This is a genomic window from Flavobacterium alkalisoli (genome assembly GCF_008000935.1).
Lineage (GTDB): Bacteria > Bacteroidota > Bacteroidia > Flavobacteriales > Flavobacteriaceae > Flavobacterium > Flavobacterium alkalisoli.
In genome coordinates this window covers 1,267,924-1,325,594 of record NZ_CP042831.1, presented here as the reverse complement: position 1 = coordinate 1,325,594, position 57,671 = coordinate 1,267,924, and the positions used below count along the sequence as shown (strand labels likewise).

Genomic DNA, 57,671 nt, shown 5'->3' with positions numbered 1-57,671 from the left:
CCATAACAATTAAGTTTAATAGCGGGACAGAAGTTCAAATTATTCCTGCTCTAAAAACCCAAACAGGTATAAAGATTCCTTCATCAAGACAAAATAATGAATGGTCAAAGTTAATTAAGCCAGATGCATTTGCGAAATTACTTAGATATTCAAATAGCCAATTAAGTGGCAAATTGATTCCTGTAATTAAACTTGCAAAAACCTTAATAGCTAATTTCCCTGAAACTAGAAGATTATCCGGATATCATGTTGAGTGTTTAGCAATAGAAGTATTTAAATCTTATAATGGAACTCATAACCCAAAAGAAATGATTAAGCATTTTTTTTCCGAAGGTTCAAAAAATATTTTAAATCCTATAAAAGATAAAACTGGTCAATCTGTTCATGTTGATGACTATTTAAACGAAGCCAATAGTATTTCTAGAAAAATGGTTGCGGATTCTATGTCAAGTATTTCTAGAAAAATGAACAATGCTGATGGAAGTAGAGATATAAGATTGTGGGAACAAATACTAAAATAAAATGGAGTTTTCTGAACACATAGCACATGGATATTTCTTTCTAAAGAATTACATTATAAAACGCGGATTTGCTAACGAAATCGATTGGCAAGAAGAAATTCGTTTAGATAATCTTACAGCTAAGACCTTTTTGGAGGAGCTTTCTTGGGTAATATTATCAAGCGGGATGAATGAAAAGATTATCAATAAACTTTTCCCTCACCTTAAGCAAACTCTTTTTGGTTTTGAAATTTGTCAAATTGCTGAACAAAAAATATCTTGTTATAATAATTGCATCAAAATATTCAATCATCCAGGTAAAATTAATGCTATTCTTTATGCTGCAGAGCACCTTTCTATACATTCCTTCGATAGTGTTATGAAAAGACTTAAAACTGACGGAATTAACTATCTATTAGAATTCCCTTATCTTGGTAATGCAACAGCATATCATTTTGCTAAAAATATAGGAATCAATGTTGCTAAACCAGATAGACATTTGATTAGAATTGCTAATGCGCTTGGTTATGATAACCCACATCAACTATGTAGTGATATTTCAAATAGTATTGATGAAAAAGTTTCATTAATTGACTTAGTCTTATGGAGATATGCAACCATTGATAAATATTACTTAGAAAAAATACTTTGGTATAAAAGTAAACAAACAACAACCGATACAAACTGAATCCTTCATTGCAATGATTTAATTAATTATGATTACTAACTTACCTACTCCAAAAGGAATAAATACTTTAACAAATTCCGAAATCCTTTTAGGAACTCCCGTGCCTCCTCTAGATAAGTTAAAAATCGTAGATGAGGACACTTATGAAGATATGATATTAGAGTGGTTAACTTTTTTTGAAGGAAAATATGAGAAGCTTTTACGCTTCGGTGGAAGTGGAGATAAAGGTATTGATATTTTAGCATACACGAACTATGCAAAAGGCTCCTGTGAATATTACCAATGTAAACATTATAAAGTAGCTTTGACTCCTTCACACATATATTTAGAAGTTGGCAAATTAATCTATTATACATACACCAATCAATATAATATCCCAACAAAATATTTTTTTGTATCACCTCAAGGTATCGGGAGGGCTTTACATGATTTAATAATCAATCCATCAGACCTTAGAAATAACTTAAAAAAAGAATGGGATAAAAAATGTCGAAAAGAAATAACAAAAAAAGTAGATATAATACTTGATAAAAATTTAATCAAATACATAGATAGTTTTGATTTTACAATAATTGATCATATTGAACCTATTAAGTTTATTGAGCAATATAAACATACCTCATACTATTCTTATAGATTTGGAGGAGGATTACAAAAGCCAAGGAAGCCTATATCCACGCCAAACAATATTAATAAGCATGAAATCCCTTATGTTAAAAATATCTTTGACGCATATACTTCAAAATTAAAGAGAGCTATATCATCAGAACAAGATTTTGAAAATGAAATTAGAATAAAAAATCATTTTCTTCGGCAAAGAAATAATTTTTACCATGCAGAATCATTGGAACAATTTAGCAGAGATAATTTACCCCTTGGAAATACCGCATTTTCTGACCTTAAAAATGAAATTCACGAACAAATTATTGAAGTTTGTGAGTCTGATAAATACAATGATGGTGTAGAGAAAATGGATGAGGCAATAATTATGGCAAAAAATGGTAATTACAATAGTAATCCTCTGTCAGGAGAATTAAAATCTCAAGACAAATCGGGAATATGCCATCACTTATCAAATGAAAATAGAGTAAAATGGACATAAAAAACATCTTTCGCGAGACAAATACAGTTTTTAATTCTCCATTAGAATTTGCTTTGAGATGTCTTTGTATACTTGACAACTCGAAAACTCAAGGAATTGATTTAGAACGTCTAGTATATTATGATTATTTAATTTTAAACACGGGAGATTTTACTGATTTACCAAGCATCCATACTCCTCTTCCTTTTAGAGGAGCACAAGTATTTGTTAAAAGAGAATTTATTAAAGAAGGGTTAAAAATTCTAATTTCTAAACAACTAATAGAACTTAAATTTGAAGAACAAGGAATTAGATATTACAAAACCCACTTAACAAACCCATTCTTACAGTTTATTAACTGTGATTATTATTTTAAATTAAAGGAAAGAATTGAATTAGTAAGCAACTATTTTAAAAACTATACTGACGAACAATTAACCAATTATATTAATGAAAATTTAGAAAAATGGGGGGGAGAGTTTGTAAAAGAATCCCTTTTTAGAAATACCTCAATATCATGACATACGGTTTTTATATAAGTTTATTGAGCATCACAGGAGATAGTTTAGAGCCAGCTATATTATCATTTACCTCAGGCTTTAATTTAATATCAGGAGGATCTGACACTGGCAAATCTTTTGCTTTTTCCTGTTTGGATTATATGTTAGGTAAAATAGAAGCTCCTGACGGAATACCTGAAAGTGTTGGTTATAATAATATATATTTAGAAATTAAAACTTATTCGGGGAAAACCTTTACTTTACTAAGAAATATAAATGGAGGGGATTTTGTAGTTAAAGAAAGTTCATATAAAGATTTCTTTTCATCAAAAGCAACTATAAAAAATTATAGTGTACATAGCCAGTCTAACACCTCAATATCTGATTTCTTTCTATCTCTTTCAGGAATTGATCCTGATATTCAAATTAAAAGCACACAACAAAACAAAAAAAAGAGATTCACTTTTACAACTCTCCGAAATTTAACTTTTATAGATGAAACCACAATAACAATAAAAACCTCTCCAATATATGGCAACCAAGGTTATCTTGATTATACATATTATAAAAATTCTTTATCTTTTTTATTAACAGGTAAAAATGCCAATGATCTTATTAATTTTGAAGATGCAAAAAACAAAAAATCTTGGAACAATGGGAGACTTGATTTTGTAAATAGTCAAATCATACATTTTAATGATAATTTACAGAATCTTATTTCCGAAAAACTATCACTCAAAACAGCTAAAGAAGAACCTATTGACACATTATTTGACCGACTTGAAAAACTCAATACGACACTTCAAAATTACGTTAGTGAAAGAACAGATATACTTAATAAAGTAGAAGAAAAAAATTCTCTCGTAATCTATAAAACTGAATTGTTAAAACGTCTAAGTTTATTGCTAGAACATTATTTAAGTGATCAATATAGATTAGATTTTATTCTTAATGGAGATCAACTATTAAATCAACTTAATAGTGTTGACTGTCCAATTTGCGATAGTACTTTAGGAGAAGAAAAAGCTAATTATTTATCCCATAACATGGGTAACTCTATCAAAGTTGAGAAAGAAAAAATATCCTTAAAAATTAAGGATTTAGAAACAACTATAGTTGACAATCAAGAAGAATTAGGTTCACTGTCTACTGAGTTAGACCACCTAAAAGCAAAATCAGAGAAAGTTGACAGGCTAATTAAAGAGATACTAACTCCCAGCTTAGACAATTTAAAGGCTAGTATAGAAACATTTAATAGACTTGAAAAGCTTAATGCTCAAATAGAAATATACTCTAATGAATTAAATTATTATAACAAAGAACAAACGGGTCTTCAAGATACCTCTGAAAACCCATTAAGTTCTTCTACAACCAATGACGGTTTTGGAATAAAAGAGTTAACAAAAATAATCGAGAAAATATTAAGAAAATGGGATTACCAAGATAATACACATATAGATTTTAATTCTGACCACAAAGTATATGATATCGTTATTGGAGGAAAGCCTAGAGGTAGCTATGGCAAAGGAATGAGATCAATATCTTATACAGCATTTATACTTTCTATACTAAAATATTGCCTAAAAGAATCACGTCCCTTTTCCAATTTATTAGTTTTTGATTCACCATTAACTACTTATCACAGGGGAGGTGAATTAATCAACAAGAAAGATGAAGAAATAAGCCAAGATATACAAAATTCTTTCTTTAAAGATTTTTCAAAACTTGGAAATGATTGCCAAGTAATAATGTTTGACAATAAAACCCCAAACATAAAGCTTATTGAAAAAATTAATTTTATATATTTTACAAAGGATAAAAATAAAGGGAGATATGGACTCTTCCCCACTTAAAAGATAATGGGCTGTTTAAACAGCCCATTACTAACTCAAAAACCAAGCATAGTCAGAATTACTACCACTTAGTGCTTTTACAATGCCCTGATTAAAATCAAAGGCATTTACATTCCTTTCGAGGAAAGTATCTATGTAACTGGATTTATTAGCCTGTGTAAACAGGTTATATACTTTCCATAAGTCTATATTTCCTACATCATCCCTACAGAAACTCTCATCCTGATAGTAATCCTTAGCTATAGTGCTAAACTGTCCATCATTAAAATCCAGTTGTGGAATTTCAGATTTGAATTTCTTAGGAAGATGTTGGTATAACCTTGCCTTACCTACTAATTGAGCAAATTGATGTTCCGAAAGTGAATAATTGGTAAACTTTTGCATTTGATTCAAATGTAGCTCAGCTCTATAATTGTGTAAAACTTCTAGAGCTTTACTCTCTAAATCCCTTACATGCATCACTCTCATTCCTTCAAGGAATCCATCTGTAGAAACACATAAGTTACAGCATACCTGGTTCTGAAACCCAACAAAGAACTTAAACTTCTCTGCTGACTTCCTACTATATAAATTCTCCTGATTGTATGCTCTCACACCACCTATAGTAAGTTGTAACTCATTCCCTCCTACTTTCTCTATTATGGTAGTAGATTTCATTATAAAAGCCATCCTTTCATAATAGATAGTTTTTTCATTATCCAATAGCTCTTTTACTGGCTTATGTATAGCCTCGGGAGTCCTTCCTTTAATCTGGTGGCTTACTCTAATCTCCGGTGTTTGAAATTTAGCATCAGGAAAGGCTTTATATGCCGCTTCTTGTACAGCTTCTATAAATTCCTGATGAGCTATGGTCTTCTCATTATCTTTAGAAAATACTGGAATAATACAATCATCACTTAAATGCAGCAATTCTACCTGATTGGTGTTAGCCTCAATAAAAGGCTTCCTTACAGGTGTGGGAATGACAGATTTTGTTAGTGAAGTTGTAGCTGAAGCAATAGGAGTATTACCAATATTAGGAGAATTATCTACTATTATTTGTCTTAAACCTGAAACAGGTTTTAACTGCATATTATATGCTCCATTAATGTTGGAAACTTCCATTTGAATTAAAATTTTGTGTAGTTAATAAATGTTGATTTGTAGTTATAGTATCTTTCTGTTGTTTGAAATCATATTCAAGCAACTCTCTCCAGGCACTATATTGAGTATATAAAACTTTAAGCCCTTCAAGGGATTTACAGTCTTTTATTTTCTTTCTGGCATCCTGTACATTAGTACCACTATCACACCAGCCACGAATTTTGGCTCCTGTAGCACTATTAATAATAAACTCAGGCTTATCCATAAATAAGCCTGTTCTGTCCTTACTGGCTAAAGAGAAGTGCTTTATATCCAATTCAAATACTAAGGTGAATTCGTAATCCAATCCATCTCTCTGCACTGCTTTTAAACCTACTTTCTCTGGAGTGTATTTACCATCCTTTTGGTTTAACACATAATCCTGTTTAGTCCGCATTGTAGCTATAATATGTGTTTCTGACTGAAGTAGCTTATCTACAAAAGCCTTTTGCCTGGGAGTAATCTTGCTCCAGTTAGCAAAGGAGTTACCTGTCAGATTAGAATGAAAGTCCAGTAAGTAGTCCCAACAATGAGAAATACTATCAATAATAATAACTTCCATATTAGCCCTTTGACAAACTTCAATAGCTTGGATGTAACTTTCCGGAGTAAATGGAGGTGTGAGTGTGAGTACATTGTATTGTCCTAAGTGAGCATATAAATCTGCACTTCCATTTTCAGTATCTATAATGGCTACTTTAGTTAAGTCTCCATTTGTCAGTCCTTGTGCGAGTAATAATGAAGAGTATGTCTTCCCACTGCCTGCACTGCCTTGTAAGGCCATTTTTATCTTAGCCTTTTTCCTTTCGGATTGTCTTAGTTGCATAAAGTTTAGTATTTAAAATGATTAATTTATTTCTGAATTGTGTTGCATAACTAAAAAATAGAATCTATTTTTGCGGTTCAAATCCCTTAATAGGGTTACTTCGAATAAAATTTAGAGTGCTGTTCTTGCCTCCAATTTTCCAGAATACTTAGTTTTATTGTTTCTGTAGAATAAAATAAAATCAATGGTTTTGATTTTATTCTTCTGCGTGTGTAGTGTTTTCTCGTACGCAATCATTTTTTAATCCTAAAATTTAAATTTATGATTGCAACAACTATCAAAATTGATGGGTTCAACAAAACCCATATTAACTGGACTGACCTAACTTGGAATCCATGGACCGGCTGTTCTAAAGTATCCGCAGGGTGTAAGTTTTGTTATATTGATAACATTGAAATTCAACAGGGTAAAGATCCAAAAGTTGTAAAGAGAACTTCTAAATTAACTTTTGAAAAACCTTTGAAAGTTTCTACCCCCTCAATTATTTTCACCTGTTCAATGAGTGATTTCTTCCACCATGATGCAGATGAATGGAGAAAAGAAGCTTGGGAAATTATAAGAAAAACTCCCCATCATAGGTACCAAATTCTAACCAAGAGACCTGAAAGAATAAAAGAATGCCTCCCAAATGACTGGTGCCAAGCCAATTATAAACACGTTTGGTTAGGAACCAGTGTAGAAAACAACGAAACTAATGTGATTGACAGGATTAGAATTTTAAGGGAAGTACCTTGTGAGGTCAGATTCATATCTTTTGAACCTCTTTTGGATGATATCAAATTAGAAAGAAGCCAACTTGAAGGAATCCACTGGGGAATAATTGGTGGAGAATCAGGAAGATACAAGAATGGAACAATCCCCTTATTTAGAGAAGCTGACCCGCAATGGTTTAGAAACCTAAGAGATATTTTGAAAGAAGCAGGTGTATTAGTTTGGTTTAAACAGGCTGGAACCTATATAGCTCATAAATATAAAATGAAGGGCAAAGGTGACCAATTAAACCAAATTCCCTCAGACCTTAGATTAAGGGAAAGACCTGATTTTTAATACCTAGACTGGGTATAATTATTTATTCGCAGGAACTATTATAATAGTGAGGCCTAACCTTAAAAGGGTTAGCCCTCCCTTCGGGGAGGGGATATGAATATCATATCAACAGTGAGACCTGTTTCAAATTCTCACTATAATCAGTCCAGTAGCCCAAGTTTAGAAACAGAACTTGTAAGTACAGATGGCTACAAAATAATTAGTTCTTTGACATTGTATGTTCCTGAGAGGATTGATATTGATAGAATCTTAGCAGGACAACCTCCAGATTTCAGCTATCATAGGGATTACTTTCTTTATATATTACACCTTATTACTTCTATACCTTCAAGAAAAAGAGATTTAATTGAAAAAAATGATGGTTTTACTCCTATTAATAGAAAGTTTTTACAAAAAAGACTTCATGGCTATAGAAGATATATTGAGTATTTAAAAGAGGTAGGTTTAGTTCAGGAAAGGAGTTATTATAAGCCTTCCGAAACATCCAGAGGGTTAAAATTTACTCCACGATACAATTCAGTAGTAAAACCTGTGACAATCACAAAGTGGACCTTAATTAAAAGTATTATTTATCTCCATAAAACTTATAATACAGAAATCACAGAAGAGCTATCTTACCTGAGAAATTACTTCAATGATGACATTGAAGTAGACTATGAAAATGGTGTAGCATATTTAAACCAACTATATGCCGAGGAGGTTACAAACTCAGAAGTTACAAATGAGCTATTAAGATATAACAGTAGATTATTGCCTCTGACAAGACTAAAAGACAAAAATTACAGCTTTCATGCTGATAATAAAGGCTATAGACTTCACACCAATATTACTCAGATGATGTCCGGATTAAGGAGATTTATTACTTATCAGGGTAAAAAACTTTGTGCCATTGATATAAAAAACTCCCAACTCTATCTGGCAATAACCTTATTAGATGATGAACTATTCACATCAAATAATATCTCATCTAAACTTATAAATCCTATTCTACTCACCAATCCTCTTTTCCCTAATATGGTAGTAGATTTTATAAGAAATATAAAAACCGAACCTGATGTTTTATTATTTAAGGAATGGGTCTCAAGTGGATTTTTCTACGAAAGGTTTGGTGAAAAACTCTTTGAAAGAGGTATTTTAGAAAATCTTCCAGAACAAGAGTCAAGGGAAGCAGCTAAAAAAATTACCTTTTCCTCTATTTACAGCCCTAACAATTTACTTTCTAATAATGAGGCTATGCAATTATTCAAAGTCATTTTCCCTAATGTTTTTGAGGTTTTTAAATTAATCAAAAGAGGTCACAAAAATCATCCAACCCTTTCTGTATGCCTCCAAAGATTAGAAGCTGAATTGGTATTACACAAAGCCTGTAAAACTATATTTGAAGAAAGACCTGATGTTTTCATGGTAACACTTCATGACTCTATAATAACTACTGAAGACAATGTAGAATACGTCCAATCTGTACTATACAATATCCTTAGAACTAATATTGGGGTTCCTCCCAATTTAAAAATTGAGAGATGGGAGTAATCCCATCTCTTTTTATATTTTTACTACCATAATAGAGAAAGGTAATAAGTAAGGAATAATTATTAGAATGTTTAATAAGGCATTAGATACACATATCCAATATTTCTTAAAATTAAATAGAGGGTTTAGTAAAGGTTTAGGATATGCTCCTCATAAACCAATACTTTTATTATCTGTAATTAACCTCATTGAAAAAGGGTTAATCTCCTCCAATAGAATATTTATTACCCCTGAATTAGTATTAACTTTTAAAGAAATTTGGAAAAAATTAGTTGACACGCCACATACTGAAAACTTTGCCCTCCCTTTCTTTCATCTGAGAAGTGAGCCTTTTTGGAATCTTGTTACATATAATGGCTTGGATAATTTATTGACAAGTTCCAAGAGTATTAAAAGTTTTAAAACTCTTAAAGACAATATAGCTTTCGCTGAAATTGACAAAGAACTATTTACTCTAATTTCAGATAGTTTAAATTCTACAATATTTATTCAAGCACTTCTTGATAATTACTTTCCTGCTACTAAAGAATATTATTTTCTTTCTGAGCATAACAGTACTCAACAACAAATTGAAATTCAGATTCTCAATGACCCTAAGGAACAATACCAAAGTCATATAAAAGAATTAAAAAATAAACTCGACACAGAAGAGTTTGAGGAAGAGATATTTGTGAGAGGTGGCTTGTTTAAAAGAATGATTCCAAAGATTTACAATAACACCTGCTGTATATCAGGGATGAAAATTGAAACATCCAAAAACATACAAATGATTGATGCATGCCACATCATCCCTTTTAGTAGTTCTCTTGATGATACAATACCAAATGGAATATCTCTGTCCCCAAATCTTCATAGAGCTTTTGACAGAGGTTTACTTACAATAAATAAAGACTATATAGTACGTATATCCCCCGAAGTAAAAGAATCTGACTCTGTTTATTCTATTTCACAATTTGATGGGTTTAGAATTTCACTTCCTGAAGAACCTAAATGGTATCCCTCAATAGAATCTTTAACTTGGCACAATCAAAAGATATTTATTCTTTAGAACTTAATCTTTTCGTAAGGTTTTGCATATGTTCACTTACTTTCTTCTGTACAACCTTACCATAGTGCTCCTGAGTAATACTCATTTTAGAATGACCTAGTAATTCAGACACAATTTCCATAGGAACATCATTATATAGTAACACAGTTGTAGCAAAGGTTTTTCTTGCCAAGTGATGAGTTAGATTTTTAGTAATCCCAACTACAGCAGCTATCTCTTTGAGATAAGAGTTAAATTTCTGATTTGAAATACTTGGCAACAACCAATTTATATCACTTTCTTTTGTCTGAGATAACTTATCAAGTAATTTGAGGGCATTAGGTAAAAGAGGTATTGATATTTCCTTGTTGGTTTTTTCCCTTTTCATGCTTATCCATTTATTCCCATCAAATCCTGAAATAATATTTTGCTGTCTGAGGTTTGACATCTCTTTAAATGCAAGTCCAGTATAACAACAAAATACGAACATATCCCTAACCTGTTCTAATCTTGACTGAGCAAAATCATATTCTTCTAAATCTCTGAGTTCTTTATTAGTCAGATAAACCAATTCCTTTTTAGGTCTGAGAGATTTATACAGCATGAAAGGATCTTTACTCAAATAGTCATTACCCACTGCATACCTGACCACTTTCCTAAACCTCTGTATAGCCTTATAAATTGTTCCTGTTTGAAAGTTCTTCTCTGTCTTAAGGAAATACTCATAGTCAGTCACAAAATTGGATTTAAGAGCATTTAATTTGACATCCTTAGTTTTCATGTTCCAGTAGATAAAATCTACAAGATGCACTTTGGATTCTTTGTATTTGTTATAGGTAACAAGTTTAATCTCCTTATCAATCAGTTTATGGATTCTCTTTAGATACTCATCATAGACTTCAATTAATCCCATATCTTTTCTGAGGGATTTCCCTAAGTATTGATTGTAAAGGTCATTTACATCAAAGTCAGGATTATTAACCTGTAGAAATAAAAAAGCCTGATTAATTTTTGTCTTAATCAGGCTCAGTTGAGTATTTATAAATTCAAAATCTTCACAAGGAGGTTTAGCCTCCTGCATTTTACTATCCCAATAGGATGCTTCTATAAAATGTCCTGTTGAAAATTCTCTCTTCTCTTTTTTATAGGTAAGCCTACATCTAATAGGACACTTCCCTTTTTTATTCACTTTTGTTTTCTGCAATGCAAGCATCACAAATAGCTTGTTAATGTTCATAACAATACGCTTTAAAAAAGTGGGGCACTCGAGATTTTTTTTGGGGCACTTAAAAGGACACCTTTTTCCGGATTATGAAGTAATACAAGTTGTGTTACAAGAAGTCTATAAATCAAAAAAGCCCTCCAATTTAATGGAAAGCCTTTCATTCGGTTTAACTACTAAACCAGCCCGTTAGGGCAAACAACACAACTAATCTTAAATGCTTTGAGGCGAAAAAAGCCCCGCTATTGCGAGGCTACTTCTCCTTTACTGGCGGTCTGGACGGGACTCGAACCCGCGACCCCATGCGTGACAGGCATGTATTCTAACCAACTGAACTACCAAACCAGCGTTTCTAATAAAACTAACACCTTTTGAGTGTCGTTGTTTGTTTCATTATTACGGGTGCAAATATACGGCGCTTTTTGACATTTGCAAGCATTTACAAAGAAATTTTTCAAAAAAAAATTTTGTTTTTAGCCAAACTTTTGTTTTTCAACTAAGTATGTAAGTAAAATTTTTTCAAATTTTTCGTCTACCGAAACCGGCACATACTTTATACGGTACTGCATGCAGGTATCCTCTATTTTTTTAAAGTAATCCTTAACCAGTTTTTCGTATTCGTCTTTTATATTTTCGGCAAAAAGGTTAACCTGTTCTCCTGTTTCCAAGTCAACAAACTTGCGTGGCGTATTGTCAAAATCAAAGCTGAACTCCGTTTTCTTATCAATTACATGAAAAAGCACTACTTTGTGCTTATTATGCTTTAAATGCTGCAAGGCATTAAACAAATCCTCATTATCCTCTCCCTGAAACATATCTGTAAAAAGGATAATCATAGACCGCCTATGCATCTTTTGTGCTATCTGGTGCAAATAAGTAATCGTATCGGTACTTTTAGACTCTCTTGGCTTCTCTAAAACCTCTTCCAGCTTATTTATAAGCATCCTGTGATGACGCCCGCTTCCCTTTTCGGGAGCATAAAACTCATAATTATCAGAATACACACTTAACCCTACCGCATCGCGCTGTCTTTTTAGCAAATCCATTAATACGGCTGAAGCCAGAACCGAGAAACCTATTTTATTTTCATAAAAGGGCTGCCCGTCTTTTAATCGCGGATAATGCATCGACGATGAGTTATCCAGTATGATATGACACCTCAGGTTCGTTTCCTCTTCATAACGCTTGGTATAAAGCCTGTCGGTCTTTGCAAACAGCTTCCAGTCAATATGACGGGTGCTCTCTCCGGGGTTATAAACCTTATGTTCGGCAAACTCGGAAGAGAACCCGTGAAACGGACTCTTATGCATACCGGATATAAAACCTTCTACTATTTGATTAGCCAAAAGTTCCAGATGCCCAAATGAGGATATTTTTTCTAATTGTGATTCTAGCTTCATACCTCAAATGTAGCGAAAAAATGATTGTTATTAAAGGTCAACTCTCAACCCGAAGAACACTGCATGATCCTTATGCGCCGAATTCGTAAATACATTGTTAAGTTCGTAGTTTGCAAAAAGGCTCAAACTGCCGAAGCCCACATAACCTTTAAGTCCGTAGACAAATTTCTCTGTATTGTAATCCTGGCGGGTTTTTACTCTTACATCTTTTCCATCCTCTACATATTTCATCCATTGCATGGCACCCGTATTAATACCTGCATAACCACCTATACCCACTTTAAAACTTTGTGAGGTATCATACCTGAAATAATCGGCATACTCTCTTTTTTTAGACGGACCAAACTCCAAAAACACAGGAACAACTATATTACCTATCATAAGTACATTTCGCTTAATCTGATAAGGAAAAACCTCCAGCGTAGTATAACCGTCATTATTTACAAAGTATTTATTATCTCTTGGCCCCAACTGGTTTTGCTGATAAGAAACACCATAAGCCAGCCTCCAGAAATTTGACTCTTTAAGCAAACGTGTACGGAAAGTCAACCCTATTTCAGCAAATGCGCTTTTACCAACCTTATAAGTACCCCCCAGGTCGGTTCCTCCTCCTGTAGTACCTCCTAAACCAAAGGCGAAAACCATATCGGTATAAGTAAGTTTATCATATTTTGGTTTTTTGTTGGGTGCCTTATACTCCATTCCAAGCAGAAAGCTTCCGTTATCATCAACCACATTACCCCAGCCTATTGCAATATAGCCTCCCAAGTTTGGTGAGTAATTATAAACCACATCCCTTTCGGTAAGTTCAATCTGGTTGTTTATTATTGCAATTTTATTATCTATATTCTCTGCCGTTTTTTTAGCAGCTTCCTGTTTAAGTGCGGTAGCTTTTTCTTCAGTTATATCACCTTTTTCAAGCCTTTCGTCTATCTTTTCAATCTGTTTTTTAAGGTCAAACTTTTCGGCTTCCACAATATTCTCCTTTTCCCCTTCAAAAGCTTCCAGCTTTCGTTTTTTCAACCTTTCATAGTACTCCTGATCGGTTTCATTCCACCAATTTTCTTTTTTTTCTTTATCCTGTTTTTTTACAGAATCCTGCTCTGTTTGGGCGTTAACTTTAGGCAAAAAAATCCCTGTCGCCAAAAAGGCGATACACAATAAGGTGCGTTTCATAATTAAAAGATTAAGTTATTGTTTGTCTTTTACGGCTATGCGTATGGTTCTATTTTGAAGCGAAAAAATCTTCATGGCTTTTTCGCGATAATAGTCATTCATTTCCAATTCTACCTCTCTAAGCAGGGCGGTATCATCAGTAGGAGCTTTAAGCAGTTTATCTGTTGCCATTTCTTTTACGGCATTTTTAAGAAGGTAATCTACTTCCTGCTCATAAAGCTCCTCTCTAGTCAGTAGTTTTACATCCTGCAGAGCCGCAACATTTACTTCAGGAAGACTCTCATTCACCTGAATATTTCTATAAGTTCTTGCAATTACCTTTACTTCCTCTCTGGGCTGAACAAAATCAGTCTGTAGCAACTTTTCTTCCTTATAAGCTACAACTTCATGGTTTTGCTGTAGCTGTAAAACAGATTCCGATATAATTACAGGCTCTTCTCCCTTATTTATTATTTCTGTCTTGCCAGAATCAACAACTACCTGAGGCTCTGTGACAACATCTTTATTATTACCCGACACAAAGAAATATCCGCCAGAAAGCAATACCAACACAACTGAGGCGGCATAATAAAACGTTACTCTTTTCTTCTTCTTTTTATCTTTTCCCTGTTGCCTGTTCTGCGCAATACGATCCCATGCCTGTGCGCTTGGCGCAATGCTTCGGTTACCGAGCTTTTCGGCAAGTTGCTGTTCCAGGTTTTTATTATCTTTCATTTTCCATTCTCTTTAATACGCCTAACTGTTCCTGCAATTGCTTGCGTGCCTTGAACAATTGTGACTTCGACGTGTTTTCACTAATAGCCAGCATTTCTGCTATTTCCTTATGGCTGTACCCTTCAATCGCAAACATAACCAATACGGTTCGGTAACCTTCCGGCAGCCTGTCTATAAGCAGTTGAAGCAAATCGGCATCTATATCAATGTCACCTGTAACTACCGGAGGCACTTCGGCCGTTTCAATATTCTCAAAATAAAGTTGGGTACGTTCCCTTAAAAAATCAATGGCTTCCCTCACCATTATCCTTCTCAGCCAGCCTTCAAAGCTGCCTTCAAACCTAAACCTACCCAAATTATCAAGTGCACGGGTAAAACCCTGTATCATTACATCCTCAGCATAATGAAGGTCTTTTATATATATCCTGCATACGCCAAGCATTTTTGCCGCATAGCGGTCATACAGCTGCCTTTCGGCACGGCTGTCTCCCTGCAGGATCTTTTTTATGATCACTTCATCAGAAGTATGTAATCTGATAATCTTCAAAAGGTTTAAAATTGGTTTATATCTCTAAGACGGAAAATTTTTATTTCAAGTTGCCTGAGGTTGTAATTTTTTTTTTCTAAATGTACAGAAAATAAAAACCCGAAGCATCCTGCCCCGGGTCTAAATAATCAGTTTAAATCCTTTATTAATAAAGCTTTTGGGCACTTGCAGCCTCAAAAGATTTAAGTTCTTCAAATCTTCCCGATTTTATTTTCTTTACCCATTCCGGATCCTGAAGAAGCGATCGCCCAACAGCAACCAAATCAAAATCACCCCGATCAAACCTGCGTATCAGTTCGCTTAAATCTCCCGTAGAAGCTCCTTTCCCTTCCCCGAAAAACTCAAGAAAATCTCCGTTAAGCCCTACAGAGCCTACTGTAATGGTAGGCTTACCTGTTACTTTTTTTAACCAGCCTGCAAAATTAAGATCGCTGCCATCAAATTCATTTTCCCAATAGCGACGTTGCGAACCGTGAAAAATATCAACCCCTGCCTCAGCTAACGGCACTACCCACTCTTCAAGTTCCTGAGGTGTATGAGCCAGCTTTACGGTAAAATCCTGTTGCTTCCATTGCGACAGCCTCATAATAATTACCATATCAGGACCAACAGCTTTACGGATGGCCTTTACCACCTCAACTGCAAAACGACTGCGCTCTTTAAGCGTTTTACCGCCATACTCATCGGTACGTTTATTGGTTTGCTGCCAAAAGAACTGATCTATAAGATAGCCATGTGCACCATGTATTTCTATAGCGTCAAAACCAAGTGTTTGTGCATCTTTTGCGGCCTTTGCAAAAGCATCAATAGTTGCCTGAATATCGCCCAGTGTCATAGTATCCGGACTTTCAAGCGGCGACGATGGCAACCACTCCCCTGCCTGTGTATTACCAACATGCCATATTTGAGGTGCTATTTTTCCTCCGGCAGCATGCACTTCCTCTGCTACCTTCTTCCAACTAGCAAGTGCCTCATCTCCGTAAAAGTTAGGAATATCTTTCATGTTTTTAGAAGCCGGCCTGTTTATTACGGTACCTTCGGTAAGTATAAGGCCTACCTCACCTGCTGCACGTCGTGCATAATAATCTACTATCAGCTGATTAGGAATGCCATCTGTGGCAAAAGCGCGGGTCATAGGCGCCATAACAAATCTGTTCTTTAGTTGCAGGCCTTTATATTGAAACGGTGTAAATAGGGAATCAAAATTCATTTTTAGTCTTTTAAAAATTTTAAGGTTTCTTCTTATTATTATCAAATAGTTACACAAAGTAACTGATAATAGTTTACTTTTGTAACTAACTTTAGTTTAAACTGGTAACCTCTAAGTAACCATAATGACACGAAACCTTTTTAAATACAGTGACTGCCCCATGCACCGTTCTATGGCAATACTGGGCACAAAATGGAAACCAATAGTAATTTACATGCTAAGGGAACGCACGGCACGTTTTGGGCAACTGCATGCATCTATAGGAAGTATTTCTAAAAAAGTACTTACCACCACCTTAAAGGAACTGGAAGAAGACGGTATTTTACACCGGGAAGAATTTAAAGAACTGCCACCAAGAGTAGAATACAGCCTTACAGAAAGAGGCCGCACGCTTGTACCAATTATAATACAACTGGCCAAGTGGGATAACGAGCACTACGAACACAATAAGAAAAATCATCCTGCACAAAAAGAGGCTGCAGTATAAAAACAAAAACTCCCGCTGTTGCGGGAGTTTTTGTATATCTAAGTAATCAGACAATTATAGTAACGCGTCGATAGCATCAGTATAAGTTTGCTTAGGAGCAACACCTACCTGTCTTCCTACTACTTCTCCGTTTTGGAAAACTAATACAGTAGGAATGTTTCTTACTCCGTATTTTGCAGCAAACTCTTGGTTTGCATCAACATCAACTTTACCAACAACAGCTTTACCTTCGTAATCTTTGCTGATTTCGTCAATGATTGGGCCTACCATTCTACATGGACCACACCATGCTGCCCAAAAATCTACTAATACCGGTTTATCTGATTTTAATACTACATCTTCAAAAGTAGCATCTGTTATTGCCTGTGCCATATGTATAATAGTTAAGTTTTAAAAAACAAAAATAGGTATAAATATTTAAAAGATTAGTTAAACATTTATTAGTTTTAGTTATCAACGCATAGACGCAAACTATAAAAACTAATTAAGTTTAAAGTTAACCTGCAGCCTTTCAAGCTCATGCAAAAGTTCGTTTGATATTTTTATCTTCAGCTTCCTGCTTGGCATGCTCAGCTTGGTTACTACCTGTATATCTTCCACATCTGCCATTACGCTTTCCGGCATCTCTCCTTCAAATTCAGCTTCAGCATCATCGTCCAACTGTTCCACAGCGGCGGCAGCCACTTCCACTTTTCGTTTTACCTTCTCCAGTTCCAACACCTCAAACTGTACCGAATGATCGCCCCTGTTATGTTTAAACAGTTCGCTAAGATGAACAATTAACTGTTCCTGCAAATCCAACACATTAAACTGTATGATAAGCTTTTTCGCAAAAGTGGTAAGTACATCCTGCAAGTACTGTATGGCTATAAACTGTATCCTTGGTTCTCCCCGCTTGCCTTCAGCATTTACCCAACCTTCCCTAACCATTACCTTAAGGTAGGTAAAATTATTAGGGATAAGGAAATGCCTGAACTTTAGATATTCCTCACCATAAATACGGAACTCGTGGTTTTCGTCATAACCCTCGAGCATGAACGAAGCCCAGCCCTTACCGTTTTTGGCAACGCGGTGTTGCACGTTTGAAATTATACCGCCAAAACTAAGGTTCTTGTTTACATGCTGCTCCAGCGATTTAAGCGCCTCAAGCCTTGCATTACAAAAATATTTCATCTCAAACTTGTAGTCATCCAGCGGGTGACCTGAAATATAAATACCCACAACCTCTTTTTCCTTCGCCAGTTTTTCCATTGTACTCCACTCCTCACATGGTGGCACAACCGGTTCCGGTATCTGCACTTCACTGGCTTCACCAAAAAGGCTCACCTGCGATGAGTTTTCATTTTCCTGATACTTAGACCCGTAGCGCATGGCTTTTTCAAGGAAGGTAAGATTCTCCCCGTCATCATGGAAATACTGAGCCCTGTGTGTATCGTTAAAACAGTCGAAACCTCCTGCAAGAGCAAGGTTCTCAAAAGCCTTTTTATTGGCCGCACGCAAATCAATACGCTTGGCAAGATCGAATATCGACCTGTATCTTCCGTCTTTACGATTCTCTACAATGGTATCAACCGCACCGGCACCCACACCTTTAATAGCACCCATACCAAAACGTACCGCGCCATGGTCGTTTACCGTAAACTTATAATACGACTCGTTAACATCAGGCCCCAATACCTCTAAGCCCATTCGCTTACACTCTTCCATAAAGAAAGAAACCTGCTTAATATCATTCATGTTATTGGAAAGTACCGCCGCCATGTACTCTGCCGGATAATGCGCCTTTAGGTAAGCCGTTTGGTAGGCTACCCACGCATAACACGTAGAGTGCGACTTGTTGAAGGCATAACTCGCAAATGCCTCCCAGTCTTTCCATATCTTTTCAAGCACTATGGCATCATGACCCTTTGCAGCGGCCTGCTCCACAAACTTGGGTTTCATTTTATCAAGTACATCCTTTTGCTTTTTACCCATCGCCTTACGCAGTACGTCGGCCTCACCTTTAGTAAAGCCCGCCAGCTTTTGCGACAGTAGCATTACCTGCTCCTGATAAACGGTAATACCATAAGTCTCCTTTAGGTATTCTTCACAGGCATCAAGGTCATACTTTATTTCCTCTTCACCGTTTTTCCTTCTAATGAAACTCGGGATATACTCCAGCGGCCCCGGACGGTACAATGCGTTCATCGCAATAAGGTCGGCAAATACGGTAGGCTTAAGTTCCTTCATGTACTTTTGCATACCGGGCGACTCGTACTGGAACACCCCTACGGTTTCACCGCGCTGGAAAAGCTCATACGTCTTAACATCATCAATAGGGAAATTATCCGGGTCTAGGTCTATGTTGTGCTTGTACTTAACAAGCTTAACCGTATCTTTTATCAGAGTTAGTGTCTTTAACCCCAGGAAGTCCATCTTCAGTAGTCCTGCACTTTCCACCACCGAGTTATCAAACTGGGTAACATACAGATCAGAATCCTTTGCTACCGATACCGGAACGAAGTTGGTAATATCATCGGGCGTAATAATTACACCGCAGGCATGGATACCTGTATTACGCAACGACCCTTCCAGCACTTTTGCCTGCTGAATGGTTTCCGCTCCTAAGTCTTCACCATCTGCAAGACCCAAAAGCTCCTGTACTTTTTCAAACTCATCCGAACGAAGTGCACCCTTAAGCGCATTGGCATCAAGATTAAATATCTTGGCCAGCTTCATATTAGGGATAAGCTTAGCAATCTTATCGGCTTCAAAAAGCGGAAGATCGAGTACCCTTGCGGTATCACGTATAGACGATTTTGCTGCCATGGTACCATAGGTAATAATCTGCGCTACCTGATTGGCCCCGTACTTATTGATTACATAATCCATTACACGCCCTCGGCCCTCATCATCAAAGTCGATATCAATATCGGGCATCGATACACGGTCAGGATTAAGGAAACGCTCAAATAGCAAATCGTAAGCAATAGGGTCAATATTGGTAATACCTAAACAATAGGCAACCGCCGATCCTGCCGCCGAACCACGGCCCGGCCCTACCGACACCCCAAGGTTTCTTGCCTCGGCAATAAAATCCTGTACAATAAGGAAGTAACCCGGATAACCGGTATTTTCAATAGTCTTAAGCTCAAAATCAAGCCTCTCCCTTATATCATCGGTAATTTCGGTATAGCGTTTTTCTGCCCCCACATAAGTAAGGTGGCGTAAAAATTTGTTCTCCCCACGCTTACCGCCATCCTGCTCATCCTCTGCAACCAGAAACTCTTCCGGTATATCAAACTTAGGCAGCAGTACATCACGGTACAGCGAGTAGGTTTCTACCTTATCCACTATTTCCTGAATATTCACTATGGCATCAGGAACATCAGCAAAGAGCTTTTTCATCTCATCGCCCGGTTTAAAGTAATATTCGTTATTAGGAAGCCCGTAACGGAAACCACGTCCGCGCCCTTTAGGCGTAGCCAGTTTTTCCCCGTCCTTAACACACAATAAAATATCGTGTGCATGGGCATCTTCCTTATCTACATAATAAGTATTGTTTGTAGCTATAAGCTTTACCTCATGTTTTCGGGCCATTTTTATAAGAGTATCGTTTACACGATTCTCATCTTCCTGCCCGTGGCGCATTAGCTCTATATAAAAGTCATCACCAAACTGTGCTTTCCACCACTGCAAAGCTTCCTCTGCCTGGTTTTCACCCACGTTAAGTACCTTACTAGGTATTTCCCCGTAAAGGTTACCCGAAAGCACCATGATATCTTCCTTATACTTCTCGATAACTCTCTTATCAATCCTTGGCACATAATAGAACCCGTCAGTATAGGCTATAGATGACATTTTTGCCAGATTGTGATAGCCCTTCTTGTTCTTGGCAAGCATTACTATCTGGTAACCGTTATCTTTTCTGGTTTTATCTTTATGATCTTCGCAAACAAAAAACTCACAACCTACAATAGGTTTCATAATCACTTCGGTAGGTTCTTCCCCTTTTTCAACCAGCTCCTTGTTTTTTGCTTCGGCTGCCTTGTTATGATTAAGAACATTACTCACAAAGTGAAATGCCCCCATCATGTTGGCATGATCGGTCATGGCAACAGCAGGCATTTTATATTTAGCTGCAGCCTTAACCAAATCGGGCACCGCAATGGTAGACTGCAGTACCGAAAATTGAGTATGGTTGTGCAGGTGCACAAACTCCACCTCTTTCATGTCCTGTTTCAGCTCAGGCGATACAGGTTTTATAACCTCTTCCCCTTTCAGCTTTTCAAGACGTTTCCTTACTTCGGCCGAAGCCGCTTTAAGGTTTATATGCTTTAACCCTATCAGCTGTATGGTCTGCGGGTTCTTTTCTTTAAACTCATGAAAGTAAGTTGGTGCTACATCCAGCTCCTCTTTAGTAAAGATTTCTCTTTTTACCAATTCAAGAAAACAGCGGGTTGTAGCCTCAACGTCAGCAGTAGCATTATGCGCTTCGGCAAACGGTTCTCCAAAAAGATATTCGTGAAGTTCTGTTAGTGTCGGCAGTTTAAATTTACCTCCACGACCTCCGGGAATCTTAAGTAATTCTGCAGTAACCTCAGTACAGGTGTCCAGTATAGGCATCGCTGCCAGCGGGCTATCCATAGTAAACCTATGGAATTCACACCCCATAATATTAACGTCGAATCCAACATTTTGCCCCACTATAAACTTGGCCTTACCCATAGCCTCATTAAATTTCTCCAATACACCCTGCAGGTCTACCCCCTGCTCTAAAGCAAGCTCGGTAGAAATACCGTGTATACGTTCGGCATCATAGGGTATATTAAAGCCTTCAGGCTTTATAAGATAATCCTGATGTTCTATAAGCCGCCCCATCTCATCGTGCAGCTGCCATGCTATCTGTATACAGCGGGGCCAGTTATCGGTATCGGTAAGCGGCGCATCCCATCGCTTGGGTAATCCGGTGGTTTCGGTGTCAAAAATCAGGTACATAACCGGTTAATTATTTGGAGGTTAAAAGAAAAGGAATGCCTTGCGGCCAACTTTTCAAAATTAAGGTTTTTACCCTTTAACTACAAACCCTGTTTAAGGGTGCAGCAGATATGTTTTCAACAAACGGTTATTAAGTCAGCCAAACCCTGTTTTCAAAGCAAAAAACTATAAAATAAAAAATCCCGGCATAAGCCGGGATTTGTATTAAAAAGTAAAGCGTATCTTAGTAACCACCGCGATTATAACCTCCACGGTCTCCACCGCCTCTGTTATAACCTCCTCTGTCACCACCGCCACGGTTGTTACCATAACCACCGCTACGGTTGTTATTAAAACTTCTGCGTTCACCTTGCGGTTTCGGCTCCGATTTATTCACAACAATGCTACGACCTCCAAAATCAGAACCGTTAAGTCCTTCAATTGCAGCCGCACCTTCTTCCTCGTCCGGCATTTCTACAAAGCCAAAACCTTTACTTCTTCCAGTCTCTCTATCTGTAATTATTTTTACAGACTCAACTGAACCATAAGCCTCAAAGGACTCTCTTAAATCAGCTTCCTTTGCTGTGAAAGGAAGGCTACCAACGAATATATTCATATAAATTAATTATTTGTTCCTTATAAGGCTTATACAAATGTAATCTTATTTGGCTTCAAAAAACAAAAGATGCAATATTTAATAAAATTTTAATATAAAATTATTGTAAACAAAAAAACCACCTTAACGGTGGCTTAATATTATTATTGACCTACTGGTTGTATCGGAACCCTGTAAAACACACCGTTTCGGAAGTTAAGAACAGTCCCGTCGTCTTCAACTGCATTGAAACGGAACGTACCTGTAATGAAGCCCTGAGCCATATCAGTATCTTCTACAGTTATCTCAATTTTCCCATCACCTAAATCAGTACCTGTCTGGTAATTTTGCTCTATACCATCTACAGAAACGCTGAAAGTAGCCTTATTCTGCTCATTTACACCCAAGTCATAAACACCCGGATCTACCGAAGCAGTTCTTAATGTAAGGATTTCAAAACCGTTTGTAGCAACTATAGTTAGTGAATTATCTGTCTCTCTTGTTGCTGTATACTGTGCAGCTCTCCACAGTTCATCGTCTTTAAGCCCCTGAACTGCCGGATTATTGAACTTAACGTCTTCCTCACACGAGGCAAAAGTTACCAATAGCACTAATAGTGATAAAATCTTTTTCATTATATTAATATATCTTAAAGAAATGGTGTATCAATTTTTACAACGACAAAAATAGTTTTTTATGACATATATCCTAATTAAAATATAATAAATCGCGTTAAAAGTATACAATTTGAGCTTTCATTCGACAAAAAATCATAAAAAATAAGTTTTAAAACAATTATCTCCTAAACTTTTATATCTTTGCACCCTTAATTAACAGAGGTCGGGAACCTCACATTTAATCTAAAGATTATGCCTGTAAAAATCAGATTACAAAGACACGGTAAAAAAGGAAAACCTTTTTACTGGGTAGTAGCTGCGGATTCACGCGCTAAAAGAGATGGTAAATTCCTTGAAAAACTGGGAACTTACAATCCAAACACTAACCCTGCAACTATCGACCTAAACCTTGATAGCGCTGTTAAGTGGTTACATGATGGTGCTCAGCCAACTGACACTGCAAGAGCAATCCTTTCTTACAAAGGTGCTTTACTTAAACACCACCTTGACGGAGGTGTACGTAAAGGTGCACTTACTCAGGATCAGGCTGACGCTAAACTAGCTGCTTGGTTAGAAGAAAAAGAAACTAAGATCGACGCTAAGAAAAACGGACTTTCTACTGCTCAGGCTGATGCTAAAGCTAAAGCTCTTGCTGCAGAGAAAAAAATTAACGAAGATCGTATAGCTGCTGCTAAACAAGCTGAAGCTGATGCTGCTGCTGAAGAAACTGCTGCTGCTGAAAGCGAAGAAACTGTAGCTGAAGCTGATACAACTTCAGAAGAAAACACAGAAGAAACCCAAGCTTAATTTGACTGCGATTTATGCGTAAAGAAGATTGTTTCTATTTAGGCAAAATCGCCAAAAAATTCAGTTACAAAGGTGAAGTCCTTATCTATTTAGATACTGACGAGCCGGGTTTGTATGAAAACATGGAATCAGTGTTTGTTGAAATAAACAAACATCTGGTTCCATTTTTTATTGAAACATCTTCACTACACAAAGGCGATTTTTTAAGAACACGCTTTGAAGATGTGAGCAGCGAGGAGGACGCCGAAAAGATTTTAGGCTGCGAAGTATACCTTCCCCTGTCAATGCTACCTGAACTGGAAGGCGATAAGTTTTATTTTCATGAAGTAATAGGTTTTGATGCCGAAGACCAGCGTTTAGGCAATGTTGGTAAAATAGTAGGCATTAACGATACATCGGCTCAGCCACTTTTTGAAATACTCAAAGGCGATATTGAGATCCTTATACCTATGATAGATGATTTTATCATAAAGGTAGACCGTGAAAACAAAAAAATTATCCTTAACACTCCTGAAGGGCTTATAGACCTATACCTAAACAGTTAATTGTTTTGGGTTAACACATCTTATCTCATTACTCAAATCTAACATCTCACTTTTAAGAAATGTTCCAATTCAAGCAATTTACCATACAACAGGATAAATGTGCCATGAAAGTGGGCACCGATGGTGTTTTGCTTGGCGCCTGGACACCGGTTGTAAACAACCCTTTCAGCATACTTGACATAGGAGCCGGAACCGGACTTATAGCCCTGATGCTTGCACAGCGCAGCCATGCAGAACAGATTGACGCTATTGAGATTGATGATGACGCCTACGAACAGGCTGTAGAGAACTTTGAAGAAAGCCCTTGGAGCGACCGCCTGTTTTGTTATCACGCAGGCCTTGATGAGTTTGTAGAGGAAATGGAAGACGAGGAATATGATATTATTGTATCCAACCCTCCTTTTTACACCGAGAATTACAGCTCAGGAAACGAACAGCGCGACAAAGCACGATTTACCGAATCGCTGCCTTTTAAAGAGCTTATTGAAGCTGCTGCCATGCTACTTTCTGAAAACGGCATTTTTTCAGTAATTATTCCTTTTAAGGAAGAAGAAAAATTTAAGGCTATTGCTGCTGAGTTCGGTCTTTACCCTGCCAAAATAACAAGGGTAAAAGGCACCCCTGAAACAGAAATCAAGAGAAGCCTTTTAGCCTTTATACGACAGCAAACCGAAACTGTCATTGATGAGCTGACTATAGAGACTGCCCGCCATCAATACACTTCGGAATATACTGCACTTACTAAAGATTTTTATTTAAAACTTTAATTTAGGCATAATTACCTTAAGCCCAAAGTTAGGAGCCGTAATAGTCTTTTTAGATGGTTTATGCTCAAACACAACTTCATAATCAACCTTAAGGTGTTTGTTTATATTGTTCCAAAAGTAACTATTGGTTCCAATGGGATTAATCCATCCGCAATAATTATCTGTTGTAGTAGGATGAAAATCAATCCAGGTCATTTCTTTGGGATCTGTAATTTTTGCCGGTTTTCCTGCAGCATCATAATACCCCACGCCTTCAAGACTTAAAAAAAGTCCTTCTTTAGACATCATTATACTGTACTCCGTTAAATCAACCTCAACTACACCTTTCTGTCCAGGCTCAAGAAAAACAATTATTTCCTGTGTAGCTATAGGATCTCCCGGTATAAAAGTAGCATACGAAAATTTAGCACCAGTTTTAGGATGATAAGTATCCTGCACGTAATCGTGCTTTTTGTATATTTTAATACGGGCTTCTGTTTTGTGCTTTACTTTAGCCACTTTAAAAAGCATGGATTTAAGATAAACCCCATCTTCCCCTGTAGTATTCTCAAAATAATAGGCAACTTTACTATCAGCACTAATAGTCTGTCCTTTTTTGGATTTCTTACTGTTAAGTTCACCCAATAAAACATCAGGAGTATCTTCACTCACAGCAAGCTCATTAAGGCTGTAATTTAAAACAGTATTGTTTGCACTATCTACGTTTGCCATTGCCGTATCCTGAGCATAAAGCGCAACACTTAACAATGCTGTTGAAGCAATTAATAATGGTTTCATATTTTAGCTGGTTTTAAGATTTACCAATATATAACAGTTTAATGAGGTATTTCCATATGTCAGCTAAAAAATACAACATTTTATTCTTGATTTGTTACAATTCTTGTTTACTTTTGCCTTCAACTAAAACGTTATAAATGAAACCAGATTTATTTCAGGCTCCTGATTACTATTTACTTGACGAGTTACTGACAGACGAACATAAAATGGTTCGCGATGCTGCCCGCGAATGGGTAAAACGCGAAGTATCTCCAATAATTGAAGATTATGCTCAAAAGGCAGAATTCCCTAAACAAATAATACAGGGACTTGCCGATATAGGCGCATTTGGCCCTTATATTCCGGAAGAGTACGGCGGTGCCGGTCTTGACCAGATTTCTTACGGACTTATCATGCAGGAAATAGAGCGCGGCGACAGCGGTGTTCGTTCTACAGCATCGGTACAGTCATCACTTGTTATGTACCCGATATGGAAATATGGTAACGAAGAGCAACGTAAAAAATACCTGCCTAAACTTGCTTCAGGTGAGTTTATGGGCTGCTTTGGTTTAACTGAGCCAGACTATGGTTCTAACCCGGGCGGTATGATAACCAACTTTAAGGATATGGGTGATCATTACCTTTTAAACGGTGCAAAAATGTGGATCTCTAATGCTCCTTTTGCTGATATTGCAGTAGTTTGGGCTAAAGACGAAACAGGAAGAATTCACGGTTTGATAGTAGAGCGTGGTATGGAAGGATTCTCCACTCCGGAAACTCACAATAAATGGTCATTAAGAGCATCGGCTACCGGTGAACTTATTTTTGACAATGTAAAAGTCCCTAAAGAAAACCTTTTACCAAATAAATCAGGTCTTGGTGCTCCGCTTGGGTGCCTTGACTCTGCCCGTTACGGAATTGCATGGGGTGCCATTGGTGCCGCAATGGATTGTTATGATACGGCACTGCGTTATGCAAAAGAACGTATTCAGTTTGACAAACCTATTGCTGCAACACAACTTCAGCAAAAGAAACTTGCCGAAATGATTACCGAAATTACCAAGGCCCAGTTACTAACGTGGAGGCTTGGTGTTTTAAGAAATGAGGGGAAAGCCACAACGGCACAAATCTCTATGGCAAAAAGAAATAATGTGGACATGGCTCTTAACATTGCCCGCGAAGCACGTCAGATTTTAGGCGGTATGGGTATTACAGGAGAATATTCTATCATGCGTCACATGATGAACCTAGAAAGTGTAATTACTTATGAGGGAACACATGATATTCACCTTTTAATAACCGGTCTTGACATTACTGGCCATGCGGCTTTCAAATAAAATATAATTATAAATTATACGTTTATTTAAAAAATCAATCAAAAAAAGCTTCTTTATACAAAGAAGCTTTTTTAATTTTGTAAAAAACCAGGCTATGAATACAGATACCATTAACAAAAGTATCCAACCCCAAAAAGACCTTCTGTTAACGCATTCTTTATACGGAAAAGTAAAAACCATAGATGACCTTAAGTGCTTTTTAGAAGGGCACGTATATGCCGTTTGGGATTTTATGTCGCTGTTAAAGGCATTACAGTCTAAACTTACATGCACCACCACCCCGTGGCTTCCTGTAGGCAACCCCGATATTCGTTACCTGATTAACGAAATTGTACTTGCAGAAGAAACAGATATTAGTGCTGACGGAAAAAGATTAAGCCACTATGAAATGTATGTGGATGCCATGAAAGACTGTGGTGCCAATACTACCGATGTAAAGGCATTTCTAGAAGATGTGGTAGCAACACAAAACATTTTTGTTTCGATAAAGCAAAGTCACCTGCACGATAAGATAAAGGATTTTTTAAACTTTACTTTTATGACCATAGATCAGGGCCAGCCTCACCAGATAGCTGCTGCATTTACCTTTGGCCGTGAAGACCTTATCCCGAGCATGTTTACCGAAATACTGAAAAACTTCCAGAAAAACTTCCCGGAAACAAACCTTGACAAGCTTATATACTACTTTGAAAGACACATTGAACTGGATGCCGACGAGCACGGACCAATGGCAATGCAAATGATAAATGAACTTTGCGGAGACGATGAGCAAAAATGGCGTGAAGTGGAAGAAACCTCTAAACAGGCGCTTGAAAAGAGAATAGGATTATGGAATGCTATAGAAGAAAACATTCTTCATCACGATATGGCTTCGATATAAAAAAATAGCATAAAACAAAAAAATCCCGATATACTCTCGGGATTTTTTGTTAAAAAAGGGAATTGGTCGGCTTGCATACAAAATATTAATTATTTTCGATTCCGAATTTAAATTCCTTAGAATGAAATTAAACACTACTACTTTTAAAATCGGTTTACTTGCATTGTCTGGTCTGCTATCAGCAGGAGCTTTTGCACAAAGCAAGAAAACAAAACAATTTGGCCCCAGCCAAAAAAGCGGGTTAATTAACTGCGCCACCACACAATATGAAGAAAACTTACAGAGAAAATTCCCAAACAGATCTAACACTGTACAGTTTGAAGAATGGATTGCACAAAAAATTGAGGAACAAAAGGCCAAAGGCTTTTTAAAAAACACTCAAACCACTAATGAGGTGGTTACAATTCCAGTAGTATTTCACATTATACACGATGGAGATGCAATTGGCCAAAATGAAAACATTGCCGATGAGCAAATACTTTCGCAGCTTACGGTATTAAATCAGGATTTTAGAAGAATGGCAGATACCCCTGGCTTTAACACAAACCCGGTAGGTGCTGATATGGAAATAGAATTCTGTTTGGCACAAAGAGATGAATACGGAATAGCAACAAGCGGTATTACAAGACATTATTATGAAAACGACGATCCTTACGGATGGGAAATGGATGCAGTTGAAACCATAATAAAACCACAAACACAATGGGATCCTAACAAATACCTAAACATTTGGGTTGTTAGCAATCTGTATATCGGTTTCAATGGCACACCTATAGGTGAACTTGCGGGTTATGCACAGTTCCCAACAGAATCAGGCCTTGAGGGTCTTGAAGAAGAAGGACTTCCTGTACTTGCAGAAACAGATGGTGTTGCACTTGGAGCAATGTATTGTGGTTCATCAGACATTTACCCTAACGGATACTATGATGAAGAAGGCGGTAAAGATAAAGGACGTTCGGCTTCACACGAAGTAGGACATTATTTTGGCCTTAGACACATTTGGGGTGACGGAAATTGCAGTTTTGATGACTATTGTGCTGATACTCCTGTAGCTGCAGCTGCTAACAGCGGATGTCCCGAAGGACAGGATTCATGCCCTAGCTCTCCCGGAATGGATATGATTGAAAATTACATGGACTATACAAACGATAGTTGCCAGAATGTATTCACTCAAAACCAAAAAGAAAGAATGCAGGCAGTATTAGCTAACTCTCCAAGAAGAGCATCACTGATAACTTCTGACGGCTGTGTTCCTGGCGTTGTTTATGACAATGACGGATCGCTTAACATAAACCCGCTTCAGCAATCTTGCGGAGAAGAGTTTGCCTTAACTATCAACCTTAAAAACACAGGGAATAATACAATTACAGCAGCCGAAATAAGCTATACACTTGATGAAGAAGCTGCTGTTTATAGCTGGACAGGTGAACTTGAAAATGGAGAAACTGTTACTATAGAACTCCCTGTAGCAGAGCCTGCAGCAGGAGAGCACACGCTTAGTCTATATATAGTTTCTGTAAACAACACAGAAGATGAGGCTCCGTTAAATGATACTATAACACAAGATTTCACTTATACACCAGTAGGATCATACAACACTCAGGCATTAACGGTTACTATTTTAACTGACGGATGGGGAGATGAAACTTATTGGGGTGTTCTAGACGCTAATGAAGAATTGGTTACTTATGGAGGACCATATGATGACGACACACTGTATACCGAAACTGTTGAGCTTGAAATTAGCCAGTGTTATACTTTTGTAATCATTGATCAGGCTGGAGACGGTATGTGCTGTGATTTTGGAGAGGGATATTATGAGGTTACTACAATAGACGGAACAGTTGTTGCTTCAGGAGGTTCTTTTGGAGCTACAGAAGAAACTTCATTCTATGTAGACACCACTTTAGGCAATAATGATTTTGTTTATGAAAACGGAATCAAACTTTACCCTAACCCTACTAATAGCATCATCAATATCAGCATAAAAAACAACGAGCTCCCGGAAAGCTATACTATCTACAACAACTTAGGACAGGTAGTAGCACAGTCTGAAGTTAACTCAGTTGATAATCTTAGCATTAATACTTCTGCATACAGCAATGGCATTTATTTCATAAAAATTGATATAGAAGGTCAAAGCGCAACGCTTAAGTTTATTAAAAACTAATTTTTACACTTTATATTTAAAGCCCCTTCAATTGAAGGGGCTTTTTTATTGACGTTCATATTATAAAAGTTGAAAAGATATTTTAAAAATCAAGACCCGATAGAAAAAATAAGTATGAAAACCATTTCAGCTTTTAACTATGCTGCTTTCTTAGGGGTCTTCCAGATAAACCCGTCAAGTATGTAGTGGGTAAACTGCGGCACTACAAGCAATGGTACAAGTAAAAAATGCCAGTTTTGAAATACAGCCGCTCCTGAAAAAGAGAACTGTTCCTGCCAAACTGTAATTTCCCAAAGGTATTCTTCAGAAAAAGCCAAAAGCAACAAAAGCCCAACATATATAATAATTCCTTTATAGCTGTTAATATACTGCATAAATGACGATGCATTTTGCTTTGGCTGCCTTATTTCTTTAAGATAGATTAATGCCATGTATGGCACACCGTGTGAAACTATATTCAGCATGGTAAAAACAAGGTCGTTATTGTAATATACAATCCCAAAATACCAGGAAGCGGCGGTACCAATTATTATGGCATTTTTAGGAATATTAAAATAACCGCTTTTAGCAAAAGTATATATAACCCTCACAGTATAAATAACCAATATCAACACATACACATAACCAAAAACAGCAAGCAGTTCATCATTCCTGTAAGTAAAAAACTCATTTTCCATAAACCATGTATACTTTCTTTGCGCACTCATAAACCAGTAAAGCATTGGGTATACGGTTGCGGCATATATGGTTAGGTTATCAAAAAAGACACTGAGACGTGTTTTATTTTCGAGTCTGGAATACAATCTCATAAAACCATATTGCTGCCTTATAAAATGAAAAACGGCAATGTAGGCAAGCGTTATCCAAAACACCCTGCTCCCTAACATAAAAAGTATAAGGCCAATAAAGAAACATACTATAGGCAATCCTATCAACAGCCTCTTTTTTTCCCTGAAAGTTTGCGGTACCAAGTATGTTTTAAATAAAGTGGCATATACATGGGCAACATCTATAAACACCACAAAAAACAACCATGTATAAAACGAATATTCTTTTTCAAGATTGATGAGCCATCCCTGGCAAAAAAATACAATTGCCAAAACCACAAATGGGGGCATCAGTATAAATATACTGTCGGTTTTTGCCTTATCAATCCAGGGTTGTTTCATTTAGTAATTTATTTGCTGCATTAATACCCTGATGAAAAGCCTCCTCAAAAACCGAAATACCGGAAAGGTCACTATGGGCAAAAAATATTTTATTCTCTATAACAGATGAAGCCTGTTTCCTGGCATTACCAAATATAAATCCGGGAACAGGGCTTATCATACCATGTCCCAAAATATGTATTGCTATATCTTCGGTAAAATCTTCAATCCAAGGATGGGCTTTCTTTATATCGTTAAGTACAAATTCTTTCCAATACTCTTTACCCTTACCGTAAACTTCTTTTCGCTTAGCCACAATATCATTACAGGAAAAAGCATGATAATAAGTAATTACCTTTTTTTGATGTACCTGCTTTAAAGACTGATGCTGATCGTATATGTAACCTACACCTTCCCCTTTATAAATAACATTATCCCAAGAAAGTGGTTGTCCAAAATCATCCGGTAAATCGCTTAGCGTTATAGTTGCCAATAGCCACGGAGCATAATTAAACTCTTTAACAAGAGGCTTTCTTTGTTTAAAAATATAACCGTTAACAAACTGTGGTATTGCCATTATCACCTTATTTGCTGTAATAGCAATGGTTTTTTTATTTTGGCCATCAAAGACCTTAACCACAACCTTATCATCAACAGAAGCAACCTCAAAAACAATATGATTAACCAGAGTTTTGTTTAATGCATATCTTTTTAGGTGAGAAGCCAGCCTGGCGTTACCTTCCGGCCAGGTAAGCACGCTTTCTTTATTAGACTCCCCGTTGTTATGTTTTCTGGCAGCAAAATAATGAACGCCTGCCCAGGCAGACACATACTTTATTCCCAAACCAAAATCGTCTCGGCAGCAATAGTCAACATACTCAAAAACCTCTTCAGTTTTAAAACCATTATCCGTTAGCCATTGTTGCATCGTTATTGCATCCAACTCTTTGTTATTTGCGTCGTGAGAACCGTTTTCAATTGGCAAATCAAAACTATACTTTCCGTCCTTTCCTTTTTGATCCCTAAAGCCTTCCATCAGCTTAAAGAAATGGTCAAATTCGGCTATCGTCTTTTCAGAAGTGCCATAACGTGGTATAAGCCCTTCCTGCCATGTGTTTTTATAAAAGAGTCTTTCCTGAGGCGAAAAAGTAAGCTGTTCTTCATCAAAAACAGGATATCCGGCATTATCATATCCGGTTATTATATTTTCCTCCTCTAAAAAAGTAATGAGTTCTTTATCGTGAAAATTTGGAAGAGGCAGATAGTGTGCCCCAAGCGGATATTTTGAATAGGCATTTTCCCCGTTAGAGGAATTGCCTCCGGTGTGATCTTCAAGCTCAATAAGTAAAAAATCTTCTGCTCCTTTTCGCATAAGTTGCCTTGCAGCACTTAATCCTGTTATTCCACCACCTACAATAAGTATGGGAATACTAAGCTCCTTTGTAGGGTTAGGAAAATCTTTAGCCCACAAACGATGCCCCAAAATATGAGATGTTCCTGTGAGCCTTAAGGCAACTGACTTAATTTTCTTAGCACAAGACTGTATAAAGGCAGCCCCGACAGCTATAGCCCCCAGGTTTCTTAAAAACGTCCTTCTCGAACTGTTATAGCCTTCCCCATTCTTCATCAAAATAACGTACTAATATCTGGTTATCAAGTCTGTTTATCTCTATATCATTAACCTGCATATCTTTAGGAAAATCATTTAACCTACCGTAATCATAATCATAAAACCTTAAACCCTGTACGCTGCGTTTCGCACTACCTAATGGTTTTGAAAGACTCTTAGCTGCTATGGTATACCCCCACTCCCCAAAAGAAGGTACGTAAACATGATAGGCATCGGTAACCGGAAAAATCTGAGCTGCGGTTTTATTGATACACCAAAATGACTTAGGTGCAAAAAAGGGAGAAGTGGTTTGTATAACAGTCATTGCATCATCTGTCAAAACCTTATTAAGAGTTTTGTAAAAATTAAGCGAATACAATTTACCCAAACTATAATTTGACGGATCGGGAAAATCAATAATTACCACATCAAACTTTTGTTGGCATTCTTTAAGCCATATATAGGCATCACTGTTAATTACGGTTACCTTAGGATTGGTTAATGAGTGCTTATTAAAATCCGATAAAACGGTATTGGTCTTAAACAATTCCGTCATACCTTCATCAAGGTCTACTAATGTTACATGATTAACCTCGCTATACTTTAATATCTCGCGTACTGCAAGTCCGTCACCTCCGCCCAAAACCAAAACATTGTCAACCTTATTTGCCATAGACATTACAGGGTGTACCAAAGCTTCATGGTAGCGGTATTCGTCTTTAGAGCTAAACTGCAGGTTATTGTTAAGGTAAAGCCTGTAGTCATTTTTATTATGGGTGAGCACTATACGCTGGTAAGAGGTGGTATGTGTATAAATTATATTTTCACCATACAGTTTTCCTTCAGAGTACGACAATATACTCTCCGAGAAAACAAAAACGACCAATAACAGTAAAAAGGTAAATATTGCTTTTGCCTTAAGCAACCCCGGATTTTTAAGGTCTTTTTTAAGCATAAAACAAAGCACTATGGCAATACTAACATTAATCATCCCGAAGAAAAGGGATGTTTTCATTATCCCTAATTTTGGCACCAATACCAAAGGGAAAAGAATGGATGCCAATAGGGCACCTATATAATCAAAAGTGAATACATTAGAAACAAGATCCTTAAAAGTAACCCTGTCTTTAAGTATATTCATAAGAAGCGGAATTTCCAGCCCTACCAAACATCCGGTTATAAAAACCAGTAAATAAAGTATAAACTGAAAATAATAAACACTTTCAAACAGCACAAAAAGTATTACCGAGCTAAGCCCACCAATAAGGCCTACCAGTATCTCTATATCTACAAAAGTGTTTAAAAGATTACGGTTTATGAATTTTGAAAAATAAGAACCTACCCCCATAGAAAAAAGGTAAACCCCTATTATAAATGAAAACTGCTTTACCGAATCGCCCAGCAGGTAACTCGCCAGGGTACCGGCTACAAGTTCGTACACAAGCCCACAGGTGGCTATAGTAAAAACCGCCAGAAAAAGCAGCACTTCAAAACCGATTTTTTTATTACCCATGTATAGCTCCGCTTATAATAATGGCAATACCTATTATAAAGGCTGCAAAAACTATGGCTAGCGCAATGTTTTTATTTTGTACTATTTCTTTCCATGTATTTTCGGGTGTTAGCTTCTCGACAATAAAGTAAGAGATTAACAAAATAGCAAGTCCTAAAAAAGAGAATAACAAGGAACTCAAAACGGGTTTTAAAAAAATATCCATAGTATTTGTTTTTATTTATGATAAAAATGATTCACTCCCCCGGCACGCGAATGTGTTCTATTGGAAGCAGAATTATATTTTTCGGTTTTCTCGCAATCGCATATTCTGTTACCCGCAAAAGTAAATTGCAGGAAAAGCAACAGAAAAAACACCCCTATTATAAAAGCAGGGTAATTATTCTTTACGTAATATTTTATTTTTTCTATGTTCATATACTATTCATAGGGTGAAAAGTTACTTTCAGACCATCTTTGCTGTTCAAAAAACAGGTTTAAAAAATAAAACAGTATCACTATACCTGCCATTATACCTATAGGTAAAAAAACATTCCATAACGACGGCTGATTCCATTTTACATTTACGTTTATATAACTGTTTTGTTTGCTTTCAAAAGGTTTTGAAGGTGTAAGCGTTAAATGGTATTTGCCCTGAGGCACGCCGCATATATAGAACTTCTCATTCTGGCTACCCTCACTCCAGCTTTCGCCTCCTTCATAACCATGATAGTATTCTATATCTTTTGAGGCATATATCTCTTCGTTAGTGCTTTCATTTATTAATGCTACCTGAAGGGCAGCCCAGGAATTATTCACATCCGAGCTTAGTGCAATTGTAAGCGGGGCCGATGCTCCGTTAAGCACAAAGGAATCGCTTACATAATCTTTATTATTAAACTCAGAAAAATTCATGTTTTTACTTAAAACAGTTGTTTCTTCCCTGCCGCTGTAAATTATCAGATGTCCTATAAGTATAAGTAGTGCAAAACATGATAATATAATAGCCATATTCCTTACGTCAAAAAGATAAGGTTGTACAATACCTACCCCTGTCTTTTCGGGCATGTGTTCTATTTTAAAAGCTTTTTTCACATCGGAAGCAGAAATATGTTTACCAAAATAAGTAACCTCATCCTTACCTGTTATTTCTATAGAAACAACATAGGGCGGATTAATATATTCCACCATCTTAATTTCCCGTGACGGAATTTCAAAATCAAAAAAACCTTCACACTGAACAATAGAACACGATGCATAATCATATAATTTTGTTTGTATATTATTATGAGTTAATGTTCTTGGATAATAAGACACATCATACAGGTCGGGGCTTTCTTCTAAAAATATCCAGTGACCGTTAGTTTCTGAAAGGTATCGCTTTTCTCCATCCTTTGATACAAGTATATATTCACGCCAAAAATATTTAGGTGGAACCTTTTTAACTATGGCACCGGTAACTTCATATTCCTTACCAAAAAGCTTTGCTTTTTGTCCTGTTTTTAAAACAATATTATCCGATTCGTGCTTATACTTTTTCAGTTCCCTGCTTTCTCCTACTTTATTAAAGCCAAAAAGCCTGCTACAGTTAGGGCATGCAAAATTAACCGCATTTACAGGGACTTCGGTTTGTGTTTTAGTATTGCATTCAGGACAGGTAAAAGTCATACGCTTATCGGTTAATTTCAAAGTCTTTAATTACCTCTGCTTCAAAATAATCTATATATTCTTTAGCAATAGCCCTTACCTTATCACTATTATCTTTAAGATAATTACATAAATACACATCCATGGTTAACTGAGTAAACTCAGGCCATGTATGTATACATAAATGAGATTCTTTTAAACAGTAGGCCGCAGTATAGCTTCCGTTATCAAAAACATGAGATGAAAACCCCACCTCTTCCAATCCGTATTTTAATAAAATACCGTCAGAAAAGTTTTTAAACCCCTTAAGGCTTATAAGTTTATCGATATTTTCCACCCTGAGCGTAAGCAGTTTATGAAGCCCGGGCGAATATGCAGTGTTTGTCATTTAGTAAGGCTGGGCATTGTTTTGCCCAAAGATATTTTTATTTACCAAAAAACAAAAACATTAAAATAAAAAAAGCGCTTCAAATGAAGCGCTTTTTTTATTTATGATTCAGGAGCCAACTCAATTTCAAGTCCCTCCAGTTGTTCTGTTATAGGTATCTGGCAACCCAGCCTGCTGTTTGGCTTAACATAAAAAGCTTCGGCAAGCATGGCATCCTCATCAGGACCTATTTCCGGCAGCTCCACATCGTTAAGCACATAACACTGGCAGGAAGCACACATGGCCATCCCTCCGCATACTCCTATAGTACCTTCGGGAGCCAACTCATAAGCCCTCACCAGTTCCATTAAATTCATAGACATATCGGTAGGTGCCTGCACTTCGTGCATAACCCCGTCCCTGTCTTTTATCTTTATGGTTACATCTGCCATACTATTCAATCGCTTTTACAACCTGTTTTTCGGCTTCCTTACGTGTTCCGTCAAACCCGTCAACACCACTTACTGTTGTATATTTAAGAACATATTTTTTACCGGGGTTCAACTTATTGTACACACTTTGGCACATAAGGGTTGCTTCATGGAAACCGCAAAGTATAAGCTTTAGTTTACCCGGATAGGTATTAACATCACCTATGGCATATATACCTTCTATATTGGTTTGATAATCCAGTGCATTGTTAACCTTAATGGCATTCTTTTCTATTTCAAGTCCCCAGTTAGCAATAGCACCAAGTTTAGGCGACAAACCAAAAAGCGGAATGAAATAATCGGTTTTTATAGTCCTGTGTCCCCCATCCTGTTCAATATCCAGTTCTTCTACATGCTCTGCACCGCGAATACCTGTTACCTCTGCCGGAGTGATAAGGTTTATCTTACCTTGTTTTTTTAGTTCCTGTACTTTCTCTACAGAATCTAAAGCACCCCTAAACTCGTTTCTCCTGTGTACAAGGGTTACCTCTTTAGCTACATCGGCAAGAAAAATACTCCAGTCCAGTGCGCTGTCGCCACCACCTGCAATAACAATACGTTTATCACGGAAAAGCTCAGGATCTTTTACAAAGTACTCAACCCCTTTATCTTCATAAAACTCAAGATCTTCTATAATAGGTTTTCTCGGCTCAAAACTACCCAGGCCACCGGCAATGGCAACAGCCTTAGCATGGTGCTGTGTACCTTTGTTTGTGGTAACTATAAAAGTGCCGTCTTCCTGCCTTTCTATAGTCTCTGCCTTTTCGTTAAGGGTAAAGCCCGGCTGGAACTGCTTTATCTGTTCCATCAGGTTTGTTACAAGGTCTCCTGCTAAAACAGAAGGGAAACCGGGAATATCAAAAATTGGTTTTTTAGGATAAAGCTCGGCAAGCTGCCCGCCCGGTTGTGGGAGCGCATCTATAATATGGCATTTAAGCTTTAGTAATCCTGCTTCAAATACGGCAAAAAGCCCTGTTGGACCAGCGCCGATTATTAATATATCTGTACTAATCATTTTCTTTTTTTTCATAATAAAACAGTTTTAAAGCAAAAGTCTCTAAAACTGTTCTTTTATTTCATGATATTTATCAGCCGAACCTTAAGCTATATTTACTACGGTTTCTATTTGCGGAACAAATTTTTTGATAGTTGTTTCCACTCCGGCTTTTAATGTCATTTGGTTTACGCTGCAACCCACACATGCACCTTCCAGGCGAACCTTTACATGCTTGTCGTCCTCAATATCGATAAGGGTAATGTTTCCTCCGTCAGACTCAAGGAACGGGCGGATTTCATCCAGCGCCTTTTCCACATTAAATTTAATTTCTTCTGTTGTCATCGTTATTTCTTTTTAACTGCTGAACAGCCAGCCATGGTAGTGATTTTTATTGCCTCTGTAGGCGGAAGGTTGTCGTTTCTGTTCACGGTTTCCTGTACTACCGAACGTGCCAGCTCTTCAAACGACGCTTCAAGCGGAGTAGCCGTTTGCAATGCTGCAGGTCGGCCATAGTCTCCTGCTTCGCGAATGCTCTGCACGATTGGCACTTCGCCAAGGAAAGGCACATCTAAATCTGCTGCAAGATTTCTTGCACCTTCTTTTCCAAAAATATAGTATTTGTTATCAGGAAGTTCTTCCGGAGTAAAGTAAGCCATGTTTTCTATAATACCCAGTACCGGAACATTGATGCTTTCCTGCTGGAACATTGCCACACCTTTTTTGGCATCGGCAAGGGCAACTGCCTGTGGTGTACTTACCACAACCGCACCGGTAATAGGTAATGACTGCATTATTGATAAGTGGATATCTCCCGTTCCCGGAGGAAGGTCGATAAGCATAAAGTCAAGCTCACCCCAGTCGGCATCAAAAAGCATCTGGTTAAGCGCTTTAGAAGCCATTGGGCCTCTCCAGATGATAGCCTGCTCCGGCGTAGTGAAAAATCCTATTGAAAGTAATTCCACACCGTAGCTTTGTATCGGTTTCATTTTAGACTTTCCGTCTACCTCTACCGATATTGGCCTTTCCCTCTCTACGTCAAACATTATCGGCATAGACGGACCATAAATATCGGCATCAAGAACACCAACCTTAAAACCCATTTTAGCAAGGGTAACAGCTAAGTTTGCCGTAATTGTAGATTTACCTACCCCACCCTTACCGGAAGACACTGCTATAATGTTTGATATACCGGGAATACCTTTACCTTTTATCTCAGGCTTTTCAGGCGATTCTACTTTTACGTTTACTTTTACCTTAGCATCGGCATTTACCTTTTCCTGAATTGTTTTTATAATATCAGCTTCGGCACGCTTTCTAATATGCATTGCAGGAGTAGTAAGCACTACTTCTACAACTGCCTCATCACCAAAAGTAAGTACGTTTCTTACAGCCCCGCTTTCTACCATGTTTTGGCCTTCTCCGGCTATTGTAATGGTTTCAAGGGCTTTTAATATCTCTTTTCTATCAAGTTTCATAATATATTATACTATTCAGTTTCAGCCTCTTATTAAGACTGATTTCAAATTGCAAAGATAGTATGAAAACTTTATACAATAAAGTTTTTAAAGCAGTAAAAAGTACATTAACAGAAGTTAAAAGTCTAATTCCTTTGCAGGATCCCAAAAAAGTTTATCGAAATCGGTCACTTTATTGTCATTTATCTTAACGCCTTCGCTTTCCAGCAGCTGCTGCATAAGGTTGGTGCCTGGAAAATGATGCTTGCCCGAAAGAAGCCCTACCCTGTTAACCACCCTGTGTGCAGGCACATCATCGCGACCGTGACAGGCATTCATGGCCCAACCCACCATTCTTGCCGAACGGGCTGCCCCCAGAAAACTTGCAATAGCCCCATAGGATGTTACCCTGCCATGAGGGATAAGGCGGGCTACATCATACACCCGTTCAAAAAAGTTTTGGTTTTTGTCCTGTGTCATGATTACATGTTTCTCAACAACTTAATCAGGGTAATTACAGATACAAGGCCGGTAACACCACCTATAAAATAGTTGATGTTCTTCATAAAGAAGTCGGTCTTTTCTTCCAGCTTTTTAAAGAAAATAATATACAGATAGAACACGGCAAATGTTCCTGTTATGGCTCCTATAACAAATAAAAAGACAAAAAAATTATCAAACGAAAAGAACTTATATGTAGAGAGTGTAACACTCATAACCACATAATAAGGGATAGGGAAAAAATTAAGTACTGAAAGCAGGACCCCTAAAAAAAAGCATCCTGTACGGGATCTCATTTTTGCTGGCTCTTCGTCGTCTTTTGACTGAGGTTTTTTTGCAATAAAAATAAAGTAGATGGTAAGCAGTACAAAAATACCAAGCCCAACTTCCTCCAGCAGGTTAATGATATCATCCCTTTTGCTAATAAACTTAGCAAAGGAAACCGCTATGTAAGACTGGATAAAAACTATAACAGTAGCACCTATAGAAAACACTACCGCACAAGCCCTGCCATCCCTTACGCTAATCTTGGCAGCCGTCATATTAATTAACCCCGGAAGCATTATACCCGGTGTTGCAACAGCTATACCCAAAAGCAAAGGGAGTATTATATCCATTCTTTATCTACTTAATTTTAAATTGAATATACGTTATTGGTTTTCCTTTTTCAAGATATTGTTGTTCGTAGAACGTTTGTATTGCAGTAACCACCTCTGGCGCTCCATGATTTTCATACACATTATGGTTTGCATAAATCACTTCGTGTCCCTCTCCATGCAGCAACCCTAACGTATAACCGTGCATAAACTCGCTGTCGGTTTTAAGGTTCATAATTCCGTCCGGTTTAAGGACTTTCTTGTAACGCTGCAGAAATTCCGAATTGGTAAGCCTGTGTTTAGTACGCTTGTATTTTATTTGCGGATCAGGGAAGGTTATCCATATTTCAGAAACTTCGCCTTCGGCAAAAAAATGCTCAATAAGCTCAATTTGCGTACGCAGGAAACCAACATTATTAATACCGCCTTCTACAGCAGTTTTGGCACCACGCCAAAAACGGGCTCCCTTAATATCTATACCTATAAAATTCTTTTCAGGATATCTTTGGGCAAGGCCTACAGAGTATTCGCCTTTACCACAACCCAACTCAAGAACTATCGGGTTGTCATTTTTAAAAAAGTCACTCCCCCATTTACCTTTTAAAGGAAAATTACCCGACACTGCTTCCTCACGGGTAGGTTGCAGCACGTTGTTAAAAGTCTCATTTTCCCTAAAACGCTTCAGTTTATTTTTACTTCCCACGGTTAAATTTAAAATTTTGGTAAAATTAGGGAAATATACGAAACAGAGAATAGTTTTAGCTTGCACTTATTAAATAGTTATTAAAAACTTAAAGTTTTGCAGAACAAAAAAATACTGGTAACCCCTTTAAACTGGGGGGCTGGGCCATGCTACACGCTGTATTCCCGTTATTGAAGCATTAGAGAACCATGGATTTGAACCAATTATAGCTTCCGACGGCGTTGCCCTTGAGTTACTTAAAAAAGAGTTTCCTGACAAAAAGATACTGGAACTCCCTTCATATAAAATAGAATATGCCAAAAACGGAAGCTTTTTTAAGCTGAAGATGTTCTTCCAGATACCGAATATGATAAAGGCGGTGAGGAGCGAGAACAGAACCGTAAAAAAATGGATCAAGGAATATGGCATTAGCGGTATCATTTCTGATAACCGAATGGGAGTGTATTCCCCTAAAGTACCGTCGGCTTTTATGACACATCAGCTAAACGTACTTACAGGAAACACCACCTGGTTCACTACTTACATACACCAGCTGTTTATTAAGAAACATAAACAATGCTGGGTACCGGATGTTGCCACATCGCCAAATCTTACAGGAAAACTGGGCCATCCGGAAAACTGCACCTTAAACATAAAATACATAGGCCCGCTTAGCCGGCTAAATAAAAAATGCCTTCCTAAGAAATATGATCTTATGGTAATACTTTCAGGTCCTGAACCACAAAGGACATTACTGGAAGAAAAGCTTCAAAAAGAGCTTTTGGATTATGAGGGTGAGGTAATTTTTATTCGCGGGGTTATAGACGGCAATCAGACCGTTACCGAAGAAGACCATATTACCACATACAACTACATGGGCCGCGAAGAACTGGAACAAGCTTTTAATGAGAGTGAACTGGTACTTTGCCGATCAGGCTATACAACAGTTATGGATCTTGCCAAACTGGGTAAAAAAGCATTTTTTATACCTACTCCCGGACAGTATGAACAGGAATACCTGGCACAAAAACTTAAAAAATCGGGATTGGTACCTTATGCCCTTCAGGATGACTTTAAGATTAGCGACCTTGAGGAGGTAACTATGTACAAGGGACTTAAAAATATGGATACGGAAGAAGTAACCTGGAAAGACTTATTTGGTCTTTTCGAGGGTAAATGAAAACTCTGAACCCTCACCATATTTACTTTCCACATATATTTTTTCATCATGGCCTTCTATGATGTGTTTTACTATGGAAAGTCCTAAACCGGAGCCACCCTCGGTACGGGCACCACTTTTGTCAACACGGTAAAAGCGCTCAAACAACCTTGGCACATTCTTTTTCTCTATACCCTCACCATTATCTTTAATCCTTACAATAATCTTATTGTTTACAAGGTCTTCTATACTTACTTCGGTAGTACCGTTTTCACGTCCATACTTAATGGAGTTCACCACTAAATTGGTTACCACCTGCTGTATTTTTTCCCTGTCGGCATACACCATTATTGGCTTGAAATACTTCATATCAAACATCAGGATAATACCTTTTTTGTCTGCTTTCATTTCAAGCAGGTCAAATACGTTTTGTATAACCTCAACAATGTTGAATTTGGTGTAATTAAGGTTAAGGTCGCCCACCTCTAGCTTGGTAATCATATCTAGATCCTGCACAATATAAATAAGCCTTTCCACACCTTTTTCGGCACGTTGCAGGTATTTTTTGCGCAGGGTTTTATCGCTCATGGCACCGTCAAGCAGTGTAAGCAGATAACCCTGTACGGTAAAAAGAGGGGTTTTTAGTTCGTGTGATACATTACCAATAAACTCGCGGCGGTATTCCTCACGAACCTTTAAGGTTTCAATCTCAATTTTCTTATCGCGGGCAAATTTCTCAACTTCACGTGTAAGTGTAGCCATATCGGTAGTAATCGACTTGTTCCTTAAAGAACTCGATTCCAATAACGAAACATCGTCGTATATTTTTTTTACCCTGCGGTAAATAAAACGTTCTACACGATATTGCAGCACAAAAAATGAAAATATGAGAATTGCCGAGGATAAGGCCGAAATAAACGCCCAGCTTATTTCGGTGTAAAAGAATTTCATCACTGCCATTAAGGCAGCAGAAAATAGGGATATGTAAAGCGCTGACTTAACAGCAAACTTATATGTTTTCTTAAAATTTATTGCCACTAAATTTCCAGCTTATAGCCTACTCCTTTTATCGTTTTAAATAGTTCGTCACCTATTTTTTCACGAAGCTTTCTAATGTGTACATCAATAGTCCTTCCGCCTACTACAACCTCATTACCCCATACTTTGTCAAGAATTTCTTCCCTCTTAAATACTTTACCGGGTTTAGAAGCTAATAAATAGAAAAGTTCAAACTCTTTTCTTGGCAGTACGATCTCTCCGTTATCTTCAAGAATAATCTTATACTCTTCACGGTTTATTTCAATATTACCTACTTTAAGAACATCGCCTTTGCTTTCATCTTCCTTAAGCCTTCTTAGTAAAGCTTTTACTTTGCTTACCAGTAATTTTGGCTTAATAGGCTTTGCAATATAATCATCGGCTCCGGCATCAAACCCTGCTACCTGAGAATAGTCTTCGCTTCTTGCAGTAAGGAAAGTGATAATTACATTGTTAAGCTCAGGTAATTTCCTGATGTTTTCAACAGCTTCCATACCGTCCATTTCGGGCATCATTACATCCATAATGATAAGGTGAGGAAGCTCTTTTTTTGCTTTCGCAATGGCATCCCTGCCATTTGATGCAGTGATAATCTGGTAACCTTCCTGAGATAGGTTATACCCCACAATTTCCAGGATATCCTGCTCATCATCAACCAATAAGATCTTAATGTCTTTTTTCTTCATAATGCTTTGGCATATTATGTTTTGCGGCTGTAAAGGTAAAGATAATACAAAATGAACAAACGTGTTAACAATTATTTAATCTGTTAACAATTTAATAATAAAACCTAAATCCAAAGGTAACGTTTATCTAACAATCGGTTCGGATACCTGAAGTTTCTTTGCAGCGAAATTAAACGACACGAAATGAAACTTAAATTTTTAATTATCACACTGTTTACCTTTGCATTAAGCTTTGCCCAAAACAACGGAACAGTAACCGGTACAATTACCGACAAAGACTTAAATGATGAAACCCTTCCTTTTGCCAGTGTGGTGATAAAAGGAACAACAATTGGAACTAACACAGACGAAAACGGAAAGTACTCTCTATCGGTTCCCGAAGGAAGCCACACTTTAGTAATAGCGTTTCTTGGTTATGAAACTTCAGAAATATCTTTTACCATTAAAGCAGGCGAAACAAAAACGATAAATCAGGCTATAGGCTCTACAAGTGTAGTACTGACCGACATTGTTATCGAAAAAACTTTTAACCGTGAAAAAGAGTCGGCTTTATTAGTTGAACAAAAAAATGCGGTTGTTATAAAACAAACCATAGGCGCACAGGAAATGTCAAGAAAAGGTGTTAGCGATGCCGAAGGTGCCGTAACAAAAATGACAGGTGTTACTAAACAACAGGGAGCTAAAAACGTTTTTGTAAGAGGATTAGGAGACCGTTACAACTCTACAACAATGAACGGAATGCCACTACCTTCCGAAGACCCTGAATACAAAAACATATCCCTTGACTTCTTTACATCAAACATTATTAAAAACATCGGGGTTAACAAAACTTTCGGTTCCGAAATTTACGGAGATGTAGGTGGTGCAAATATTGATATCGTTTCTAAAGAACTTTCAGGTAATCAGGAACTTGAAATTGGTATATCTACAGGTTTCAACTCACAAACTGTAAGTGAAGACTTCCTTACACTTGACGGAGGTAACTGGTTTGGTACAGCAGATAAAAACCCCGGTATAAACGACCTTCGCGTATACAGCTTTGCCAACAACCTGAACACTAATCAGCAGTCTACACAAATAAACACTGCAATTAATGCTTCCTTTGGTAAAAGATTTGATTTTGAAAACAACGATAGCTTTACCATGTATGTAGTAGGCGCTAACAGCAGTGACTACAAATACAGAGATGGTAAAATAAGACAAACAACAAGTATAGGTACTGTTTTCCAGGACCAAGATTATAAAAAATATACTTACAATGTTTCTCAAACATTAATGGGTAACTTTAAGTATAAAATGGAAAACTCTAACTCCATTTCATACAACTCACTTTACATACACTCAAACACGCAATCTGTAGGTGATTATTTAGGACCTAACAACCCTGAGCAGGAAGGTGATATTGAATACCTTAGAAGGCAACAGATGAACAACAACAACCTTTGGGTCAACCAGTTGTTATCTGAGCTTAAATTTGGCAACAAATGGGATCTTAACCTAGGCGCCGCTTATAACATGATAAGAACAAGCGAGCCAGACAGAAGAAGCAACAAATACATATTCAGAAACGGCAACTACAGTCCGTCAATAAACAGTGCCGGTGATAACGAGCGTTATTTTGGCGAACTTAATGAAGATGATTTTGCCGGAAAAGCAGTTGCTACCTATAAATTTGAGAACGAATCACAAAGCAAACTTGATTTTGGTTACAATTTCAGACACACAACAAGAGATTTCTCTTCGTTAATATTTAACCACAGATTCTCAACCCTTACTCCTGTAGACATAAACAATGCAGATGGTTTATACAATCAGGAAAACCTTGACAATGGTATATTCCAATTACAAACAGGAAGAGGTACAATGAACAACCCAAGAGTATTTGATCCGTTTACTTACAACGGAACAAGAACAATAAATGCGGCTTTAACCACATTTACCCACAACATCAACGAAAGCTTAGTATTAGTAGTAGGAGGACGTTTTGAAAAAGTACTTCAGGAAGTGGAGTATGACACAAACATAGCAAACAGTAACACTAACGGTATAGCAGAAATAGACAAAAGCTATTTCTTACCAAATCTAAACCTTAAGTATAACCTAAACGAGAAAAACATTTTACGTTTAGCAGGTAGTATGTCTTACACTTTACCTCAGTTTAAGGAAGTTGCTCCGTTTAAATATCAGGACGTAAGCTTCTCAAGCCAGGGTAACCCTGATCTGGTACCATCAGAAAACTATAATGCCGACATTAAATGGGAATTCTACCCGGAAAGCGACGAAATATTTGCAGTAACAGGTTTCTATAAGCACATTAAGAACCCAATTGCAAGATCAGAAATACCTTCAGGTGGTAACACTCTTACCTACCTTAACGTAGGTGGTACTGCCGATGCAATGGGTATTGAGCTGGAAGCTAAAAAGAATATCTATAAAGTAACTTCTGAAGAAACAGGTAAAGAAACCGTATTCTCTGCCGGGGCAAATGTTTCATACCTTTATACAAAACAGGATCTTGAAAACCCGCTTCCGCAGTTTACAAACAGCTCTGCACAAGGAGGGAAAGGTTATGATGAACTTCAGGGAGCTTCTCCATTACTACTTAATGCCGACCTAACTTACAATGTAAAGAACGAAGGTTACAGCTTAACCTCATCTGTAGTGGTAAACTACTTTAGTGACAGAATTTACTCTGTAGGTACAAGAGGTTTTGAAAATATAGTGGAAAAAGGAATACCTACACTGGACTTTGTTACCCAAACTACATTTGGCGAGCATTTCGGGCTAAGCTTAAAAGCTAAGAACCTTATTAACCCTGAGTTTAGGCTAACAAGGGAATCTAACGGAAACGAAAACCCTGAGACAGTTTTATCAACCTACAAGCTTGGTCTTGACTTTAGCTTAGGATTAACCTACAAGTTTTAACAGTAACTTAATGTTTAGTAAATGTTCATGTTAAGCACTAGTAGTTCTTTTGCCACAGAAATTAAAACGAAACATTTTTTAACGAGTAAACACAATTAATAATAAACAGATGAAATCAAAATTCTTATCAATGCTAGCTGTTGCTGCATTAGTTCTAACAAGCTGCTCAAGTGATGACGATTCAACACCAACTCCTACTCCTGTTGATACTAACCTTGTTGGTAACCTAACAGAAGATTTAACTCTTGACGCTTCTTTAGAGTACAAATTAACTGGTACTTTTATCGTGAAAGACGGTGCTACTTTAACTATACCTGCCGGTACTACAATTAAAGCTGTTGCTGGTGGTACTGACGTTTACCTACTTGTTGAAAGAGGTGGTAAAATTATGGCTGATGGTGATGCTCAAAACCCAATTACTTTCACTTCAGATGCTGCAACTCCTGTAGCTGGTGACTGGGGTGGTGTTATCCTTAACGGTAAAGCTCCGTTAAGCCGTCAAAACGGTGCTTCAAACGAAGCTGCTACAGAAATCAACAACGCTATCCTTTTTGGTGGTGATGATGTTAACGACAACTCAGGTATTCTTGATTATGTAATCATCGAGTACACTGGAGCAAGAATTGACGACGAGGCAGAGCACAATGGTTTAACACTTAACGGTGTTGGTGCTGGTACTCAAATAAGCAACATCTACCTTAACAACGGTGATGACGATGCTATCGAATTCTTTGGTGGTACTGTAAACGTAAGCAACATCCTTGTTGTTAACTGTACAGATGATATGTTTGACTTCTCTCAGGGGTACAGAGGTACTGTAACTAACGCTTACGGTATCCGTGAAGCTGGTTATACTGCTGTAACTGTAGACCCTAGAGGTATAGAGGCTGACGGTAACCTTGACGGTAACTCTCCAACTGACATCAACCAGTCTGACTTTGTTGTTAACGGTATTACAATCATCAACAATGCTCCTGGTGCTGAGGCTACAATGCAGGATGTATTTAAAGTAAGAAGAGGTGCTAAAGCTACAATCCTTAACGGATATGCTAAATTTGGTGCTGGTGTAGTTGCAGGTGACTTTATCGACCTAACTGACTCTAAAGGTCCTGCTGCTGACGGAACTGCTTTAACAGTAACAAGAGACACTGCAAACGGTCTTGGTGATGCTCCTGTTAAAAACACTCCAACTGACAGTGCTACAATTACTGAAAACGGTACTCAAACTGGTGCTAACGCTGGTGCGTTCTCTTGGACTGGTTACAGCTTCTAGTTTTTAGCTAAAATAATACTGAATTGCCCCTCATAAATTGAGGGGCTTTTTTTTGGTATGATATTTGAAAATATTTTTATATCTTTACACTATCAATCGTCGTCAATGAAGAAAAACTACTTTTATATCACTTTACTGTTCTTTTTCCTTATATCCTTCAGCGCTGCTGCACAGGATAGCAAAGGAAATACAGCTGTAATGCAACAGCAGAACATAGAAGACCTGAACATATACCCTAACCCGGTAAGTTCAGACAGGGTTTATATCACCTCTAAGTCTGGTCAAAGCAAAGAGGTAGAGATTTACGATGTACTGGGTAAAAAAATACTTCAGGCTACCATAACCGGTAAAGAATTAAATATATCTAACCTAACTGCAGGTGTATATATTGTTAAGGTTAAGGAAGGTGAAGCTACAGCAACCAGAAAACTGATTGTTAAATAAGATATTCAACAGTATAACATAATTAAAGCACTGCAACAGCGGTGCTTTTTTATTTGTATTTTTGCCAAAACTTTTATGCATTGCTTACCCAAAACGACATATTTACTATTGCTTCTAAAAAGGAGTTTGAAAAAATTACACTAAAAGTATACAGGCACCAGTATGACAATAATGCAGTATACCGTAATTTCTGTGAGCTTTTGAGTAAAGACAGGCAAAATGTAAAATCCATACACGAGATTCCGTTCCTGCCTATACAGTTTTTTAAAAGTCATGACGTGGTAAGCACTACTAATCCTGCACAAATCACTTTTACCAGTAGCGGAACAACGGGAATGACAACCAGCAGGCACCTTGTTACCGATTTAAGCTATTATGAAGACAGTTTCAGACTGGCTTTTTCACAGTTTTACGGAAACATCGAAGACTATGCCGTTTTGGCTCTTCTACCATCCTACCTGGAACGCGAAGGCTCTTCATTAATTTACATGGTAGAAGATCTCATTGAACGCTCAAACAACCCCGATAGCGGTTTTTACCTGCACAACTACGACGAGCTTATACAAAAACTTACAGCACTGGATAACTCAGGACAGAATGTGATACTGATAGGTGTTACCTATGCCCTTCTCGACCTGACAGAAAAACAGGATTTCAACCTGAAGAACACCATTATAATGGAAACAGGCGGAATGAAAGGCAAGCGCCGTGAAATGATTCGTGAGGAGCTTCATGAAATATTATGTAAAGGATTTGGCGTAAGTAAAATCCATTCGGAATACGGCATGACCGAACTGCTATCGCAGGCCTATTCAATGGGCGATGGTATTTTTGAGTGCCCGCCATGGATGGATATCCTTATCCGCGATACCGAAGATGCTTTAAGCTATGTAGACACCGGTAAAACGGGTGGCATAAATGTAATAGACCTGGCCAATATCAATTCCTGTTCTTTTATCGCTACTCAGGATTTAGGAAAAAAACACCCAAATCAGTCTTTTGAGGTATTGGGCCGTTTTGATAATTCCGATATCCGCGGATGTAACCTTATGGTACTTTAACAATACGTTATATACTTATAATCGTATATTTACCTTTCGCAAATCTATTACTCATGACCAAACGTATCTTAGCCGTTACACTGGCAATGCTGGCTGTGTTTTCCTGCGGTAAAAAGAAGGAAACCGAACAAGTTGCGGAGACTCCGAAAAAACCCAACATCATTTTTATAATGACCGATGACCATGCCCTACAGGCCATTAGTGCATACGGTTACCCAATAAGTCAGCTGGCAAAAACCCCTAACATAGACCGATTGGCAAAAAACGGGGCTTTGTTTACCAATAACTTTTGCACCAATTCCCTTTGCGGACCTAGCCGCGCTACAATACTTACCGGAAAATTCAGCCACATGAATGGTTTCAGGATGAATGGCGATAAGTTTGACAACACTCAAAAGACATTACCGAAATACCTACAGGAAGCAGGCTATAAAACGGCCGTTATAGGAAAATGGCACCTTTCATCAGACCCTACAGGTTTTGACCATTGGGACATCCTGAACGATCAGGGAAATTATTACAATCCGGAATTTATAACCACAACCGGTAAAGTCGTTACAGACGGTTATGCTACCGACCTGATTACAGACAAAAGCATTGCATGGATAGATGAAAACAAAAAAGGAGACAAGCCATTCTTTTTAATGGTGCATCACAAAGCGCCACACCGCAACTGGATGCCGGCCCTTCGCCATTTAAACATGTATGACAGTATACAATTCCCTATACCTGATACCTATTATGCAAAACATGAAGGACAGCCTGCCGCGCAACAGCAACTCATGACCATTTATGATGATATGTATGAGGGACACGACCTTAAAATAACTAAGAAAGAAGGAAGCCCTAAACTTGCTCATAACCCTTGGACGAATGACTTTGACAGAATGACACCACTACAGCGCAAAGTATGGGATTCTGCCTATCAGGCAAAAAACGATGCTTTTCACAAAGCTAACCTTCACGGTAAGGAGCTGGCAGAATACAAATACCAACGTTATGTACAGGATTACCTTGCAACAATCGCTTCAGTAGATGAAGGTGTAGGCAAAATACTGGATTATCTTGACGCTAACGGACTAACAGATAACACCATTGTGGTTTATACTTCTGACCAAGGTTTTTACATGGGTGAAAATGGCTGGTTTGACAAGCGTTTTATGTACGAGCTATCTATGAAACAGCCATTACTTATACAGTATCCTGAAAAAATACAGAAAGGGAAAATTGTTTCGGGTATGACACAAAATCTTGACTTCGCCTCTACCTTCCTTGATTATGCCGGTGTACAGATACCGTCCGATTTTCAGGGTAAATCATTAAGGCCATTACTGGAAAACACTATAAAGGATGACAATTTTAGGGATGCCCTTTACTATCATTATTACGACTATCCTGCTTTCCATATGGTAAAAAGGCATTATGGTGTAAGGACTAGCCGTTATAAGCTAATCCATTTTTATGACGACATTGATGTTTGGGAAATGTACGACCTTAAAACAGACCCTGAGGAACAGCATAATATTTATAACAGCCCGGAATATGCCAGCATCCAAAAAGAGCTGCACGCAAGGCTAAAAGAGCTTCAAACAGAATACAAAGTAACCGATAAGGAGCTTGAGACCACTCCTAAAGAAAAAATAGACAAAGCCTACGAGAACTTTAAAAAACTAAGGGGTACTCCAATAAAATAAAAAAACGGCTCTATGAGCCGTTTTTTTATTTCATAACTTCATTCCTATGCTTCCATTCAGCATATCTTTTTGAAATCATAGACTCCATTAAATCATAGTTTTTCCAATTATCCTCTACGTGATACAAAGTCTCATACACACTAAAAATCTCAGAATAATCATCCACATACTTTCCATAGCCATCCCTATCTGCATAATAGTAATTTGCAAACTCCCTCCCTTCGTCATTTAAATCTTCTGACCAAAATTTAGCATCACACTCCTCAATTAAAAAAGCCCTACCAGTTATTGAACGACTTTTAACTTTCGTCAGCAACCCATTTAAATCTTCGACATGAATCACCCCTATCATATCATTAATAATTATCCATGCTAAAAATATTCCGATATGAGTCCCACCATTTTCAAAAGGTAATTGTTTAGGAAAATTATTCCCCGAATGCCAATCAATTCTATCATACGTCATATCTTTATTTAATTGCTTTAATAATTTACTTATAGTCTATCAATAACTTATATAAATATAAGATAATTTAGATTCCTTTATTCCGCTGCGCTGCAATCGGAATGACAACCCTATCCCTAATATTAAAAAAGCCGCTCAATGAGCGGCTTTACTGTATATATAATTTATAAAATTAATCTTCTACAGGAACAACAAAGTTCTTTTTCTTACCAAAAGAAACCAGGATGTATTTACCAAAAAGCAAATCGTTAGTACTTAAAGCATAGCTTTCATCAATCTTAACTTTGTTAATTGCTACAGCATTAGCCGCTAATGATTTTCTTGCCTCTTTTCTTGAAGGGAAAATACCTGTAATATCACTTAACACCACAACAACATCTTCACCTTCTGTAAGTGCCGACTTTTTTACCGGAGTCGTAAAGAATTCCTCAAAAATATCTGTAAAGAACTCTTCACTTTCGTTCTCAATAGCCTCACGGTCATAATTAGAGAAAACAAATTCCGCTTTTCTTACAGCCTCTTCATAATCTTCTTTAGAGTGAACAAATGTAGTCACTTCCTGAGCAAGCCTTTTTTGAAGTCCCCATGCACCAGGATCTTTCTTATGATCTTCAATCAATTGTTCAATCTCTTCCTGCGGAAGGAATGTAAATATCCTGATATACTTCTCAGCATCCTCATCCTTAATATTTCTCCAAAACTGGTAAAACTTATACACAGATGTCTTATCGGCATCAAGCCAGATGTTCCCACCTTCCGATTTACCGAATTTAGAACCGTCGGCCTTAGTGATAAGCGGAGTCGTCATGGCATAAGCCTTCGCTCCTTCGTCATTCATTCTTCTTACAAGCTCGGTACCTGTGGTGATGTTACCCCACTGGTCACTACCGCCCAGCTGAAGCATACAGTTATAATGTTTGTGAAGGTGATAGAAATCGTAACCCTGAATAAGCTGATAAGTAAATTCGGTAAACGACATGCCTGATCCTGCCTCACCCGTAAGCCTCTTTTTAACCGAGTCTTTTGCCATCATGTAGTTTACGGTAATACGTTTACCTACATCGCGCACAAACCCGATAAAAGAGAATTCCTTCATCCAGTCGTAGTTGTTAACCAACATCGGAGCATTTGCTTCCTTGGCATTAAAGTCAAGAAAACGGGAAAGCACTCTTTTAATTCCTTCCACATTTTTGTTTAACGATTCCTCATCAAGCAGGTTTCTTTCGTCACTCTTGCCCGAAGGGTCACCTATCATCCCTGTAGCACCACCCACAAGCGCAACAGGCTTGTGCCCGCATTTGTGCAGATGCACCAGTATAATAATAGGCACTAAACTACCAATGTGTAATGAATCTGAAGTTGGATCAAAGCCAATATACGCCGTTGTAACCTCTTTATTCAGTTGGTCTTCGGTTCCGGGCATGATATCGTGTATCATACCTCTCCATCTTAGCTCTTCTACAAAGTTCTTCATATCAAAAATTTAGTGAAGTGCAAAAATACAATGTACGGCGATAAAAACATACCTCCTATGTTTAAAAAAAGTGAATATTTATAGTTGACCCAACATATTTTACATCAATCAATAGCTATATTTGTTATATGATTTTAGTTACAGGAGGAACAGGATTAGTAGGCGCACATCTGCTATTACAGCTTACACAGGGCGACGAGCCCGTAAGGGCATTATACCGCAGGGCCGAAACCATCAAAAAAACAAAGCACCTTTTTTCCCATTACAACAAACAGGAATTGTTTGAAAAAATAGAATGGACAGAAGGCGATATACTTGATGTTCCCTCGCTGGAACCGGCACTGGCAGGAATAGACAAAGTATACCACTGTGCCGCATACATTTCTTTTGACCCTGCTGACGAAGAAAAACTACGCAAAATAAATATTGAAGGCACGGCTAATATGGTTAACGTTTCGCTGGCATTAGGCATCAGGAAATTTTGCCATGTAAGCTCGGTAGCCGCATTAGGGGATCTTAAATTCAATGAAATAATAATTACCGAGGAAACCGAATGGAATCCTGAAAAGTTTCATTCTGACTACGCCATAAGCAAACACGGAGCAGAAACCGAAGTTTGGCGTGGCTGGCAGGAAGGGCTTGAAGTGGTAATTGTTAACCCCGGACTTATTTTCGGATACGGTTTTTGGAACCAGGGAAGCGGAGAGATATTTAAAAATATTGACAAAGGCCTTTATTTTTACTCAAAAGGTACGTGTGGAGCTGTGGCAGCAGAAGATGTTGCCAATATCATGATACAATTAATGGAATCTGAAGTATCTGGAGAGCAATATACCCTTGTTGCCGAAAACATATCGTTTGAGACTATTTTTAATGCCATAGCTGACGGCATGCACAAAAAACGTCCGTTTATATATGCTACACCATTTATGACAAATGTAGCATACCGCTTAGACTGGTTTTTCTCGAAGCTTTTATTCAGGCCTAGGCATTTTACCCGTACCATGGCAAAATCGGCACACAGGCATCAGAATTTTGACAATTCCAAAATTAAGGAAACGCTTAACTACAATTTCGGGGATATAAAATCGCATTTAAAACAGATAGCAAAAGATTTCAGATCGTTATCTTAAAGCTTTTCTTTCACCTTAGCAGTATCAACAACAAGGGCAGATGCTTTAATCTCGTCTTTTTCAGGCTTAGCCTGCATTAAGGTATCCACTTCTGTTTTTTCAGCCCTAAGCCTGTCTGTTACCCTTTCCATCAGCTTTTGGTACCTTTCAAAATCAGAAGCATAATACGTATGATTCTCAGTAAACGTAAGACTGTCCATGTCATACTTCTTATAAAGATAATCGTTTACAGTTATATCATTATCATGCAGCACTCCCGGCGCAAACGAACTCATAGACTGCAACAGGGCAACATCATAAAGTATGTCTTCCATTTTGTCTTCCTCTATAAAGTTTTGTGGCTTTTCAGGCCCTTTATTGCAGGCTGCCAGCACTACAAGTGCAAATAATATAACTGTAAACTTTTTCATATCTATTCTCTGTCAAAAAGTAAACGCTCACCGCAACGGATGTCTTTTACTTTAGAATTATTGTATACAAGCTGTCCGTTAACAAACGTATGGGTAATTCTCGATTTAAAGTTAGTCCCTTCAAACGGAGACCAGCCGCATTTGTAAAGTATGTTTTCTTTCTTAACACTCCATGGCATACCCGGATTAACAATAGCAAGATCGGCAAAATATCCCTCACGGATAAATCCACGCTTTTCAATCTTGAATAGCTTGGCAGGATTGTGTGCCATTTTCTCCACTATTTTTTCTATGGATATCTTACCCTGATGATAAGCCTCAAACATAGCCACTACAGCATGCTGTACCAGCGGACCTCCCGAGGGTGCGCTTGTGTACGGATTTTTCTTTTCTTCAAGGGTGTGAGGAGCGTGATCGGTAGCAATAACATCAATTCTGTCATCCAGTAAAGCTTCCCAAAGCGCATCTCTATCTAATGAAGTTTTCACAGCAGGATTCCATTTTATCAGCGAACCTTTCTTTTCATAGTCGGCATCGCTAAACCAAAGGTGGTGTACACAAACCTCGGCAGTTATCTTTTTCTCCTCAAGAGGAATTTTATTGGTAAACAGTTCAGTTTCTATGGCGGTAGAAACGTGGAATATATGTAACCTCGCCCCTGTTTTTTTAGCCAGCTCTATAGCTTTTGACGATGATTTATAACAAGCCTCCGCACTTCTTATAAGCGGGTGGTATTTCATAGGTATATCATCACCAAACTCCTCCTTGTATTTTTCAAGGTTTTCGCGAATAGTAGCTTCATCCTCACAGTGTACCGCTATAAGCATAGGCGTACTTGAGAAAATCTTTTCCAGCACCTCTTCGTTATCCACAAGCATATTACCTGTAGAAGAACCTAAAAACAGCTTAATACCAGCCACATTTTTAGGATTTGTTTTAAGCACTTCCTCAAGGTTATCGTTAGTACCCCCCATCATAAAGGAATAGTTGGCATACGATGTTTCTGCTGCTCTTTGGTATTTTTCCTCTAAAAGCTCTTGGGTAACCGCATTAGGCACCGTGTTAGGCTGCTCTATAAAAGAGGTAATACCACCGGCAACAGCTGCACGCGATTCGGTTTCAATATTTCCTTTGTGGGTTAAACCCGGCTCACGAAAGTGCACCTGGTCATCTATAGCCCCCGGAATAAGGTAATTTCCTTCGGCATCTATAATTTTTATATCAGAAGACTTTGCACTTATACTATCGGCAATTTCTTTGATATATTTATCTTCAATTAAAAGATCGCCTTCAAATATTGACCCTTCATTTACAATCTTAGCGTTCTTAATTAAAATCCTGTTCATCTCTCCGGTTATAATCTGTTAAGCATTTTCTTTATTCTTAGTGAAACAACACCTAATATCGCCTCTTTAATAATGGCGTTGCTCATTTTAGACTCGCCTTTGGTCCTGTCGGTAAATATTATGGGTACTTCCATAATATTAAACCCGTTAGACCAGGTTCTGTACTTCATTTCAATCTGAAAGGCATACCCTACAAACTTAATATTATCAAGGTTTATGCTTTCCAGCACTTTTCGTTTATAGCATATAAACCCGGCAGTGGCATCATGAATTTTCATGCCGGTTATCATTTTTACATATACAGAGGCATAGTATGAAAGTAATACTCGGCTTAAAGGCCAGTTTACCACATTAACCCCTTTACTGTAACGGGAACCAATGGCCATATCTGCTCCTTTTTTACAGGCCTCCTGAAGCCTTTCCAAATCGGCAGGGTTATGCGAAAAATCGGCATCCATTTCAAAAATATATTCATATTTCCTGGTAATTGCCCATTTAAACCCGTGCACATAGGCAGTACCCAGCCCGGCTTTGCCAGCCCTAACCTCTAAAAAAAGCCTTTGCGGGAAATCCTGCATAAGCTCCTTAACTTTTTGGGCAGTACCATCGGGAGAGTTATCATCAACAACCAATATATCAAACGGAGTCTCAAGAGAAAAAACCGCCCTGATAATTGTTTCTATGTTTTCAATTTCGTTGTAAGTAGGTATTACAACAATGCCTTCGCTCATGTGCGCGTGAATTTTGAAATGCAAAAATAATGTATTTCTAACGCGTGTACTATAATTAAATTATAAAACTGCAAAATAACGAATATAAAAATCACTAATTTTGTGCGATATGAACGAATTTGTTTTACAGGAAAGAATGATTGAAAGCAGGGATTGGGCTACCCTCCTGTTTACCTTTTGCTTTGTTCTTATCGCTGTAAACAGATCTGTTTTCAGCCTTAGGTTTACAGAATTTTCCAAACTTGCCATTTCAGATAAGTACATCAAGATATATAAAGATAGTGGAAACATAACCAACAGCTTTACCATTTCGTTCTTTTTTGTACAATTGGTATCCTTTACTTTTTTTATACAATTCCTGCTGAGCTATTTTGGCAAAAGCGAAAAAACAAGCTGGGTAACCTTTATACAGATATTTACTTTTTTAGGCTTTTTCATCCTTTCTAAATACCTTACAGAAAAGATAATAGCCACATCATTTAACATA

The 57,671-nt window shown here is 37.6% G+C and carries 56 protein-coding genes and 1 tRNA gene (2 of these 57 only partly in view); 23 read left to right on the top strand and 34 right to left on the bottom strand.

Annotated features, from left to right (window positions below; genetic code table 11):
- The 5 genes in view from FUA48_RS05825 to FUA48_RS05805 are tightly spaced (at most 28 nt apart) and all read left to right on the top strand, a layout consistent with a single transcriptional unit that may run on beyond the window.
- Positions 1–521: the 3' portion of a CBASS oligonucleotide cyclase gene (locus FUA48_RS05825; RefSeq protein WP_147582670.1), read on the top strand. It extends 415 nt beyond the left edge of the window; 521 of the gene's 936 nt are visible here — the last part of the coding sequence; its start codon lies off the left edge, out of view; it ends in the stop codon at positions 519–521.
- A gap of 1 nt (position 522) precedes the next feature.
- Positions 523–1,188, top strand: coding sequence for a hypothetical protein (locus FUA48_RS05820; protein WP_147582669.1), 666 nt, complete (start codon positions 523–525; stop codon positions 1,186–1,188).
- 28 nt (positions 1,189–1,216) lie between these two features.
- Positions 1,217–2,290, top strand: coding sequence for an ABC-three component system protein (locus FUA48_RS05815; protein WP_147582668.1), 1,074 nt, complete (start codon positions 1,217–1,219; stop codon positions 2,288–2,290).
- On the top strand, positions 2,281–2,790 hold the full coding sequence (locus tag FUA48_RS05810; RefSeq protein WP_147582667.1) for an ABC-three component system middle component 2: 510 nt from the start codon (positions 2,281–2,283) through the stop codon (positions 2,788–2,790). The genes FUA48_RS05815 and FUA48_RS05810 overlap by 10 nt, the downstream gene beginning before the upstream one ends.
- Positions 2,787–4,622, top strand: coding sequence for a hypothetical protein (locus FUA48_RS05805; protein WP_147582666.1), 1,836 nt, complete (start codon positions 2,787–2,789; stop codon positions 4,620–4,622). Before FUA48_RS05810 ends, FUA48_RS05805 begins: the two co-directional genes overlap by 4 nt.
- 30 nt (positions 4,623–4,652) lie before the next feature.
- On the opposite strand, the gene FUA48_RS05800 is transcribed toward FUA48_RS05805, so the two are convergent.
- Positions 4,653–5,726: a DUF3871 family protein gene (locus FUA48_RS05800; protein WP_147582665.1), complete on the bottom strand. Its 1,074-nt coding sequence runs from the start codon at positions 5,724–5,726 to the stop codon at positions 4,653–4,655.
- The gene (locus FUA48_RS05795) at positions 5,707–6,570 is read right to left on the bottom strand and encodes an AAA family ATPase (protein WP_147582664.1); all 864 of its coding nucleotides are present in this window, start codon (positions 6,568–6,570) and stop codon (positions 5,707–5,709) included. Before FUA48_RS05795 ends, FUA48_RS05800 begins: the two co-directional genes overlap by 20 nt.
- A 261-nt stretch (positions 6,571–6,831) precedes the next feature.
- On the opposite strand from FUA48_RS05795, the gene FUA48_RS05790 reads away from it, so the two are divergent.
- From FUA48_RS05790 to FUA48_RS05780, 3 genes are all read left to right on the top strand, one after another.
- Complete coding sequence (locus FUA48_RS05790) at positions 6,832–7,617, top strand: DUF5131 family protein (RefSeq protein WP_147582663.1); 786 nt, start codon at positions 6,832–6,834, stop codon at positions 7,615–7,617.
- 93 nt (positions 7,618–7,710) lie between these two features.
- Positions 7,711–9,147: a hypothetical protein gene (locus FUA48_RS05785; protein WP_147582662.1), complete on the top strand. Its 1,437-nt coding sequence runs from the start codon at positions 7,711–7,713 to the stop codon at positions 9,145–9,147.
- Between the two features lie 67 nt (positions 9,148–9,214).
- The gene (locus tag FUA48_RS05780; RefSeq protein WP_147582661.1) at positions 9,215–10,195 is read left to right on the top strand and encodes an HNH endonuclease; all 981 of its coding nucleotides are present in this window, start codon (positions 9,215–9,217) and stop codon (positions 10,193–10,195) included.
- On the opposite strand, the gene FUA48_RS05775 is transcribed toward FUA48_RS05780, so the two are convergent.
- The 7 genes from FUA48_RS05775 to FUA48_RS05745 all read right to left on the bottom strand — a co-directional run bounded on the left by FUA48_RS05775 (position 10,185) and on the right by FUA48_RS05745 (position 16,443).
- Positions 10,185–11,411, bottom strand: coding sequence for a site-specific integrase (locus FUA48_RS05775; RefSeq protein WP_147582660.1), 1,227 nt, complete (start codon positions 11,409–11,411; stop codon positions 10,185–10,187). The two genes, FUA48_RS05780 and FUA48_RS05775, sit on opposite strands and share 11 nt — an antisense overlap.
- A 253-nt stretch (positions 11,412–11,664) precedes the next feature.
- Positions 11,665–11,741, bottom strand: a tRNA-Asp gene (locus FUA48_RS05770).
- Between the two features lie 128 nt (positions 11,742–11,869).
- Positions 11,870–12,796: a DUF58 domain-containing protein gene (locus tag FUA48_RS05765; protein ID WP_129750749.1), complete on the bottom strand. Its 927-nt coding sequence runs from the start codon at positions 12,794–12,796 to the stop codon at positions 11,870–11,872.
- 30 nt (positions 12,797–12,826) lie between these two features.
- The gene (locus FUA48_RS05760) at positions 12,827–13,972 is read right to left on the bottom strand and encodes a hypothetical protein (RefSeq protein WP_147582659.1); all 1,146 of its coding nucleotides are present in this window, start codon (positions 13,970–13,972) and stop codon (positions 12,827–12,829) included.
- Between the two features lie 15 nt (positions 13,973–13,987).
- Positions 13,988–14,686: a hypothetical protein gene (locus FUA48_RS05755; RefSeq protein ID WP_147582658.1), complete on the bottom strand. Its 699-nt coding sequence runs from the start codon at positions 14,684–14,686 to the stop codon at positions 13,988–13,990.
- The gene (locus tag FUA48_RS05750; RefSeq protein ID WP_147582657.1) at positions 14,676–15,233 is read right to left on the bottom strand and encodes an RNA polymerase sigma factor; all 558 of its coding nucleotides are present in this window, start codon (positions 15,231–15,233) and stop codon (positions 14,676–14,678) included. Before FUA48_RS05750 ends, FUA48_RS05755 begins: the two co-directional genes overlap by 11 nt.
- A 145-nt stretch (positions 15,234–15,378) precedes the next feature.
- Positions 15,379–16,443, bottom strand: coding sequence for an NADH:flavin oxidoreductase (locus FUA48_RS05745; RefSeq protein WP_147582656.1), 1,065 nt, complete (start codon positions 16,441–16,443; stop codon positions 15,379–15,381).
- 124 nt (positions 16,444–16,567) lie between these two features.
- Between FUA48_RS05745 and FUA48_RS05740 the strand changes: the two genes are divergently transcribed.
- The gene (locus tag FUA48_RS05740) at positions 16,568–16,930 is read left to right on the top strand and encodes a winged helix-turn-helix transcriptional regulator (protein WP_147582655.1); all 363 of its coding nucleotides are present in this window, start codon (positions 16,568–16,570) and stop codon (positions 16,928–16,930) included.
- Between the two features lie 54 nt (positions 16,931–16,984).
- Here FUA48_RS05740 and trxA read toward each other — a convergent pair whose 3' ends face one another.
- The 4 genes from trxA to FUA48_RS05720 form a co-directional block, all read right to left on the bottom strand.
- Positions 16,985–17,302, bottom strand: coding sequence for a thioredoxin (gene trxA / locus FUA48_RS05735; protein WP_129750743.1), 318 nt, complete (start codon positions 17,300–17,302; stop codon positions 16,985–16,987).
- A 108-nt stretch (positions 17,303–17,410) separates the two neighbouring features.
- Positions 17,411–21,907 carry a DNA polymerase III subunit alpha gene (dnaE, locus tag FUA48_RS05730; RefSeq protein WP_147582654.1) on the bottom strand — a complete coding sequence of 1,499 codons (4,497 nt, stop codon included), beginning with the start codon at positions 21,905–21,907 and terminating at the stop codon, positions 17,411–17,413.
- A gap of 223 nt (positions 21,908–22,130) precedes the next feature.
- On the bottom strand, positions 22,131–22,502 hold the full coding sequence (locus FUA48_RS05725) for an RNA recognition motif domain-containing protein (RefSeq protein WP_129750741.1): 372 nt from the start codon (positions 22,500–22,502) through the stop codon (positions 22,131–22,133).
- Between the two features lie 143 nt (positions 22,503–22,645).
- On the bottom strand, positions 22,646–23,116 hold the full coding sequence (locus FUA48_RS05720; protein WP_147582653.1) for a DUF6252 family protein: 471 nt from the start codon (positions 23,114–23,116) through the stop codon (positions 22,646–22,648).
- A 234-nt stretch (positions 23,117–23,350) separates the two neighbouring features.
- Between FUA48_RS05720 and FUA48_RS05715 the strand changes: the two genes are divergently transcribed.
- Genes FUA48_RS05715 through FUA48_RS05705 form a run of 3 tightly spaced genes read left to right on the top strand, consistent with a single transcriptional unit; the run spans position 23,351 to position 25,217 of the window.
- On the top strand, positions 23,351–23,905 hold the full coding sequence (locus tag FUA48_RS05715) for a 30S ribosomal protein S16 (protein WP_147582652.1): 555 nt from the start codon (positions 23,351–23,353) through the stop codon (positions 23,903–23,905).
- Positions 23,906–23,919: 14 nt separating this feature from the next.
- A complete protein-coding gene (gene rimM / locus FUA48_RS05710) occupies positions 23,920–24,450 on the top strand; it encodes a ribosome maturation factor RimM (RefSeq protein ID WP_147582651.1) in 531 nt (176 codons plus the stop codon).
- Positions 24,451–24,509: 59 nt separating this feature from the next.
- Positions 24,510–25,217 carry a tRNA1(Val) (adenine(37)-N6)-methyltransferase gene (locus tag FUA48_RS05705; RefSeq protein WP_147582650.1) on the top strand — a complete coding sequence of 236 codons (708 nt, stop codon included), beginning with the start codon at positions 24,510–24,512 and terminating at the stop codon, positions 25,215–25,217.
- Here FUA48_RS05705 and FUA48_RS05700 read toward each other — a convergent pair.
- Entirely contained in the window at positions 25,206–25,994 is a 789-nt protein-coding gene (locus tag FUA48_RS05700) for a hypothetical protein (RefSeq protein ID WP_147582649.1), read from the bottom strand. The two genes, FUA48_RS05705 and FUA48_RS05700, sit on opposite strands and share 12 nt — an antisense overlap.
- A 137-nt stretch (positions 25,995–26,131) precedes the next feature.
- Here FUA48_RS05700 and FUA48_RS05695 point away from each other — a divergent pair, with 137 nt between their 5' ends.
- The 3 genes from FUA48_RS05695 (at position 26,132) to FUA48_RS05685 (ending at position 30,360) form a co-directional block, all read left to right on the top strand.
- Complete coding sequence (locus FUA48_RS05695; protein ID WP_147582648.1) at positions 26,132–27,310, top strand: acyl-CoA dehydrogenase family protein; 1,179 nt, start codon at positions 26,132–26,134, stop codon at positions 27,308–27,310.
- A gap of 94 nt (positions 27,311–27,404) precedes the next feature.
- Entirely contained in the window at positions 27,405–28,190 is a 786-nt protein-coding gene (locus FUA48_RS05690; RefSeq protein ID WP_147582647.1) for a DUF3050 domain-containing protein, read from the top strand.
- Between the two features lie 121 nt (positions 28,191–28,311).
- Positions 28,312–30,360: a T9SS type A sorting domain-containing protein gene (locus FUA48_RS05685; RefSeq protein WP_147582646.1), complete on the top strand. Its 2,049-nt coding sequence runs from the start codon at positions 28,312–28,314 to the stop codon at positions 30,358–30,360.
- A gap of 137 nt (positions 30,361–30,497) precedes the next feature.
- On the opposite strand, the gene FUA48_RS05680 is transcribed toward FUA48_RS05685, so the two are convergent.
- The 13 genes from FUA48_RS05680 to trmB all read right to left on the bottom strand — a co-directional run bounded on the left by FUA48_RS05680 (position 30,498) and on the right by trmB (position 41,365).
- On the bottom strand, positions 30,498–31,529 hold the full coding sequence (locus tag FUA48_RS05680) for a hypothetical protein (protein WP_147582645.1): 1,032 nt from the start codon (positions 31,527–31,529) through the stop codon (positions 30,498–30,500).
- Positions 31,510–33,135 (bottom strand): flavin monoamine oxidase family protein, encoded by a 1,626-nt coding sequence (locus FUA48_RS05675; RefSeq protein WP_147582644.1) that lies wholly within the window; start codon positions 33,133–33,135, stop codon positions 31,510–31,512. Before FUA48_RS05675 ends, FUA48_RS05680 begins: the two co-directional genes overlap by 20 nt.
- A complete protein-coding gene (locus FUA48_RS05670; protein WP_147582643.1) occupies positions 33,113–34,630 on the bottom strand; it encodes a polyamine aminopropyltransferase in 1,518 nt (505 codons plus the stop codon). Before FUA48_RS05670 ends, FUA48_RS05675 begins: the two co-directional genes overlap by 23 nt.
- On the bottom strand, positions 34,623–34,835 hold the full coding sequence (locus FUA48_RS05665; RefSeq protein ID WP_129750729.1) for a DUF350 domain-containing protein: 213 nt from the start codon (positions 34,833–34,835) through the stop codon (positions 34,623–34,625). Before FUA48_RS05665 ends, FUA48_RS05670 begins: the two co-directional genes overlap by 8 nt.
- Positions 34,836–35,050: 215 nt before the next feature.
- Complete coding sequence (locus FUA48_RS05655; RefSeq protein WP_147582641.1) at positions 35,051–36,277, bottom strand: DUF4178 domain-containing protein; 1,227 nt, start codon at positions 36,275–36,277, stop codon at positions 35,051–35,053.
- 4 nt (positions 36,278–36,281) lie between these two features.
- The gene (locus tag FUA48_RS05650; RefSeq protein ID WP_147582640.1) at positions 36,282–36,644 is read right to left on the bottom strand and encodes an S-adenosylmethionine decarboxylase family protein; all 363 of its coding nucleotides are present in this window, start codon (positions 36,642–36,644) and stop codon (positions 36,282–36,284) included.
- Positions 36,645–36,745: 101 nt separating this feature from the next.
- The gene (locus tag FUA48_RS05645; protein WP_147582639.1) at positions 36,746–37,075 is read right to left on the bottom strand and encodes a 2Fe-2S iron-sulfur cluster-binding family protein; all 330 of its coding nucleotides are present in this window, start codon (positions 37,073–37,075) and stop codon (positions 36,746–36,748) included.
- A gap of 1 nt (position 37,076) precedes the next feature.
- Positions 37,077–38,129, bottom strand: coding sequence for an NAD(P)/FAD-dependent oxidoreductase (locus FUA48_RS05640; protein WP_129750934.1), 1,053 nt, complete (start codon positions 38,127–38,129; stop codon positions 37,077–37,079).
- A gap of 84 nt (positions 38,130–38,213) precedes the next feature.
- Positions 38,214–38,453 (bottom strand): NifU family protein, encoded by a 240-nt coding sequence (locus FUA48_RS05635; RefSeq protein ID WP_129750725.1) that lies wholly within the window; start codon positions 38,451–38,453, stop codon positions 38,214–38,216.
- 2 nt (positions 38,454–38,455) lie between these two features.
- On the bottom strand, positions 38,456–39,586 hold the full coding sequence (locus FUA48_RS05630; protein ID WP_165357676.1) for an Mrp/NBP35 family ATP-binding protein: 1,131 nt from the start codon (positions 39,584–39,586) through the stop codon (positions 38,456–38,458).
- 117 nt (positions 39,587–39,703) lie between these two features.
- A complete protein-coding gene (locus tag FUA48_RS05625; RefSeq protein ID WP_147582638.1) occupies positions 39,704–40,045 on the bottom strand; it encodes an MGMT family protein in 342 nt (113 codons plus the stop codon).
- A 2-nt stretch (positions 40,046–40,047) separates the two neighbouring features.
- Complete coding sequence (locus FUA48_RS05620; protein WP_147582637.1) at positions 40,048–40,683, bottom strand: LysE family transporter; 636 nt, start codon at positions 40,681–40,683, stop codon at positions 40,048–40,050.
- A 7-nt stretch (positions 40,684–40,690) separates the two neighbouring features.
- Positions 40,691–41,365: a tRNA (guanosine(46)-N7)-methyltransferase TrmB gene (gene trmB / locus FUA48_RS05615; protein ID WP_147582636.1), complete on the bottom strand. Its 675-nt coding sequence runs from the start codon at positions 41,363–41,365 to the stop codon at positions 40,691–40,693.
- A 325-nt stretch (positions 41,366–41,690) separates the two neighbouring features.
- Here trmB and FUA48_RS05610 point away from each other — a divergent pair, with 325 nt between their 5' ends.
- Positions 41,691–42,524 carry a glycosyltransferase gene (locus tag FUA48_RS05610; protein ID WP_317130703.1) on the top strand — a complete coding sequence of 278 codons (834 nt, stop codon included), beginning with the start codon at positions 41,691–41,693 and terminating at the stop codon, positions 42,522–42,524.
- Here FUA48_RS05610 and FUA48_RS05605 read toward each other — a convergent pair.
- Complete coding sequence (locus FUA48_RS05605) at positions 42,498–43,541, bottom strand: sensor histidine kinase (protein ID WP_147582635.1); 1,044 nt, start codon at positions 43,539–43,541, stop codon at positions 42,498–42,500. The genes FUA48_RS05610 and FUA48_RS05605 overlap by 27 nt on opposite strands.
- Positions 43,541–44,227: a response regulator transcription factor gene (locus tag FUA48_RS05600; RefSeq protein ID WP_129750718.1), complete on the bottom strand. Its 687-nt coding sequence runs from the start codon at positions 44,225–44,227 to the stop codon at positions 43,541–43,543. Before FUA48_RS05600 ends, FUA48_RS05605 begins: the two co-directional genes overlap by 1 nt.
- Positions 44,228–44,410: 183 nt before the next feature.
- On the opposite strand from FUA48_RS05600, the gene FUA48_RS05595 reads away from it, so the two are divergent.
- The 5 genes from FUA48_RS05595 (at position 44,411) to FUA48_RS05575 (ending at position 51,624) form a co-directional block, all read left to right on the top strand.
- On the top strand, positions 44,411–47,152 hold the full coding sequence (locus FUA48_RS05595; protein WP_147582634.1) for a TonB-dependent receptor: 2,742 nt from the start codon (positions 44,411–44,413) through the stop codon (positions 47,150–47,152).
- Positions 47,153–47,261: 109 nt separating this feature from the next.
- Complete coding sequence (locus FUA48_RS05590; RefSeq protein WP_147582633.1) at positions 47,262–48,425, top strand: hypothetical protein; 1,164 nt, start codon at positions 47,262–47,264, stop codon at positions 48,423–48,425.
- A 105-nt stretch (positions 48,426–48,530) separates the two neighbouring features.
- A complete protein-coding gene (locus FUA48_RS05585) occupies positions 48,531–48,869 on the top strand; it encodes a T9SS type A sorting domain-containing protein (RefSeq protein WP_147582632.1) in 339 nt (112 codons plus the stop codon).
- An 80-nt stretch (positions 48,870–48,949) separates the two neighbouring features.
- The gene (locus tag FUA48_RS05580) at positions 48,950–49,930 is read left to right on the top strand and encodes a LuxE/PaaK family acyltransferase (protein WP_147582631.1); all 981 of its coding nucleotides are present in this window, start codon (positions 48,950–48,952) and stop codon (positions 49,928–49,930) included.
- A 53-nt stretch (positions 49,931–49,983) separates the two neighbouring features.
- Positions 49,984–51,624, top strand: coding sequence for a sulfatase family protein (locus FUA48_RS05575; protein ID WP_147582630.1), 1,641 nt, complete (start codon positions 49,984–49,986; stop codon positions 51,622–51,624).
- Positions 51,625–51,649: 25 nt separating this feature from the next.
- On the opposite strand, the gene FUA48_RS05570 is transcribed toward FUA48_RS05575, so the two are convergent.
- A complete protein-coding gene (locus FUA48_RS05570; protein WP_147582629.1) occupies positions 51,650–52,090 on the bottom strand; it encodes a DUF7832 domain-containing protein in 441 nt (146 codons plus the stop codon).
- A gap of 172 nt (positions 52,091–52,262) precedes the next feature.
- A complete protein-coding gene (gene tyrS / locus FUA48_RS05565) occupies positions 52,263–53,564 on the bottom strand; it encodes a tyrosine--tRNA ligase (protein WP_147582628.1) in 1,302 nt (433 codons plus the stop codon).
- A gap of 128 nt (positions 53,565–53,692) precedes the next feature.
- Here tyrS and FUA48_RS05560 point away from each other — a divergent pair, with 128 nt between their 5' ends.
- On the top strand, positions 53,693–54,697 hold the full coding sequence (locus tag FUA48_RS05560) for an NAD-dependent epimerase/dehydratase family protein (protein ID WP_147582627.1): 1,005 nt from the start codon (positions 53,693–53,695) through the stop codon (positions 54,695–54,697).
- Here FUA48_RS05560 and FUA48_RS05555 read toward each other — a convergent pair.
- The 3 genes from FUA48_RS05555 to FUA48_RS05545 are packed head-to-tail and all read right to left on the bottom strand — an operon-like array spanning position 54,694 to position 57,184.
- Positions 54,694–55,107 carry a DUF4296 domain-containing protein gene (locus FUA48_RS05555; RefSeq protein ID WP_147582626.1) on the bottom strand — a complete coding sequence of 138 codons (414 nt, stop codon included), beginning with the start codon at positions 55,105–55,107 and terminating at the stop codon, positions 54,694–54,696. The genes FUA48_RS05560 and FUA48_RS05555 overlap by 4 nt on opposite strands.
- A gap of 2 nt (positions 55,108–55,109) precedes the next feature.
- Entirely contained in the window at positions 55,110–56,453 is a 1,344-nt protein-coding gene (locus FUA48_RS05550; protein WP_147582625.1) for a dihydroorotase, read from the bottom strand.
- An 8-nt stretch (positions 56,454–56,461) separates the two neighbouring features.
- Complete coding sequence (locus tag FUA48_RS05545) at positions 56,462–57,184, bottom strand: polyprenol monophosphomannose synthase (protein ID WP_147582624.1); 723 nt, start codon at positions 57,182–57,184, stop codon at positions 56,462–56,464.
- A gap of 109 nt (positions 57,185–57,293) precedes the next feature.
- On the opposite strand from FUA48_RS05545, the gene FUA48_RS05540 reads away from it, so the two are divergent.
- Positions 57,294–57,671 carry the 5' portion of a DUF4271 domain-containing protein gene (locus FUA48_RS05540; protein ID WP_147582623.1) on the top strand. The gene runs 288 nt beyond the window's last position, so the window shows 378 of its 666 coding nt (coding positions 1–378); its start codon is at positions 57,294–57,296; its stop codon lies off the right edge, out of view.

What these genes read in the sequence shown, in the direction of transcription:
- FUA48_RS05820 (WP_147582669.1), top strand. Translation starts at nt 523, where the DNA reads ATGGAGTTTTCTGAACACATAGCACATGGATATTTCTTTCTAAAGAAT.
- FUA48_RS05815 (WP_147582668.1), top strand. Translation starts at nt 1,217, where the DNA reads ATGATTACTAACTTACCTACTCCAAAAGGAATAAATACTTTAACAAAT.
- FUA48_RS05810 (WP_147582667.1), top strand. Translation starts at nt 2,281, where the DNA reads ATGGACATAAAAAACATCTTTCGCGAGACAAATACAGTTTTTAATTCT.
- FUA48_RS05805 (WP_147582666.1), top strand. Translation starts at nt 2,787, where the DNA reads ATGACATACGGTTTTTATATAAGTTTATTGAGCATCACAGGAGATAGT.
- FUA48_RS05800 (WP_147582665.1), bottom strand. Translation starts at nt 5,726, where the DNA reads ATGGAAGTTTCCAACATTAATGGAGCATATAATATGCAGTTAAAACCT.
- FUA48_RS05795 (WP_147582664.1), bottom strand. Translation starts at nt 6,570, where the DNA reads ATGCAACTAAGACAATCCGAAAGGAAAAAGGCTAAGATAAAAATGGCC.
- FUA48_RS05790 (WP_147582663.1), top strand. Translation starts at nt 6,832, where the DNA reads ATGATTGCAACAACTATCAAAATTGATGGGTTCAACAAAACCCATATT.
- FUA48_RS05785 (WP_147582662.1), top strand. Translation starts at nt 7,711, where the DNA reads ATGAATATCATATCAACAGTGAGACCTGTTTCAAATTCTCACTATAAT.
- FUA48_RS05780 (WP_147582661.1), top strand. Translation starts at nt 9,215, where the DNA reads ATGTTTAATAAGGCATTAGATACACATATCCAATATTTCTTAAAATTA.
- FUA48_RS05775 (WP_147582660.1), bottom strand. Translation starts at nt 11,411, where the DNA reads ATGAACATTAACAAGCTATTTGTGATGCTTGCATTGCAGAAAACAAAA.
- FUA48_RS05765 (WP_129750749.1), bottom strand. Translation starts at nt 12,796, where the DNA reads ATGAAGCTAGAATCACAATTAGAAAAAATATCCTCATTTGGGCATCTG.
- FUA48_RS05760 (WP_147582659.1), bottom strand. Translation starts at nt 13,972, where the DNA reads ATGAAACGCACCTTATTGTGTATCGCCTTTTTGGCGACAGGGATTTTT.
- FUA48_RS05755 (WP_147582658.1), bottom strand. Translation starts at nt 14,686, where the DNA reads ATGAAAGATAATAAAAACCTGGAACAGCAACTTGCCGAAAAGCTCGGT.
- FUA48_RS05745 (WP_147582656.1), bottom strand. Translation starts at nt 16,443, where the DNA reads ATGAATTTTGATTCCCTATTTACACCGTTTCAATATAAAGGCCTGCAA.
- FUA48_RS05740 (WP_147582655.1), top strand. Translation starts at nt 16,568, where the DNA reads ATGACACGAAACCTTTTTAAATACAGTGACTGCCCCATGCACCGTTCT.
- trxA (WP_129750743.1), bottom strand. Translation starts at nt 17,302, where the DNA reads ATGGCACAGGCAATAACAGATGCTACTTTTGAAGATGTAGTATTAAAA.
- dnaE (WP_147582654.1), bottom strand. Translation starts at nt 21,907, where the DNA reads ATGTACCTGATTTTTGACACCGAAACCACCGGATTACCCAAGCGATGG.
- FUA48_RS05725 (WP_129750741.1), bottom strand. Translation starts at nt 22,502, where the DNA reads ATGAATATATTCGTTGGTAGCCTTCCTTTCACAGCAAAGGAAGCTGAT.
- FUA48_RS05720 (WP_147582653.1), bottom strand. Translation starts at nt 23,116, where the DNA reads ATGAAAAAGATTTTATCACTATTAGTGCTATTGGTAACTTTTGCCTCG.
- FUA48_RS05715 (WP_147582652.1), top strand. Translation starts at nt 23,351, where the DNA reads ATGCCTGTAAAAATCAGATTACAAAGACACGGTAAAAAAGGAAAACCT.
- rimM (WP_147582651.1), top strand. Translation starts at nt 23,920, where the DNA reads ATGCGTAAAGAAGATTGTTTCTATTTAGGCAAAATCGCCAAAAAATTC.
- FUA48_RS05705 (WP_147582650.1), top strand. Translation starts at nt 24,510, where the DNA reads ATGTTCCAATTCAAGCAATTTACCATACAACAGGATAAATGTGCCATG.
- FUA48_RS05700 (WP_147582649.1), bottom strand. Translation starts at nt 25,994, where the DNA reads ATGAAACCATTATTAATTGCTTCAACAGCATTGTTAAGTGTTGCGCTT.
- FUA48_RS05695 (WP_147582648.1), top strand. Translation starts at nt 26,132, where the DNA reads ATGAAACCAGATTTATTTCAGGCTCCTGATTACTATTTACTTGACGAG.
- FUA48_RS05690 (WP_147582647.1), top strand. Translation starts at nt 27,405, where the DNA reads ATGAATACAGATACCATTAACAAAAGTATCCAACCCCAAAAAGACCTT.
- FUA48_RS05685 (WP_147582646.1), top strand. Translation starts at nt 28,312, where the DNA reads ATGAAATTAAACACTACTACTTTTAAAATCGGTTTACTTGCATTGTCT.
- FUA48_RS05680 (WP_147582645.1), bottom strand. Translation starts at nt 31,529, where the DNA reads ATGAAACAACCCTGGATTGATAAGGCAAAAACCGACAGTATATTTATA.
- FUA48_RS05675 (WP_147582644.1), bottom strand. Translation starts at nt 33,135, where the DNA reads ATGAAGAATGGGGAAGGCTATAACAGTTCGAGAAGGACGTTTTTAAGA.
- FUA48_RS05670 (WP_147582643.1), bottom strand. Translation starts at nt 34,630, where the DNA reads ATGGGTAATAAAAAAATCGGTTTTGAAGTGCTGCTTTTTCTGGCGGTT.
- FUA48_RS05665 (WP_129750729.1), bottom strand. Translation starts at nt 34,835, where the DNA reads ATGGATATTTTTTTAAAACCCGTTTTGAGTTCCTTGTTATTCTCTTTT.
- FUA48_RS05655 (WP_147582641.1), bottom strand. Translation starts at nt 36,277, where the DNA reads ATGACTTTTACCTGTCCTGAATGCAATACTAAAACACAAACCGAAGTC.
- FUA48_RS05650 (WP_147582640.1), bottom strand. Translation starts at nt 36,644, where the DNA reads ATGACAAACACTGCATATTCGCCCGGGCTTCATAAACTGCTTACGCTC.
- FUA48_RS05645 (WP_147582639.1), bottom strand. Translation starts at nt 37,075, where the DNA reads ATGGCAGATGTAACCATAAAGATAAAAGACAGGGACGGGGTTATGCAC.
- FUA48_RS05640 (WP_129750934.1), bottom strand. Translation starts at nt 38,129, where the DNA reads ATGATTAGTACAGATATATTAATAATCGGCGCTGGTCCAACAGGGCTT.
- FUA48_RS05635 (WP_129750725.1), bottom strand. Translation starts at nt 38,453, where the DNA reads ATGACAACAGAAGAAATTAAATTTAATGTGGAAAAGGCGCTGGATGAA.
- FUA48_RS05630 (WP_165357676.1), bottom strand. Translation starts at nt 39,586, where the DNA reads ATGAAACTTGATAGAAAAGAGATATTAAAAGCCCTTGAAACCATTACA.
- FUA48_RS05625 (WP_147582638.1), bottom strand. Translation starts at nt 40,045, where the DNA reads ATGACACAGGACAAAAACCAAAACTTTTTTGAACGGGTGTATGATGTA.
- FUA48_RS05620 (WP_147582637.1), bottom strand. Translation starts at nt 40,683, where the DNA reads ATGGATATAATACTCCCTTTGCTTTTGGGTATAGCTGTTGCAACACCG.
- FUA48_RS05610 (WP_317130703.1), top strand. Translation starts at nt 41,691, where the DNA reads ATGTTCTTCCAGATACCGAATATGATAAAGGCGGTGAGGAGCGAGAAC.
- FUA48_RS05600 (WP_129750718.1), bottom strand. Translation starts at nt 44,227, where the DNA reads ATGAAGAAAAAAGACATTAAGATCTTATTGGTTGATGATGAGCAGGAT.
- FUA48_RS05595 (WP_147582634.1), top strand. Translation starts at nt 44,411, where the DNA reads ATGAAACTTAAATTTTTAATTATCACACTGTTTACCTTTGCATTAAGC.
- FUA48_RS05590 (WP_147582633.1), top strand. Translation starts at nt 47,262, where the DNA reads ATGAAATCAAAATTCTTATCAATGCTAGCTGTTGCTGCATTAGTTCTA.
- FUA48_RS05585 (WP_147582632.1), top strand. Translation starts at nt 48,531, where the DNA reads ATGAAGAAAAACTACTTTTATATCACTTTACTGTTCTTTTTCCTTATA.
- FUA48_RS05575 (WP_147582630.1), top strand. Translation starts at nt 49,984, where the DNA reads ATGACCAAACGTATCTTAGCCGTTACACTGGCAATGCTGGCTGTGTTT.
- FUA48_RS05570 (WP_147582629.1), bottom strand. Translation starts at nt 52,090, where the DNA reads ATGACGTATGATAGAATTGATTGGCATTCGGGGAATAATTTTCCTAAA.
- tyrS (WP_147582628.1), bottom strand. Translation starts at nt 53,564, where the DNA reads ATGAAGAACTTTGTAGAAGAGCTAAGATGGAGAGGTATGATACACGAT.
- FUA48_RS05560 (WP_147582627.1), top strand. Translation starts at nt 53,693, where the DNA reads ATGATTTTAGTTACAGGAGGAACAGGATTAGTAGGCGCACATCTGCTA.
- FUA48_RS05555 (WP_147582626.1), bottom strand. Translation starts at nt 55,107, where the DNA reads ATGAAAAAGTTTACAGTTATATTATTTGCACTTGTAGTGCTGGCAGCC.
- FUA48_RS05550 (WP_147582625.1), bottom strand. Translation starts at nt 56,453, where the DNA reads ATGAACAGGATTTTAATTAAGAACGCTAAGATTGTAAATGAAGGGTCA.
- FUA48_RS05545 (WP_147582624.1), bottom strand. Translation starts at nt 57,184, where the DNA reads ATGAGCGAAGGCATTGTTGTAATACCTACTTACAACGAAATTGAAAAC.